Annotated in this window: 52 protein-coding genes and 1 tRNA gene (1 of these 53 running past the window's edge); 30 read left to right on the top strand and 23 right to left on the bottom strand. The window is 40.0% G+C overall.

Annotated features, from left to right (window positions below):
• From CWB65_RS09925 to CWB65_RS09915, 3 genes are all read left to right on the top strand, one after another.
• A protein-coding gene (locus tag CWB65_RS09925) for an efflux RND transporter periplasmic adaptor subunit (protein ID WP_008130455.1) crosses the window boundary here: on the top strand, window positions 1-922 show its 3' portion. The gene continues 572 nt to the left of window position 1, outside the view; only the last 922 of its 1,494 coding nucleotides appear in the window; its start codon lies off the left edge, out of view; it ends in the stop codon at window positions 920-922.
• Window positions 919-4,038 carry an efflux RND transporter permease subunit gene (locus CWB65_RS09920; RefSeq protein ID WP_008130456.1) on the top strand — a complete coding sequence of 1,040 codons (3,120 nt, stop codon included), beginning with the start codon at window positions 919-921 and terminating at the stop codon, window positions 4,036-4,038. Before CWB65_RS09925 ends, CWB65_RS09920 begins: the two co-directional genes overlap by 4 nt.
• A gap of 178 nt (window positions 4,039-4,216) precedes the next feature.
• Entirely contained in the window at window positions 4,217-4,672 is a 456-nt protein-coding gene (locus CWB65_RS09915) for a hypothetical protein (RefSeq protein WP_006791203.1), read from the top strand.
• Window positions 4,673-4,742: 70 nt separating this feature from the next.
• Here CWB65_RS09915 and CWB65_RS09910 read toward each other — a convergent pair whose 3' ends face one another.
• The 3 genes from CWB65_RS09910 to CWB65_RS09900 all read right to left on the bottom strand — a co-directional run bounded on the left by CWB65_RS09910 (window position 4,743) and on the right by CWB65_RS09900 (window position 8,911).
• On the bottom strand, window positions 4,743-6,230 hold the full coding sequence (locus CWB65_RS09910) for a Ppx/GppA phosphatase family protein (RefSeq protein ID WP_006791202.1): 1,488 nt from the start codon (window positions 6,228-6,230) through the stop codon (window positions 4,743-4,745).
• The gene (gene ppk1 / locus CWB65_RS09905) at window positions 6,223-8,310 is read right to left on the bottom strand and encodes a polyphosphate kinase 1 (protein ID WP_008130463.1); all 2,088 of its coding nucleotides are present in this window, start codon (window positions 8,308-8,310) and stop codon (window positions 6,223-6,225) included. The genes CWB65_RS09910 and ppk1 overlap by 8 nt, the downstream gene beginning before the upstream one ends.
• 94 nt (window positions 8,311-8,404) lie before the next feature.
• Window positions 8,405-8,911 carry a glycine cleavage system transcriptional repressor gene (locus CWB65_RS09900; RefSeq protein WP_006791200.1) on the bottom strand — a complete coding sequence of 169 codons (507 nt, stop codon included), beginning with the start codon at window positions 8,909-8,911 and terminating at the stop codon, window positions 8,405-8,407.
• A 365-nt stretch (window positions 8,912-9,276) separates the two neighbouring features.
• On the opposite strand from CWB65_RS09900, the gene CWB65_RS09895 reads away from it, so the two are divergent.
• The 7 genes from CWB65_RS09895 to CWB65_RS09865 all read left to right on the top strand — a co-directional run bounded on the left by CWB65_RS09895 (window position 9,277) and on the right by CWB65_RS09865 (window position 17,920).
• Entirely contained in the window at window positions 9,277-11,511 is a 2,235-nt protein-coding gene (locus CWB65_RS09895; protein WP_008130466.1) for an ABC transporter permease subunit, read from the top strand.
• A 15-nt stretch (window positions 11,512-11,526) separates the two neighbouring features.
• On the top strand, window positions 11,527-13,176 hold the full coding sequence (gene pstA / locus CWB65_RS09890; RefSeq protein WP_138740502.1) for a phosphate ABC transporter permease PstA: 1,650 nt from the start codon (window positions 11,527-11,529) through the stop codon (window positions 13,174-13,176).
• Between the two features lie 27 nt (window positions 13,177-13,203).
• Complete coding sequence (gene pstB / locus CWB65_RS09885) at window positions 13,204-14,031, top strand: phosphate ABC transporter ATP-binding protein PstB (RefSeq protein ID WP_006791197.1); 828 nt, start codon at window positions 13,204-13,206, stop codon at window positions 14,029-14,031.
• Between the two features lie 46 nt (window positions 14,032-14,077).
• On the top strand, window positions 14,078-14,779 hold the full coding sequence (gene phoU / locus CWB65_RS09880) for a phosphate signaling complex protein PhoU (protein WP_006791196.1): 702 nt from the start codon (window positions 14,078-14,080) through the stop codon (window positions 14,777-14,779).
• Window positions 14,780-14,922: 143 nt separating this feature from the next.
• Complete coding sequence (locus CWB65_RS09875; protein WP_006791195.1) at window positions 14,923-15,600, top strand: TIGR00153 family protein; 678 nt, start codon at window positions 14,923-14,925, stop codon at window positions 15,598-15,600.
• Window positions 15,601-15,639: 39 nt separating this feature from the next.
• Window positions 15,640-16,908, top strand: a complete 1,269-nt coding sequence (locus CWB65_RS09870) for an inorganic phosphate transporter (protein WP_138740501.1) — start codon at window positions 15,640-15,642, stop codon at window positions 16,906-16,908.
• Window positions 16,909-16,990: 82 nt separating this feature from the next.
• The gene (locus CWB65_RS09865) at window positions 16,991-17,920 is read left to right on the top strand and encodes a hydrogen peroxide-inducible genes activator (RefSeq protein WP_008130473.1); all 930 of its coding nucleotides are present in this window, start codon (window positions 16,991-16,993) and stop codon (window positions 17,918-17,920) included.
• Window positions 17,921-17,950: 30 nt separating this feature from the next.
• Here the strand turns inward: CWB65_RS09865 and CWB65_RS09860 are convergent, their stop codons facing one another.
• Both CWB65_RS09860 and CWB65_RS09855 read right to left on the bottom strand, forming a co-directional pair.
• Window positions 17,951-18,163, bottom strand: a complete 213-nt coding sequence (locus CWB65_RS09860) for a hypothetical protein (protein WP_008130474.1) — start codon at window positions 18,161-18,163, stop codon at window positions 17,951-17,953.
• 194 nt (window positions 18,164-18,357) lie between these two features.
• The gene (locus CWB65_RS09855; RefSeq protein WP_008130476.1) at window positions 18,358-20,874 is read right to left on the bottom strand and encodes an EAL domain-containing protein; all 2,517 of its coding nucleotides are present in this window, start codon (window positions 20,872-20,874) and stop codon (window positions 18,358-18,360) included.
• Window positions 20,875-21,067: 193 nt separating this feature from the next.
• On the opposite strand from CWB65_RS09855, the gene queA reads away from it, so the two are divergent.
• The 7 genes from queA to CWB65_RS09820 all read left to right on the top strand — a co-directional run bounded on the left by queA (window position 21,068) and on the right by CWB65_RS09820 (window position 29,353).
• Window positions 21,068-22,099, top strand: coding sequence for a tRNA preQ1(34) S-adenosylmethionine ribosyltransferase-isomerase QueA (gene queA, locus CWB65_RS09850; RefSeq protein WP_008130478.1), 1,032 nt, complete (start codon window positions 21,068-21,070; stop codon window positions 22,097-22,099).
• A gap of 184 nt (window positions 22,100-22,283) precedes the next feature.
• On the top strand, window positions 22,284-23,411 hold the full coding sequence (gene tgt, locus CWB65_RS09845) for a tRNA guanosine(34) transglycosylase Tgt (protein WP_006791189.1): 1,128 nt from the start codon (window positions 22,284-22,286) through the stop codon (window positions 23,409-23,411).
• A gap of 25 nt (window positions 23,412-23,436) precedes the next feature.
• A complete protein-coding gene (yajC, locus tag CWB65_RS09840) occupies window positions 23,437-23,772 on the top strand; it encodes a preprotein translocase subunit YajC (RefSeq protein ID WP_006791188.1) in 336 nt (111 codons plus the stop codon).
• 19 nt (window positions 23,773-23,791) lie between these two features.
• Entirely contained in the window at window positions 23,792-25,651 is a 1,860-nt protein-coding gene (gene secD, locus CWB65_RS09835; protein ID WP_006791187.1) for a protein translocase subunit SecD, read from the top strand.
• A gap of 9 nt (window positions 25,652-25,660) precedes the next feature.
• Window positions 25,661-26,614: a protein translocase subunit SecF gene (gene secF / locus CWB65_RS09830; RefSeq protein ID WP_006791186.1), complete on the top strand. Its 954-nt coding sequence runs from the start codon at window positions 25,661-25,663 to the stop codon at window positions 26,612-26,614.
• Window positions 26,615-26,742: 128 nt separating this feature from the next.
• Window positions 26,743-28,512 (top strand): bifunctional diguanylate cyclase/phosphodiesterase, encoded by a 1,770-nt coding sequence (locus CWB65_RS09825; protein ID WP_138740500.1) that lies wholly within the window; start codon window positions 26,743-26,745, stop codon window positions 28,510-28,512.
• 31 nt (window positions 28,513-28,543) lie between these two features.
• Complete coding sequence (locus tag CWB65_RS09820) at window positions 28,544-29,353, top strand: substrate-binding periplasmic protein (RefSeq protein ID WP_006791184.1); 810 nt, start codon at window positions 28,544-28,546, stop codon at window positions 29,351-29,353.
• A gap of 63 nt (window positions 29,354-29,416) precedes the next feature.
• Here CWB65_RS09820 and suhB read toward each other — a convergent pair whose 3' ends face one another.
• A complete protein-coding gene (suhB, locus tag CWB65_RS09815; RefSeq protein ID WP_006791183.1) occupies window positions 29,417-30,220 on the bottom strand; it encodes an inositol-1-monophosphatase in 804 nt (267 codons plus the stop codon).
• Window positions 30,221-30,466: 246 nt separating this feature from the next.
• Between suhB and CWB65_RS09810 the strand changes: the two genes are divergently transcribed.
• Window positions 30,467-30,883 carry a VOC family protein gene (locus CWB65_RS09810; RefSeq protein ID WP_008128712.1) on the top strand — a complete coding sequence of 139 codons (417 nt, stop codon included), beginning with the start codon at window positions 30,467-30,469 and terminating at the stop codon, window positions 30,881-30,883.
• Window positions 30,884-30,938: 55 nt separating this feature from the next.
• Here CWB65_RS09810 and CWB65_RS09805 read toward each other — a convergent pair whose 3' ends face one another.
• The gene (locus tag CWB65_RS09805) at window positions 30,939-31,595 is read right to left on the bottom strand and encodes a LiaF domain-containing protein (RefSeq protein WP_008128714.1); all 657 of its coding nucleotides are present in this window, start codon (window positions 31,593-31,595) and stop codon (window positions 30,939-30,941) included.
• Between the two features lie 320 nt (window positions 31,596-31,915).
• Between CWB65_RS09805 and CWB65_RS09800 the strand changes: the two genes are divergently transcribed.
• The 4 genes from CWB65_RS09800 to CWB65_RS09785 all read left to right on the top strand — a co-directional run bounded on the left by CWB65_RS09800 (window position 31,916) and on the right by CWB65_RS09785 (window position 33,841).
• Window positions 31,916-32,479 (top strand): BON domain-containing protein, encoded by a 564-nt coding sequence (locus tag CWB65_RS09800; protein ID WP_008128718.1) that lies wholly within the window; start codon window positions 31,916-31,918, stop codon window positions 32,477-32,479.
• Window positions 32,480-32,542: 63 nt separating this feature from the next.
• Window positions 32,543-32,701 (top strand): YqaE/Pmp3 family membrane protein, encoded by a 159-nt coding sequence (locus CWB65_RS09795; protein WP_006791179.1) that lies wholly within the window; start codon window positions 32,543-32,545, stop codon window positions 32,699-32,701.
• 285 nt (window positions 32,702-32,986) lie between these two features.
• Window positions 32,987-33,063: transfer RNA gene (locus tag CWB65_RS09790), tRNA-Ile, on the top strand.
• A 196-nt stretch (window positions 33,064-33,259) separates the two neighbouring features.
• Window positions 33,260-33,841, top strand: a complete 582-nt coding sequence (locus CWB65_RS09785; RefSeq protein WP_008128724.1) for a porin family protein — start codon at window positions 33,260-33,262, stop codon at window positions 33,839-33,841.
• Between the two features lie 64 nt (window positions 33,842-33,905).
• On the opposite strand, the gene CWB65_RS09780 is transcribed toward CWB65_RS09785, so the two are convergent.
• Window positions 33,906-34,721, bottom strand: coding sequence for a DUF4437 domain-containing protein (locus CWB65_RS09780; protein ID WP_008128725.1), 816 nt, complete (start codon window positions 34,719-34,721; stop codon window positions 33,906-33,908).
• Between the two features lie 137 nt (window positions 34,722-34,858).
• On the opposite strand from CWB65_RS09780, the gene CWB65_RS09775 reads away from it, so the two are divergent.
• Complete coding sequence (locus CWB65_RS09775; RefSeq protein ID WP_008128727.1) at window positions 34,859-35,824, top strand: LysR family transcriptional regulator; 966 nt, start codon at window positions 34,859-34,861, stop codon at window positions 35,822-35,824.
• A gap of 6 nt (window positions 35,825-35,830) precedes the next feature.
• Here the strand turns inward: CWB65_RS09775 and CWB65_RS09770 are convergent, their stop codons facing one another.
• Window positions 35,831-36,160 (bottom strand): 5-carboxymethyl-2-hydroxymuconate Delta-isomerase, encoded by a 330-nt coding sequence (locus CWB65_RS09770; protein ID WP_006791175.1) that lies wholly within the window; start codon window positions 36,158-36,160, stop codon window positions 35,831-35,833.
• A 206-nt stretch (window positions 36,161-36,366) separates the two neighbouring features.
• Between CWB65_RS09770 and CWB65_RS09765 the strand changes: the two genes are divergently transcribed.
• The 6 genes from CWB65_RS09765 to CWB65_RS09740 all read left to right on the top strand — a co-directional run bounded on the left by CWB65_RS09765 (window position 36,367) and on the right by CWB65_RS09740 (window position 41,378).
• On the top strand, window positions 36,367-36,849 hold the full coding sequence (locus tag CWB65_RS09765; protein ID WP_006791174.1) for a CreA family protein: 483 nt from the start codon (window positions 36,367-36,369) through the stop codon (window positions 36,847-36,849).
• An 18-nt stretch (window positions 36,850-36,867) separates the two neighbouring features.
• The gene (locus tag CWB65_RS09760; RefSeq protein ID WP_008128732.1) at window positions 36,868-37,641 is read left to right on the top strand and encodes a hypothetical protein; all 774 of its coding nucleotides are present in this window, start codon (window positions 36,868-36,870) and stop codon (window positions 37,639-37,641) included.
• A gap of 11 nt (window positions 37,642-37,652) precedes the next feature.
• Entirely contained in the window at window positions 37,653-38,279 is a 627-nt protein-coding gene (locus tag CWB65_RS09755; protein WP_138740499.1) for a LysE family translocator, read from the top strand.
• Between the two features lie 35 nt (window positions 38,280-38,314).
• A complete protein-coding gene (locus CWB65_RS09750) occupies window positions 38,315-38,806 on the top strand; it encodes a gamma-glutamylcyclotransferase family protein (RefSeq protein WP_008128736.1) in 492 nt (163 codons plus the stop codon).
• A 13-nt stretch (window positions 38,807-38,819) separates the two neighbouring features.
• On the top strand, window positions 38,820-40,361 hold the full coding sequence (locus CWB65_RS09745; RefSeq protein ID WP_008128738.1) for a serine hydrolase: 1,542 nt from the start codon (window positions 38,820-38,822) through the stop codon (window positions 40,359-40,361).
• Window positions 40,362-40,460: 99 nt separating this feature from the next.
• Entirely contained in the window at window positions 40,461-41,378 is a 918-nt protein-coding gene (locus tag CWB65_RS09740; RefSeq protein WP_008128740.1) for a histone deacetylase family protein, read from the top strand.
• 15 nt (window positions 41,379-41,393) lie between these two features.
• On the opposite strand, the gene CWB65_RS09735 is transcribed toward CWB65_RS09740, so the two are convergent.
• The 14 genes from CWB65_RS09735 to rsmD form a co-directional block, all read right to left on the bottom strand.
• The gene (locus CWB65_RS09735) at window positions 41,394-41,687 is read right to left on the bottom strand and encodes a DUF4144 family protein (protein ID WP_008128741.1); all 294 of its coding nucleotides are present in this window, start codon (window positions 41,685-41,687) and stop codon (window positions 41,394-41,396) included.
• Window positions 41,688-41,689: 2 nt separating this feature from the next.
• Window positions 41,690-42,499, bottom strand: a complete 810-nt coding sequence (locus CWB65_RS09730) for a DUF2797 domain-containing protein (RefSeq protein WP_138740510.1) — start codon at window positions 42,497-42,499, stop codon at window positions 41,690-41,692.
• Window positions 42,500-42,522: 23 nt separating this feature from the next.
• Entirely contained in the window at window positions 42,523-45,063 is a 2,541-nt protein-coding gene (locus CWB65_RS09725; protein ID WP_006791166.1) for an EAL domain-containing protein, read from the bottom strand.
• Between the two features lie 109 nt (window positions 45,064-45,172).
• Window positions 45,173-46,456, bottom strand: coding sequence for a phosphoribosylamine--glycine ligase (purD, locus tag CWB65_RS09720; protein ID WP_008128752.1), 1,284 nt, complete (start codon window positions 46,454-46,456; stop codon window positions 45,173-45,175).
• A gap of 16 nt (window positions 46,457-46,472) precedes the next feature.
• A complete protein-coding gene (locus CWB65_RS09715) occupies window positions 46,473-47,294 on the bottom strand; it encodes a class I SAM-dependent methyltransferase (RefSeq protein ID WP_006791164.1) in 822 nt (273 codons plus the stop codon).
• A 101-nt stretch (window positions 47,295-47,395) separates the two neighbouring features.
• Window positions 47,396-48,982 (bottom strand): bifunctional phosphoribosylaminoimidazolecarboxamide formyltransferase/IMP cyclohydrolase, encoded by a 1,587-nt coding sequence (gene purH, locus CWB65_RS09710; RefSeq protein WP_008128753.1) that lies wholly within the window; start codon window positions 48,980-48,982, stop codon window positions 47,396-47,398.
• A 191-nt stretch (window positions 48,983-49,173) separates the two neighbouring features.
• The gene (fis, locus tag CWB65_RS09705) at window positions 49,174-49,464 is read right to left on the bottom strand and encodes a DNA-binding transcriptional regulator Fis (RefSeq protein WP_002957804.1); all 291 of its coding nucleotides are present in this window, start codon (window positions 49,462-49,464) and stop codon (window positions 49,174-49,176) included.
• A gap of 19 nt (window positions 49,465-49,483) precedes the next feature.
• Complete coding sequence (gene dusB, locus CWB65_RS09700) at window positions 49,484-50,455, bottom strand: tRNA dihydrouridine synthase DusB (protein WP_010556644.1); 972 nt, start codon at window positions 50,453-50,455, stop codon at window positions 49,484-49,486.
• A gap of 266 nt (window positions 50,456-50,721) precedes the next feature.
• On the bottom strand, window positions 50,722-51,618 hold the full coding sequence (prmA, locus tag CWB65_RS09695) for a 50S ribosomal protein L11 methyltransferase (protein WP_138740498.1): 897 nt from the start codon (window positions 51,616-51,618) through the stop codon (window positions 50,722-50,724).
• Between the two features lie 66 nt (window positions 51,619-51,684).
• On the bottom strand, window positions 51,685-53,529 hold the full coding sequence (gene rpoD, locus CWB65_RS09690) for an RNA polymerase sigma factor RpoD (protein ID WP_006794813.1): 1,845 nt from the start codon (window positions 53,527-53,529) through the stop codon (window positions 51,685-51,687).
• A 124-nt stretch (window positions 53,530-53,653) separates the two neighbouring features.
• Window positions 53,654-55,405 carry a DNA primase gene (gene dnaG, locus CWB65_RS09685; RefSeq protein ID WP_138740497.1) on the bottom strand — a complete coding sequence of 584 codons (1,752 nt, stop codon included), beginning with the start codon at window positions 55,403-55,405 and terminating at the stop codon, window positions 53,654-53,656.
• A gap of 239 nt (window positions 55,406-55,644) precedes the next feature.
• Window positions 55,645-56,091, bottom strand: a complete 447-nt coding sequence (locus CWB65_RS09680; protein ID WP_138740496.1) for a GatB/YqeY domain-containing protein — start codon at window positions 56,089-56,091, stop codon at window positions 55,645-55,647.
• Between the two features lie 19 nt (window positions 56,092-56,110).
• Window positions 56,111-56,326: a 30S ribosomal protein S21 gene (gene rpsU / locus CWB65_RS09675; protein ID WP_002957797.1), complete on the bottom strand. Its 216-nt coding sequence runs from the start codon at window positions 56,324-56,326 to the stop codon at window positions 56,111-56,113.
• A 145-nt stretch (window positions 56,327-56,471) separates the two neighbouring features.
• Window positions 56,472-57,077, bottom strand: a complete 606-nt coding sequence (gene rsmD / locus CWB65_RS09670) for a 16S rRNA (guanine(966)-N(2))-methyltransferase RsmD (RefSeq protein ID WP_138740495.1) — start codon at window positions 57,075-57,077, stop codon at window positions 56,472-56,474.
• Window positions 57,078-57,304: 227 nt separating this feature from the next.
• Here rsmD and CWB65_RS09665 point away from each other — a divergent pair, with 227 nt between their 5' ends.
• Complete coding sequence (locus CWB65_RS09665) at window positions 57,305-57,664, top strand: hypothetical protein (protein WP_283240436.1); 360 nt, start codon at window positions 57,305-57,307, stop codon at window positions 57,662-57,664.
• The last annotated feature ends 7 nt before the right edge of the window (window positions 57,665-57,671 follow it).

The raw sequence follows: 57,671 nt of genomic DNA, 5'->3' as shown, positions 1-57,671 counted from the left end.
CTTACAAAAAAATAAGAAAATAATGCAAAATATTACCTTTTATGCGCGTCAAAGTGGGATTGTTGATGAGCTGAATGTGCGAGAAGGTTTTTATGTAAAGCCGGGTACATCTATGATGAGTATTGCTCAACTTGATGAAGTATGGGTGGAGGCGGAAATATTTGAACGTCAATCGTCGCTTATTAGTGTTGGCCTACCGGTAACCATGACCCTTGATTATTTTAAGGGAAAAATATGGCAAGGACAGGTCGATTATATTTATCCGGCGCTTGATGCTCAAAATAGAACACTCCGGGTTAGGCTCCGATTTACAAATAAAGACCTTAAGCTAAAAGCGAATATGTTTGCTCAGGTGACTATTCATACAAAAGCGAGTGAACCTCAGCTTGTAGTACCAAAAGAAGCTGTAATTCTTACGCAACATCAAAACCGCGTAGTTATAGCATTAGGCGAAGGGCGCTTTAAATCTGTTGAAGTACAAGTAGGACAAACAAGCGTTGATGAAACGATTATTTTATCAGGTGTGGTGGTAAACGATAGCGTGGTTACCTCTGCACAATTTTTAATAGATTCTGAGTCGAGTAAGCTTTCAGACTTTAAGCGAATGGAGATGCCAGCTGCTGATAGTAGTAACGATGACAACTCTCAAAGTGCAACCGTAAATGGCGTTATAAATACAATTGATGCAGCAACTCGAGTTGTAAATATTAGTCGTGAAGCTATTCCAAAGTGGAACCGAGGTCCAGCAACAATGAATTTTGTTCTGGCACCGCATATAGAGGTTAACTCTCTTATTAAAGGTCAAACCATTGATTTCACGTTTAGTATTATTAATGATGATTTTGTGATCACCGCTTTAAATAATATAGACGCAATAGATCACTCCTCAATGCAACATACGATGGGCGAGGAAGTAAAATGATTACTGCTGTTATCCGCTGGTCTGTTCATAACCGGTTATTGGTATTGTTGCTTACATTAATTTTAGTGGGCGGTGGTGTGTTTGCCGTTAAAAATACGCCCGTAGATGCCTTGCCCGATTTATCTGATGTGCAAGTTATTGTAAAAACATCGTATCCAGGGCAAGCACCACAAGTGGTTCAAGACCAAGTTACTTATGTGCTTACTACTGCTATGTTATCGGTGCCAGGGGCAAAAACCGTAAGAGGCTTTTCATTTTTTGGCGACTCGTATGTTTATATTATTTTTGATGACAGCACTGATTTGTACTGGGCGCGTAGCCGAGTGCAAGAATACCTAACCCAAGCTGCAAACCGTCTGCCTGAAGGTGCAACGCCAGAGCTTGGACCTGATGCAACGGGTGTTGGTTGGGTTTACCTATATGCCCTTATTGATAAAACAAATACGCTTGATATTAGCCAATTGCGAGACTTACAAGATTGGTTTTTAAAGTTTGAATTACAAACTGTTCCGGGTGTTTCTGAAGTAGCCTCTGTAGGGGGAATGGTTAAGCAGTATCAAGTAAATGTAGATCCTAATAAGCTGCGTGCTTACGGCATTCCGTTGAGTCTTATTCAAACTGCAATACAGCAAGGAAACCAAGAAACAGGCGCCTCTGTTATTGAAATGGCCGAAGCGGAATACATGGTTACCAGCACAGGGTACATAAAAAGTGTTGCCGATTTAGAGGCTATTCCATTAGGTACTAATGCAAATGGCACTGCTTTGCAGTTACGTGATGTCGCAAATATTCGCCTAGGCCCACAAATGCGCCGTGGCGTGAGTGATCTTAACGGTGAAGGCGAAGCTACCGGTGGTATTGTTGTTATGCGCTACGGCGAAAATGCACAAAAAACCATTGAACTGGTTAAGGCTAAACTCGAATCCCTTAAAAAAGGATTACCAGAGGGCGTTGAGATTATTCCCGTTTACGACCGGTCAAACTTAATTAACAACGCAATAAGTAATCTGACAAGTAAACTTGTTGAAGAGCTGATTGTTGTAGCGCTTGTGTGTGTTGTGTTTTTGTTTCATGTGCGCTCATCTTTGGTGGCTATTGTTACCTTACCGCTGGGTATTTTAACGGCGTTTATTGTGATGTATTGGCAAGGAATTAACGCTAATATTATGTCTTTGGGCGGGATTGCGATTGCCATAGGGGCAATGACCGATGGCGCCATAGTAATGATTGAAAATATGCATAAGCATATGGAAAAAACGCCTCTGACTGATCAAAACCGTTGGGAAGTCGTTATTAAAGCGACAAGCGAAGTAGGCCCTGCGCTGTTTTTTAGTTTATTAATTATTACCGTGAGTTTTTTGCCTGTATTTATTTTAGAAGCGCAGGAAGGGCGAATGTTCTCACCTCTTGCTTACACTAAAACTTATGCAATGGCGGCCTCAGCAGGGTTAGCGATCACCCTAGTGCCTGTATTAATGGGTTATTTTATAAGAGGTAAGGTAATACCTGAAAATAAAAATCCCGTAAATAGATTGCTTGTAGCGGCTTATCGGCCTTTGCTCAGATGGGTGCTTAATTTTCCAAAAACAACCTTAATATTTGCCTTAGTTATGACCTTGGTAGGTTTTTACCCACTTAACAAAATAGGTAGCGAGTTTATTCCGCCACTTGATGAGGGTGATTTAATGTATATGCCCACTACATACCCAAGTATATCAATAGCTAAAGCTCGAGAGATTTTGCAGCAAACAGATAAGTTAATCGCAACCGTACCGGAAGTTAAAACAGTTTTTGGTAAAGTCGGGCGAGCTGAAACAGCCACCGATCCCGCTCCACTGACAATGATTGAAACGTTTATTCAATTAAAGCCCAAAGACGAGTGGCGAGAGGGAATGACTCTTGAAAAACTCAAAGCCGAACTTGATGCATTAGTCACGTTTCCTGGTTTAACTAATGCGTGGGTTATGCCAATTAAAACACGCATAGACATGTTGGCAACCGGTATTAAAACACCAATAGGTATTAAAGTGGCAGGTCCACAGTTAAGTGAAATTCAAAAAATTGGTGAGCAAATAGAAACGCTACTTGCTGATATTCAAGGCACTGTATCTGTTTACTCTGAACGAGTGGCTGGTGGGCGCTACGTAAAAATTGATATAAACCGTGAAAAAGCAGCGCGTTATAATTTAAACATAAGCGATATACAGCAAGTTATAGCAACGGCAGTTGGTGGTAAAAATGTAACACAAACAATAGAAGGGCAGGCTCGTTATTCGGTTAACGTGCGTTATCCGCAAGTTTTTAGGGATTCTCCTGACGCCCTTATGTTATTGCCCATTGTGACGCCACAAGGACAGCATATTGCGCTTGGAGATGTCGCTAATGTATTTATTGAAAATGGCCCGTCTGGCATTAAAAGTGAAAATGCACGTTTAAATGGTTGGGTTTATATTGATATAGATGGCGTAGACATTGGTAGCTATGTTGAAAGCGCGAGAGCCTTGCTCGATGAGCATTTAACGCTGCCATCGGGGTATTCTATTTCATGGGCTGGGCAGTATGAATATATGCAACGTGCAAAAGAGAAGCTCACCTACGTAGTGCCTCTCACTTTGGCCATTATTGTTGTGCTGCTCTATCTTAATTTTAAAAGCTTTGCTGAAGTAACTATTATTATGTGCACACTGCCATTGGCTATGATAGGTGGTGTATGGCTCATGTACCTTCAAGGTTTTAACTTTTCAGTCGCCGTAGGGGTTGGTTTTATTGCACTGGCCGGTGTTGCTGTGGAGATTGGGGTGATTATGCTGGTTTACTTAAATCAGGCATATCAAAACATGTGCTTAACTGCTAAGCGAGCTGATAAACCACTTTCGTTAGCTCAGTTACAGCAGGCAATTATTGAAGGTGCCGGGTTACGTGTGCGTCCTGTAATGATGACGGTGGCTACTATTGTTATTGGTTTATTACCTGTGCTTTATGGTACGGGTAGCGGTAGTGAAGTAATGAGCCGAATTGCAGCGCCTATGGTAGGTGGTATGGTAAGCGCAATAATGTTGACCTTATTAGTTATTCCTGCGGTTTACCTATTATGGAGAAAAAAGGCTATTAAGTAACAGTGATAGGGTAATGACTTATCATTGCCCTATAAAAATTACCTATTGTCTGTAAGTTATTCTATTAATTTGTATTTTAATTTATTTTTAAAGTGTAACCCATTGTTTTTAATTGTGGTTTTTATTGGCATGATTCAAGCAACTAGTAACTCATAAGTTAACTAAGTAAGGAATGCACATGCAAGTTAAAACAATTAAAGAGGTATACGATTGGACAGTATTATTTCATACGCAAATGGCGGCTAACTTTCATAGCGTTAAACCAATACTTGATGAGCGTAATGCCATGCTGGTGGATTATTACCTTAATTACGAAAAAAAACTCGCTGAAGATTTAGTGGGTTTTAAAGCGATTACCGAAATTAACACGCTCGACACATTTTGTTATGAGTACTTTGCCAGTAACCCCGAACTTATTACGTTTAACGATATCAGCAAAGATAAGCAGTTAGATGAAAAAGCAATTCAAGATTACTTATCGAGTCAGCATCAAAAAGTTATCGCGCTTTACGATTACCTTCTCGAGCGTGCAGAAACGCAAAATGCGCAAGAGAAGCTAGCGCAGCTACTAGAGCTTGAAAAGCAAGGGCTTAAACAAATGATGCAAAGTACAAATCGCCATATGGATATGTAATTAGCTAAAGTATACTTAGCTAAAAGTAGGGTGTATTTGCACCCTACTTAATTATTTACTCTTCAAAATATTATGAGCAGTTAAGACTTATTCCTACCTTTTTTAAATAACGTTGTTCTAGTTCTAAATCTGCATTAAGTAACGTGTGTGTTTGTAAATAATTATCGTAAAATTTAATAAAAAGCCCTGTGGCATTAGCGCTAATATTCATATTAGGTTGCTGGCTAATTTGGCGTTTTTGATTAAATAAAACAGCTAAGCGTAAAATAGTAACAAGCTTAATTACATGTTGCTGCGCGATTGTTGTGAACTCTGGTAATTCATCACGTTTAATTTTTTTTCGGTAAAAGCGAATTAGCGAGCTTAAAATGAGTTGCTCTTGCTGAGTAAAACCAGGAAGCTGGCTATTTGCCACAATGTAAGCGCTGTGTTTATTAATACCTGAAGAGTTAATAGATAAGCCAATTTCGTGTAGCTTAGCAGCCCAATTAAGAAGCGCTATGTCGTTATTATCATTTAGTTGCCACGCTTTGCTAAGGCGCTCGTATATCCAAGTAGCTGTATTAGCAACGCGTGAGGCATGGGCTTTATCTACGGTGTATCGTTCACTCAGGTTATTGATTGTATTGCTGCGAATGTCTTTATCGGCGAGTTTTTGCTGCATTTCATGAAGTAGCCCCTCTCTTAAAGAGAAGTCACTATAAGAGAGCTGATTGATTGAAAACTCTTTAAAAACAGCAATAAGAATGGCAAGTCCTCCACATAGACTCTGCTGACGCTCAGGCGTTAATCCTTCTATACTTATATTATCGATATGTTTAGCGGCAATGCATTGCTGCTTAAGAGCCAGTAAATCGTCAATACTTACACATGTTTGTTGCGGGTTTTGTGCGCACACCATGGTTAAAATTGATTTAATAGTGCCTGATGTACCAATTACATCTTGCCAACCTTCGTTAATGTAGTTGGCAAAAATAACTTCGATTTCTTGTTCCGCTTTTATTTCAGCTCGATTAAAACGCTTAGCCGTAATAGCTCCACCACTAAAAAACTGTTTTGTGTAGCTAACACAGCCCATATTACGGCTGGTAAGAAGCTTATGTTTGAAGTGCTTACCAATAATTAGTTCGGTACTGCCTCCGCCAATATCGATAATAAGGCGGTTCTCTTCGTTATGTACATAATGAGCCACACCTTGATAAATAAGCCGAGCTTCTTCTTGCCCTGGGATCACATCAATATGAAATGGAAATACCTTACTCGCCTGAGTTAAAAAGGCATGAATATTTTTGGCGCGCCTAAAAGTGTATGTAGCAGCTACTTTTACATTACCAGGAGGAAAGTCTTCAAGGGTGTTTGCAAACTGCTTAAGTACAAGTAGTGCACGGTCTATGGCTGCTTGGTTTAGTCTTAATTTATCGTCTAAGCCATCGGCTAAATAAACACGCTGTTTCTCTTTATGCAGAATTTGTAATGTGCCATCCACTTCGCGCGCAACGACCAAGTGAAAGCTATTCGAACCTAGATCGACGGCCGCTATTGATGGGTGATCATTCATTATTATAATTACTCTCCCATTTTTTTAAGTGATCGTATATTGCTATTTGTGAGCGAATTTTTTTTCTGTTACCGCGCCTAACATAGGTATTTTTTTGCTCGCTATCGATTAGCCGAGCTTTTGTGCGGTCTTTAAATTGTAGCTCTAAAATGTCCAGAATGAGCTGTTTTAATTTATTATTTAAAATGGGCACTCCCACTTCAACGCGTTGATCAAGATTGCGAGTCATCCAATCAGCGGAAGAAATATACACCTTTTCATTGCCATTATTGCCAAATACCATTACGCGAGGATGCTCTAAAAAGCGATCAACAATACTGATCACTTTTATGTTTTCGCTAAAGTGAGCCACCCCCGGTATTAATGAACACATACCACGTACAATAATTCGGATTTTTACTCCACGACGACCGGCATAATAAAGTTTATCTACAAGTTGTTTATCAACTAAATTATTTACTTTAATTGTAATTTTTCCTGTGAAACCATCTTCAACATGCTGAATCTCTTTATCAATTAAATCCAATAAAGTGTCGCGAGCATTAATAGGGGAGAGCATTAAATATTCAAAATTAAAGGGCTTGTAGCTGCTTTCTATAAACTTAAATACGCTATCGCATTCTTCACAAATACCGTTATGTTTTGTGAAAAGGCTAAAGTCAGTGTAGATTTTAGCTGTTTTTTCGTGAAAGTTTCCGGTACCGATATGGGCGTATTTAACTATTTTGTTTTTTTCTTTACGGTGAATAACACATAGTTTGCTATGCACTTTTAGGGCTGGAATACCAAAAATAACTTTTATTCCAGCACTGCTAAGAACTTTAGCCCATTCAATATTGTTCTGCTCATCAAAGCGTGCTTTAAGCTCAACCATTACCGTGACACTTTTGCCATTTTTAGCGGCATTGATGAGTAAAGAAATAAGCCGAGACTTACTCGCCACTCGATAAATATTTACTTTAATCTGCGTCACCATAGGATCAAATGCGGCTTGGCGAACATACTCCAGTAAATGATTAAATGTGTGATATGGGTAGTAGAGCAGTATGTCTTGCTCGCTTATTGCGTCAAATACGCTGCTGTGTTTGTTAAAAGCTGTGCTTTGTATTGCTGGAAGTGTTTTGTTTTCAAGGTATTGGCGACCCACATTAGGAAAAGCAATAAAATCTCTAAAGTTACGGTATCGACCCGCGGGTATCAGCGCATCATGATGACTCACGTTTAGACGTTTTTTCATCACTTTTAACATACTTTCTGGCATGCTCTCGTCGTAAACAAGGCGCACAGGCTCTGCATAAATACGTTGTTTAAGACCCTTAGACATTTTATCGAGCAGTCCTTCTTCTAGCTCATCGTCTAAATTGTATTCTGCATCTCGTGTGAGTTTTATTGCATGACCTTGAATTTTATCAAAGTGAAAAAAGTTACTAAAAACATCATTTAAATAGTAAGAAATAACGTCATCAAGCATAACAATGGTTTTACGACGACGTGTCTTTTCAGGCGGTAATATAATAAAACGGGGTACTCGGTCTGTGGGGACTTCAAGCATAGCGTAGTGGCTTTTTTCGTCACTCATTTCAATAAACAAGTAAGTCATTGTGTCGTTTATATAGTCTGAGTAATCTTTATTTTCATTAAGTAAAATGGGAGATATATGCTGTAAAACCTTGTCATGAAAATACGCTTTTAGCCAATTAAGATGAAAATCTGTTAATTTTTCGGGGCGATCTACATGGATATTATGAGTGGTTAAATCGTTTAAAATTTGTTGGTGTATTAGGTTAAATTTTTTGCCTAGCTGCAAAACTTTTTGTTGAATTTGACTTAATAAAGCTTCGTCTTCTTCAAAATTAGCATCGGGAAGTTTGTTTAATAAAATACGGCGTTTAACGTCGGCAACACGCACCCTAAAAAATTCATCAAGGTTATTAGAAAAAATCCCCAAAAACCGCATGCGTTCAATTATTGGATTATTTTTGTCTTTAGCCTCTTGTAGAACGCGCTCGTTGAATGACAGCCAACTAAGCTCTTTAGCAAAGTATTCAACGGTTTGAGTATGTTCTATGTGGGCATTCATATTATATTCCATTATCTAACGCTGAGTTAAATATAGAACAATTTAATGACATTAAAATGACATGCGTGTCACTTGTATGACACGCAATAAAAAATTATGCTTCTTCTGTGTCTACTATTAAGTCGCTGGTTATTGACTCAAGCGCATCAATTACTTCGTCTTTATCCATTCCGTTAGGTAAGGTAACGGTTGCAACAGCGCTAAAAATAGGGACTCCCCAATTAGGTGCGCTTTGTTGTCTAGAATTTAAATGAGTAATACTTGCTCCTTTGTGTCGTATTACGCTCGCGAGCTCTTGGACAATACCAGGGCGATCGTTTCCTGTGATCACTAAATTGATTTGTTCACGTGGTGAAGGTTCAATTTCAGTATTGCCAGCTTCAATACGCACTTCAAGTTTTGGTAAAGCGGTAAGCGCGTTTTGCAGTTCCTGAAAATGCTCTTCAGCAACTTCTAACTGAATAATCCCTGCAAAATGACCTAATAAATGGCTAAGGTTACTACATAACCAGTTGCCGTGATTTTTTAAAACTACCGATGAAATATCTTCTACTAAGCCTGGACGATCCTTTCCTAAAATAGTTATTACCAACTGTTTCATAAATTGTGCCTCTTTTTAAGCCCGAAGAATGTAAATGCGTAGGCATTAAATAAAATATGTTTTGATGCTGACGCGCTTTTATAGGTTAATGATTTTATTATGTTAATAATTAATTTAACGTGAATGAAAGAAAGGTAAGCGCATCCCTTAATTTACCATTTGAGTATTAACCTCGTTAAATGCTTTGTCCAATTATTTTTGTTATTTAGTTCCCTTCTAAATGACTAATCTAACGCTTAATTAATACAATAACTTATGCCACCTTAGATATACCTTTAATTAGAGTGCTTATTATGACCGTTGTAACATTACTGTCATCTTGATGAAATATAATTTATAGAACGTTAAGATTTAAAGGTGTTTTGATGACTTCCAATCCGAATAAACCGTCTTTTAATACGGATCGAAGCCGTCTATTTAAAGACAGGTTTGCCAAATTTGGCATAACCGCCGGTGGAGTAATGGTATTAATAGCGCTGTTGTTAATATTTTTCTACCTTCTTTATGTAGTACAGCCAATTTTTGAGTCAGCTAAAGTTGAAAAGCGTGACAGCTTCACAGTAAGTAACGCAGATCAAATAGTTGGCTTAGGTGTTGAAGAGCAAACCGAAGTTGCTTATTTACTAAGCCAACAAGGCCAAGTTGATTTTTACAATGTAGAAAAAGCAAGTTTTGGTAAAAAACTCAAGACGCTTAATGTTGCTCTTCCAAGCGAAGTAACAAGCTTTGCAACGAGTGCACCGTTTCAGGGCCAATACGCATATGGTTTAGAAAACGGCACTGTGATGGTGGTTGTACCTAAGTTTTTAGTTACCTTTCCAAATAACGAACGTAAATTAACGCCACGTGTTGATTATCCGCTTGGTGAAATGGCGTTAGAAGTTGATGCTCAAGGCGCTGCTATCAAGCGCTTTGCGTTTTCTCACTATGAAGATAAAACGGCGGTTGTTGCATTAACCGCAGATAAGCGCGTTTTGTTTAGCAGCTTTGTTGCTGAAGAAAACATGTTTACAGGTGAAGTAGAGTGGGTTGTTGAGCGAACAGAGCTTGATGTTGAAGGTCGTGTAGATGAGCTTTTAATTTCGCCAGATACAACACGTACGTTTATTCGTTCAGCTAATCAAATTTACGTTTATGATACGCGTTATCCAAGTGAAGTAGAGCAAATCCAGTTATTATCGGCTAATGAAGAAAACGCTAATATAGTGTCTGCTCAGTTACTTGCGGGTGCAAACTCGTTAATGCTTGCTAACGATAACGGTGAAGTGTCGCAGTGGTTTGAAGTAAACACAGACGCTGGTCGTCAGTTCCAAAAAATTCGTGCGTTTGAAACAACCAAACAAAGCAAATTAAATATTTTTACAGAATTTTATCGTCGTACTTTTTTCACTACCAGCAGTAACGGTGAGCTTGGTGTTTACTACACAACAAGCGAAGCTAAGCTATGGCAGGGTAAAGTAAGTGAAGGCGAAATTAAACACTTTGCAATTGCTCCACGTTCAAATGCTGCGTTAATTTTAGCGGATGGCAAATTAACGGTATTAGAGGTTCACAACGAACATCCTGAAGTAACATGGTCTGCGTTATGGCAAGAAGTGTGGTACGAAGGTTACCCAGAGCCTGCATACATTTGGCAGTCAACATCTGCAAGTGATGACTTTGAATCTAAATTTTCGCTAGTGCCTATTTCGTTCGGTACAATTAAAGCTGCTTTTTACGCTATGTTATTTGCAGTACCCATTGCGATTTCGTCGGCAATTTACACTGCGTACTTTATGTCGAGTGGATTACGTAAGGTTGTAAAGCCAACCGTTGAAATAATGGAAGCACTTCCTACGGTTATTTTAGGCTTTTTAGCGGGCCTTTGGTTAGCGCCTTTAATTGAAGAGCACTTACCTGCAATTGTTGGCTTACTCATTTTATTACCTATTGGTATTTTAGGTTCAGCACTTGCGTGGACGAAGTTACCAGCAAGTATTCGCCATAAAATACCTGAAGGTTCTCATTCAATTATTTTGATTCCTGTTGTATTAGTTGTTGGTTGGTTCTCGTTCGCAATGAGCGAAACAGTAGAGCTGTGGATGTTTGACGGTAATGTACGCCAGTATCTAACAAACGAGTTGGGCATGACATTCGACCAACGTAATTCATTGGTAGTCGGTATAGCAATGGGTTTTGCAGTGGTTCCAACTATTTTCTCTATTGCAGAAGACGCCGTATTTAGTGTACCTAAGCACTTATCAAATGGTTCATTAGCACTAGGGGCTACTCAATGGCAAACACTCGTACGTGTTGTGCTATTAACTGCAAGCCCAGGTATATTCTCTGCGGTAATGATGGGCCTAGGCCGTGCCGTGGGCGAAACCATGATTGTACTCATGGCAACAGGTAACACACCGATTATGGACTGGAGTATTTTCCAAGGCATGAGAACGCTGGCAGCTAATATTGCGGTAGAAATGCCTGAATCAGAAGTAGGTAGCTCGCATTACAGAATATTGTTTTTAGCCGCCTTTGTACTATTCATATTCACCTTTGTATTTAACACGTTAGCTGAGTTTGTTCGTCAGCAGTTACGTGAAAAATACAGCTCAATGTAAGTGGAGAGACACGACATGGTAAAGCAGTGGTTTAAGTCTGGTTCTCCTTGGATTTGGATGACCGGCGGTGCAGTGAGCATCAGCTTAATTTCGGTTTTAGGTATATTAGCGATGATAGCCTGGAAGGGATTGAGTTTTTTCTGGCCTTCTCAAGTTGTACAGTTTGAGCTTGAAGGCTCGATTGCCAAGCAAACCGTTATTGGTGAAGTTTACGACCGTGAACTCGTACCAAAAGAACGTTTGGCAGCGACAGGTGTTGATGTTTCAGCATTTGATAAAGAAGAATTTGAACGTTTACTTATAAAAACAGGTAACCGTGAATACGTAGCTCTAGATTTTCGTTGGATACTTGAAACCGACATAAAAGCAAAGTCTACACCTGCTACGCTTGCAGTATTTGAACGTAGTAAAAATGGTAATTTTTACGGGTATGTAGAAAGTGTATTTAAAGACGGCAAGCCAGTAGAGGGCGATAAAGTAGAGGCTTTATATGACCTTGTTGAGCGTGCTGTAGATTTAAATGATGAAGCACTGGATTTACAAAATGGCGATATAGGTCATATCAACTATGAACTTGAGCGCTTACGCTTAAAAGAGAAAAGCTACTTACTTGATAACCAGTTAACAGATGAACGTGTTGCAGAGCTTGCAAAAGCGCGTGCCGAATTACGTGCAGAGTACGGCGAACTTGAAAAAGAGTTATTTGCACTGCGTAAACAGGCAAAACGTGACCATGTTACGGTAAAAGATATGCGCGGGGAAATAGTTACGATCCCAATGTATCAAGTACTTGATGTGTGGTTTCCGAACGATATGGGCTTTTTTGCAAAGCTAGGCCATTACTTTGGTCAACTAGGCAAGTTTGTATCTGACGATCCTCGCGAAGCAAATACAGAAGGCGGTGTATTCCCTGCTATATTTGGTACTGTATTTATGGTTATGTTGATGGCTGTGATAGTAACGCCGTTTGGTGTTGTTGCTGCTATTTACTTGCACGAATACGCGGCTAAAAATGCGGTCACTAAAATGATTCGTATCGCGGTAATTAACTTAGCGGGTGTACCTTCTATTGTTTATGGTGTATTCGGCTTAGGCTTTTTTGTATATATGCTAGGTGGCAGTATCGACCAATTATTTTACCCAGAGTCTTCACCAACACCAGTATTTGGTACGCCAGGTGTAATGTGGTCTGCACTAACATTGGCAATACTAACGTTACCCGTGGTTATTGTATCTACGGAAGAGGGTTTATCACGTATTCCAAGCACTGTACGTGACGGTTCATTAGCATTGGGTGCAACTAAAGTTGAAACCCTATGGCGTATTGTAATTCCAATGGCAAGCCCTGCAATTATGACGGGGTTAATACTGGCTGTTGCACGTGCAGCAGGCGAAGTTGCGCCCCTGATGTTGGTAGGTGTTGTTAAAATGGCACCGACGTTACCATTAGACGGCAACTTTCCGTATTTTCACTTAGACAGAAAGTTCATGCACTTAGGCTTTCATATTTACGATGTTGGCTTCCAGAGCCCGAATGTTGAAGCGGCACGCCCGCTAGTATATGCAACGGCATTTTTACTTGTGTCGGTAATTATCACACTCAACATAACGGCCATTGGTATACGTAACCATTTACGTGAAAAATTCAGATCGCTTGAACACTAATTAGTAAAGATTTAATAGGTAACAAACATGATTACAGTCGCTCCAAAAGTAAACCAAGCCAATTTGGGCATGAAGTTAGATTTAGACAATTTAACAGACGAGCAAAAAGCGTTAGAGATTAAAGATCTCGATCTTTACTACGGTGATAAACAAGCGCTTAGTAAAGTGAATATGAATATTCCAAAAGGCCAAGTAACGGCGTTTATCGGCCCATCAGGTTGTGGTAAATCAACGCTATTACGTTGTATTAACCGAATGAATGACTTGGTTGATATTTGTCGAATTGAAGGTGAAATACTCCTTCATGGACAAAATATTTACGATAAAAATGTAGATGTTGCGGCGCTTCGCCGTAACGTTGGGATGGTGTTTCAGCGTCCTAACCCATTTCCAAAATCGATTTATGAAAATGTAGTCTATGGTCTACGCTTACAGGGCATTAAAGAAAAGCGTAAGTTAGACGAAGTAGTAGAGCAGTCATTACGTGGCGCTGCTTTATGGGATGAAGTAAAAGATAGACTACATGACAGTGCATTTGGTTTATCAGGCGGTCAGCAACAGCGTTTAGTTATTGCTCGATCTATTGCGATAGAGCCTGAGGTTTTACTACTAGATGAACCAACGTCAGCGCTTGATCCAATTTCTACTCTAGTTATTGAAGAACTAATTAACGATTTAAAGAATAAATTTACCGTTGTTATTGTTACGCATAACATGCAACAAGCAGCGCGAGTGTCTGACCAAACAGCCTTTATGTACATGGGTGAGCTGATTGAATACTCAGATACAAATACCTTATTTACAACACCAACAAAGAAAAAGACTGAAGATTATATTACAGGTCGTTACGGCTAAATAATTAACAGTATCGTGTTGTACAAGATTTAGAGAGAAGGTAATTATGGAACATAATATTAATAAGCATATTTCTGGTCGCTTTAATCAAGAGCTTGAAAATGTTCGTAACCATGTACTAAGCATGGGTGGGTTAGTTGAGCAACAACTAAGTAGTGCGCTTGATGCGGTAAGCACTAACGATGCAGAACTTGCAGAAAAAGTGCGTAAAAACGACTACAAAGTTAATGCTATGGAAGTGAGCATTGATGAAGAATGTACTCGTATTATTGCGCGTCGTCAGCCCGCTGCCAGCGATTTACGTTTGGTGATTGCTATTGCAAAAACTATTGCTGACCTCGAGCGTATTGGCGATGAAGCTGAGCGTATTGCAAAAGTGGCTCTCGATTCTTTCACTAAAGATCAACAAGATTTGTTAGTGAATATTGAAAATATGGGTCGTCAGGTTTTAAAAATGTTACACGATGTACTTGATGCGTTTGCACGTATGGATGTGCAACGCGCATTTGAAGTACACAAAGAAGATGCTAAAGTTGATCGTGAATATGAAGCCATAACACGTCAAATTATGACGTACATGATGGAAGATCCACGTTCTATTCCAAAAATCATGGATTTAGTTTGGTCAGTGCGATCATTAGAGCGAATTGGCGACCGTTGTCAAAATATTGCTGAGTACATTATCTACTTTGTAAATGGTAAAGATATTCGCCATATATCACAGGAAGATATTGAAAAATCGCTTTAAAGTTCATTAGCGCATTTTAACAAAGCGGCTATAAGCCGCTTTGTTCGTTTAGCGATAAGTTAAATAATAAAAACCGTTCACAATTGTTGTGAATACTGTAAAATCGCATGCTGCACGCATGTAATTTGATTAAAGGGTCAGTTATGCCTACAAACGCGTTTTTAGGAGTTTTTGCAAAATCTCCTTTCAAACCAATGGAAGATCACATCAAAAAAGTTCATCAAGCTAGTAAAGCTTTGATACCTTTTTTTAATCACGTTTTTAAAGAAGAGTGGACACAAGCAGAAGAGCTTCGTATCACTATTCGTAATTTAGAGCGTGAAGCCGATGACATGAAAAGAGACATACGTTTACAGTTACCACGCGGTTTATTTATGCCGGTAGAACGTACGGATCTGCTCGAGTTAGTAACCCAACAAGACAAAATTGCTAATAAAGCAAAAGACATTGCTGGGCGCGTAATCGGTCGTGAAATGACCATACCAGCAGTAATGCAAGCTGATTTCTTGGCTTACTTAACTCGTTGTGTGGATGCGACAAAACAAGCATCTAAAGCAATAAACGAGTTAGAAGAGCTATTAGAAACAGGTTTTAAAGGTCGCGAAGTGACCTTAGTAGAAAAAATGCTCGTTGAATTGGATGCAATAGAACAAGACACGGATGACATGCAAATTAAAGTACGCCGCCAACTACGTGAAGTAGAAAGTGAACTTAACCCTGTAGATGTAATGTTTTTATACAGCATTATTGAATGGGTTGGTGAGCTTGCAGATATTGCAGAGCGCGTAGGATCACGTCTTGAGCTGATGTTAGCTCGTTAATTTAAAATCAGTTCAAACACGAAAGATTAAGGTTATACAATGGATATCATTGCATCTTACGGCACGGTATTAGTTTTAATTGCCGCAGCTGTTGGTTTTTTCATGGCTTATGGTATTGGCGCGAACGACGTTGCGAACGCCATGGGTACATCTGTAGGTTCAAAAGCATTAACAATCAAACAAGCTATTTTAATAGCTATGATTTTTGAGTTTGCAGGTGCTTATTTGGCCGGTGGTGAAGTTACATCAACTATTCGTAAAGGAATAATTGATGCTGCACCGTTTGCGAATATTCCTGAACTGATGGTTTTAGGTATGATTGCCGCGCTATTTGCCGCGGGTTCATGGCTACTAATCGCTTCATTTTTAGGTTGGCCAGTATCAACAACTCACTCTATTATTGGTGCAATCATTGGTTTTGCGCTAGTTGCTGTGGGTACAGAAGCAATCCAGTGGAATAAAGTAGGCGGCATTGTAGGAAGCTGGATCATTACACCAGCTATATCCGGCTTTATTGCGTATCTAATATTCATGAGCGCGCAAAAGCTTATATTTGATACAGATGCACCATTAAAGAACGCTAAACGCTACGTACCAATCTACATGGGTTTAGCGGGTTTTATCATGGCTTTAGTTACAATAAAAAAAGGTTTAAAGCACGTTGGTATTAACCTAGGTTCTGTTGAAGGGTATGCGCTTTCAATTGGTGTTGCAGTGGTTGTTGCCATCATTGGTAAAATTGCTATTTCTCGCTTAAACATCGATCCTAAAGCTGATAAGCAAATGCAATTTAATAACGTAGAAAAAGTGTTTGCGGTATTAATGGTGTTAACCGCTTGTAGTATGGCATTTGCTCACGGTTCTAACGATGTTGCTAATGCAATTGGTCCACTAGCTGCTGTTGTAAATATTGTTGAAAACAACGGTGAAATTGCTAAGAAGGCAGCAATTGCATGGTGGATTCTTCCACTAGGTGGCTTTGGTATTGTTGCAGGTCTTGCCATTTTAGGTAAAAAAGTAATTAAAACAATTGGTGAAGGCATTACACATTTAACGCCTAGCCGTGGTTTTGCTGCAGAACTTGCCGCTGCTTCTACTGTTGTTATTGCATCAGGAACTGGTATGCCAATCTCTACTACTCAAACCTTAGTGGGTGCGGTACTAGGTGTAGGTATGGCACGTGGTATTGGTGCACTTAACATGAGCGTTATCAGAAACATTGTAGTTTCTTGGGTAATAACGTTGCCAGTTGGTGCTGCCCTTGCTATTGTTATCTTCTACGTACTGAGAACCGCATTTGGGGTTTAACAAAAAAGTACTAAAAGACTTTTAGCTTGAAAAGATCTCAATGCCCTAGGTATTGGGGTCTTTTTATTTGTGGAAAGAAAAAATGACCAATCTTCCAAGTATTAAACAGCTTCAGTATTTACTCGCTGTTCATCAGCATCAGCATTTTGGCCGTGCAGCCAGTGCCTGTTTTATTGGCCAGTCGACACTAAGCAGTGCCATTCAAAATCTTGAAGAAACGCTGGGTTGTCAACTTATTGAGCGTGAAAACCGAAGCCTTATGTTTACAAGCATAGGTGAAGAGGTTGTTGAGCGTTCACGAAAAATAATTAACGACACTATTAGTTTAAAAGAGCTTACAAAAAGCTTTTTAACGCCGCTTAGCGGTAAGTTAACCGTTGGCGTTATTCCTACTATTGCAAGCTTTATTGCAGCGCCTTTGTATCACTTTTGTCAGCAAACTTTTTGTGAATTAGAGTTGGTACTAATTGAGGATACCAGCGACAAATTACTGGATAAGCTAGAGCATGGGCACATTGACTTAGCGTTACTGGCATTACCGTATGCAACCGACAAGTTCCATACCCAAATTTTAGCAAAAGATCATTTTAGCTTAGTGCACCATAAAGATTATATGCCTGCAAAGGGCGTAGAAGACTTTAACCTATTACCTGATGCCAGTGTGTTTTTGTTAGAGCGAGAGCACTGTATGACGGGTCACGCGCTGAGTGCGTGCCATTTAAACCGCTCAAGCTGTATTAACCCATTTGAAGCGGCCAGCTTACATACATTACTCAGTATGGTTGAACACCAGCTCGGGGTGACCTTTTTACCACAAATGGCCATTAATGCCGGTATTTTAGAAAATAAACAGATGGTCGCCACACCGTCGCAAAGCGATGCTTACAGAGATATTGGTATTCTCTGGCGAAAAACTACTGGACGTATTCGCGATTTTAAATTGTTTAGCCAGCAGCTTGAGGTGTTTTTACAACGCCAATGTAGTATAAACTTTAATGAGCCAAGCAATTAAAGTTAACCGCTATTAAAAAATTAAAGCAGCCTACAATGGCTGCTTTTGACGTTGAACATGGCTTTCAAATGGCTCCAGTTCAGGTAAAAAAAGTAAGTAAATCCATACCACTACATTAAAGTAGGGCACGCATCCTAATACGGTAAATACTTTGACGGGGTAACCTTTTAAACTTGAATACCTGTAACATTGGTACGCAATAATAAGGTGAATTATCAGTAATAATATAACTAGTTGCGCCATACCTTCCTCCCTAAAACCCTTGTAACTTGTAATCAACCATGTATTGACTGGGGGTTGATGTCATGTTTATACAGCGTAATCCTTTAAATTACATGACATCCTCTTTATCTGATAAAGAAAGTATAGGCAAGAAAGAAAATAATGGAAGAAAAAAGTGACGTTAAATTGTTCGAATTTGTTAGTTTTAACCTAGGCTACTGTTGGTAAATACTTTTATTTTGATAAATTTTTTCAAGCTCATCATTTATTTTTTCAACAGGAACGGGGCGAGCAATAAAGTAGCCTTGTCCGTAGTCGACACCAATGTCTCTTAAAGTAGTAAATAATTCTTTATTTTCAACGTATTCCGCAACAGAATATTTATCGAGTGAGCGACTAATGTCGTTAATTGCTTTTACCAAAGCAAGGTCAATGGGGTCATTAAGCATGTCGCGAACAAACGAGCCATCTATTTTCACATGTTGAGCAGGTAGCTGTTTTAGGTAACTAAAGGTACTAAAGCCAGTCCCAAAATCGTCTATTGAGAAGTGACACCCTAAAGAGTTAAGTTTATCAATCATCTTACGTGTAGCTTGTATGTTATTTATGCTTGCGGATTCGGTGATCTCAAAAATAATCCGTGTGGCGGGAACATTGTACTTTTCAAGGTTCGATTCAATGAGTGGTAGCAGCCGTTCATCTAAGAATGATTGTGCAGATAGATTAATAGCAACTTGGCTAAGTTGAGGGTATTTTGCAACACTGGCAATTGCATTTCTAATTACGCACTGATCCATTAAAAAGGTGTCGTTAAGCATTTCTAGAGACGGAATAAACTGATTAGGGTAAATAAGAGTGCCTTCATGCTTTAAACGCAATAGTGCCTCAAAGTAAGCAACTTTTTCTGCTTTAAAATCCCATATAGGCTGGTAATGCAATTCAATATTATTCTGTTGAAGTGCTTGGCGGATTTCGTGTCCCCACTCAAGACCTGTTTGAAGTGTATTGTTGTGCGCATCTTCTTTTGAATAGCAATGTACTAAGTTACGGCCTAAGTTTTTTGCAATATACAAAGCAATGTCGGCTTGTTTTAAACACTCATTAGGGTCGTTATTGTTTACTGTAATTTGCGTTAAGCCGATAGAGCAGCTTATTGTGTAGCTTTGCTCGTTTGACTTAAAGGTATGCTGCTCTATGGCACTACAGACACCTTCTGCAATAAGGTGCGCATCGAGTAGGTTCATATTTTTTAGAATGACGGCAAATTCATCGCCACCAATGCGACATACTAAGTGTTCTTTTTCAATGTTGTCTTTAAACAGCTGTGCCACATCTTTTAACACCAAGTCGCCTTGATGATGGCCTTGGCTATCATTAATAATTTTAAAATGATCAAGGTCAATGTAAATCAAGGCATGCTCAATATCGCTGTGAGTATGTTTGGGTTTACAAATACGACTTAGCTCTTGGTCAAAGTGGTATCGGTTGTGTAGGCCAGTTAATGGGTCATGCAGCGCAAGGTGGCGTAATTGAAGTTCGGCTTGCTTACGCTCGTGAATGTTATCAATAGTGACAGTGATCGTTGCATTATTGCGTCTGTTTTTAATTAGCTGCAACCTACATTCAACCCAAATTTGGCCACCATTTTTATGTTGGAGTTTTACTTCTATTTGCTGATGATCGTTTCCGCCACCAAGTATATCATCGATGGTTGCTTTTAGCTTTATTTGACATTCACCAGTATAAAATTGCGTTAGGCTTTTTTGCAGGCTCGTTTTAACGCCAAAACCACTTAAGGTTTCCCAGGCTGGGTTTATAAAGCGAATTTTTCCTAATTGGTCGAGCTCAAGAACAACAGTATTAAGGTGCAATAATATGCGCTGATGAGCTGAGAATAGTTCTTTGTATTTCACTTCGCTGACGCTTAACTGCTCTACTTTTTGAGCAAATTCAGCGTAGCTCACCATAAAGTCTTCTCGGCGAGCGGCATGATCACATACTTTATTTAAAAATGAAGGTTCGTAAGGGGCGCGAATAAAATCGGTTACACCCGATAACAAAAGCTGTTCTGCATAATCTGCATCAGGGTTATCTATAATAGTAACAATGGCTTGCTTTGGGTTATGTTGTAAAATATTTTCGACAAGCAGGCTAGATTCATCTGCTTTTTCTTGTGTGGTATCAAGTAGTACGATTGAGAATTGTTGTTGGTTGTACTGGTTCAGTGCGGCTTTACACGTTGTGACATGTGTAATAGCAAAATTTAGTTTTAGTTCTTCAGTTATCGACTCCGCTTTGTTTGCGTGGGGCTCCAACAAAAGTAGGTTTAGTCGACTGCTTTTTTCTAAATGTGTAGATAAAACATTAGCCAGAACTTGCGGTAGCATATCTTGGTTTTCAAAAGGCAAAACAGCATCGATTCCGTAACTACGGGCGGTTGTTTCTGCAATTCGTTCGCAGTAAGTCGGGGGCATCAACAAAATAGGGGTGTTTTTAGGGGTTTTTAATAGCCCTGAGCGAATCATACGAGAAAAACGCCAACCGTCTATTTTACCCACATTTAATCCAGTGATAATAATATCAACCGGTTGTTGCTTAAGAGTTTTAAGAGCTTCCTGGCTATCATTTGCTTCGATAAAGCTAAATACGTTAAGCTTTTTTAAAGTATCTTTAATCACCCTGCGCTCAGCACGGCTTGCATTTAAAATCAGCAAATTTAATTGTTCTGCCACGCAGGAGATCCTAAAAATCGTAATTTACTACCATTACTAAGGGTAATAAGTTTTGTTAGTAAGAACAAGTAGATTTGAATAATGCCCCAGAATAGAAGGATGCTTAGGTTTACAGAAGTTGAGTTGGCTTCTTGAGCTTAATTGGCGATAGATATACACTTGGCGCGATTTTTAATGATGTGGATTACCAACTATGCGCGTAGCTGACTTTAGTTTTGACTTACCCGATGAATTAATTGCTCGCTTTCCTAAAAAAGATCGTACGAGTAGCCGCTTATTAAGCCTCGATGGTCCAACAGGGGAGATAAGCCATAAAGTATTTAGTGATATTCTTGAGCTAGTTAACGAAAACGACTTACTCATTTTTAATAATACGCGAGTAATACCAGCACGTATGTTTGGCCAAAAAGCATCGGGCGGTAAGGTTGAGGTACTTGTAGAACGAGTATTGGATGAACACCGTGTGCTTGCTCATGTTCGTGCAAGTAAATCATTAAAACCAGGCAATGAGGTTATCTTAGAAGGCAAAGCTAAAGCCACTATGATTGCCCGTCACGACACCTTATTTGAGCTGGAATTTGATCACAGCAAAAATGTACTCGATACACTTAACGATATTGGTCACATGCCGTTACCGCCTTATATCGACCGACCAGATGACGAAGCTGACCGCGAACGTTATCAAACAGTATATGGTGAAAAACCAGGGGCTGTGGCAGCACCTACAGCGGGCTTACATTTTGACGAACCGCTTATGGCTGCGCTTAAAAATAAAGGTGTAAAAATGGCCTTTGTCACGTTACACGTAGGCGCAGGTACATTTCAGCCGGTACGTGTAGAGACTATTGACGAACACGTCATGCACTCAGAATACATTGAAGTACCACAAGATGTTGTGGACGCTGTAGCACAGACTAAAGCGAGCGGTGGGCGAGTGATTGCTGTTGGTACTACATCAATGCGTTCGCTCGAATCAGCTGCAAAAATACATGGCGGTAAATTAGATACTTACTTTGGCGATACCGATATTTTTATTTTTCCGGGTTACCAATTTAACGTCGTCGATGCCATGGTCACTAATTTCCATTTACCTGAGTCAACGTTAATTATGTTGGTGAGCGCCTTCAGCGGACAAGACAACATAATGGGTGCCTACAACACAGCAATAGAACAAAAATATCGCTTTTTTAGTTATGGCGATGCTATGTTTTTAACACGTAAATAGCGCTGTTTTATTTATTATCAAATATAACTAACACTCAGCCCCAGCATACTTGCTGGGGTTTTTAGTTGCATATGATTATAACGAGCGAATTTACCGCAGCTAATAGTATTAGCAGTGCAAAAAGGGTAGAATCGAGCGGTTAAATTATAGCTTGTTGGACTGTTTTTCCGACATTGAGGATGATATGAAATTTGAATTAGACCGCACCGACGGTAAAGCGCGCCGTGGCCGCTTGATTTTTGACCGTGGTGTAATAGAAACACCTGCATTTATGCCAGTAGGTACTTACGGTACTGTTAAAGGCATGACACCTGATGAAGTTAAAGCAACAGGTGCGCAAATTTGTTTAGGTAATACCTTTCACTTAATGCTTCGCCCTGGTACTGAAATTATTAAGCAGCACGGCGATTTGCACGACTTTATGAATTGGGACTTCCCAATTTTAACTGACTCAGGCGGCTTCCAAGTATTTAGTCTTGGCGCAATGCGTAAAATTACCGAAGAAGGTGTTTTGTTTCAGTCACCTGTAAACGGTGACCAAATAATGATGTCGCCAGAAAAATCAATGGAAGTGCAACGTGATTTAGGGTCAGATATTGTAATGATATTTGACGAATGTACGCCATACCCTGCTACTGAAAAAGAAGCTAAAGACTCTATGGAGTTGTCTCTTCGTTGGGCTAAACGCTCAAAAGAAGGTCACGGCGATAACCCTTCTGCGTTATTTGGTATTATTCAAGGTGGTATGTACCCAGAATTACGTGCACAATCACAAGCCGGTTTAGAAGAAATTGGCTTTGACGGCTATGCACTTGGTGGTTTATCAGTTGGTGAACCTAAAAACGAAATGATGAATATTCTTGATCATTGTGCGTACAAAATGCCTGAAAATAAGCCGCGTTACTTAATGGGTGTTGGCAAGCCAGAAGATTTGGTTGAATCGGTACGCCGTGGCATAGATATGTTTGACTGTGTTATGCCGACGCGTAATGCACGTAATGGTCACTTATTTATTACCACTGGTATCATTAAAATACGTAACGCAGTGCACAAAACAGATACCGGTCCACTCGACCCTGATTGTGATTGCCATACGTGTAAAAATTACTCGCGTGCTTATTTACATCACCTTGATAAATGTAACGAAATTTTAGGTGCACGACTAAACACAATACATAACTTACGTTACTATCAGCGTGTTATGGAAGGCCTGCGCAATGCAATTAGCGAAGGTAAACTAGAAGAATTTGTAAAAGATTTTTACGCTCGCCGCGGCCAAGAAGTGCCAGAGCTTGCAGATATAAAAAATTAAACTTTAAATTTAAAGAGGAAGTATTATGAGTTTATTTATTTCAAACGCACACGCATCAGCTGGCGCACCTGCAGCCGGTGGCGGCATGGAAATGCTAATCATGTTAGCTATTTTCGGTTTAGTTTTTTACTTTTTAATTTACCGCCCACAAGCTAAGCGTGTTAAAGAGCATAAAGGCTTAATGAATGCGATGGCTAAAGGCGATGAAGTACTAACCCAAGGTGGTTTAGTAGGTAAAATTGTTAAAATTGCAGAAGATAAAGATTTCATCGTTATCTCTTTAAATGAGCAAGCAGAAGTTACAGTTCAAAAAGCGTCTGTATCTGCTGTATTGCCAAAAGGCACAATGAAGTCGCTATAAAAATAATAAGGACGACCCCGTGTTAAACAAGTTTCCAGTGTGGAAGTATTTACTTGTTTTAGCTGTGGTTGCCATTGGCCTTTTATATGCCTCTCCAAACTTGTATGGCCGTGACCCGGCTATACAAGTTTCGGGCGCTAAAGGTGCTGATGTTGATCTCAGTGTAGTAGACAAAGTAAACGCAACCCTTAAAAAACATAACGTAGCAGTTAAATCAACTAAGCTTGAAGGCGGGCAAATACTTGTTCGTTTTAAAAATGTTGAAGAGCAATTAAAAGCACAAGATTTACTGCGTGACTCGCTAAGTGACGATTACATTTCAGCCATTAATATGGCGCCGGCTCAACCTCTTTGGTTAAAATCCCTTGGCGGAAATCCAATGAAGTTAGGTCTAGATTTAAGTGGTGGCGTACATTTCACCATGGAAATCGACATGGCAACAGCGGTTGATAACCAGCTTGAGCAAATGGAGCAAGATTTCCGTAGCGATCTACGCGAAGAAAAACTTCGTTATCGCAGCGTTCGTCGCGTGGCTGGCTCTGACCGTATGCGTGTTGAAATGCGTAATGAAGAAGATAAAAATGCTGCAGAGCGCTTTTTAGAATCTCGTTACCCACTTAACGTATACATTGATGACAGCAGTAACGATAATGCATTTTTTGCCACTATGAGTGAGCAAAAGCTGAAAGAGATTCGTGACTACGCCATCAAGCAAAACGAAACAATCATTCGTAATCGTATCAACCAAATTGGTGTTGCAGAGCCAAACGTACAGCGCCAAGGTGCTGAACGTATTATTGTGCAATTACCCGGTGTGCAAGATACCGCTCGTGCTAAAGAAATTTTAGGTGCGACAGCAACGCTTGAGTTTCGTGAAGTAGACGAAAACGCCGATCCAAGCGCTGCCGCTCAAGGCCGTATCCCTGCGGGCACTGAAATGATCATGAGCCGCGACGGTTACCCTGTGGTACTTAAAAAACGCATTATTCTTGAAGGTAGCCATATTACTGGTGCGCAATCTGGCGCAGATGAATACCAACGCCCACAAGTAAGCATTTCACTCGACAGCAAAGGCGGTTCAAAAATGAATGCCTTTACTAAGCGTGCTATTGGCAAGCGTATGGCAACGGTATTTATTGAATACAAACCATCAGGTAAAAAAGACGAAAACGGTAAAGCACTTCCACCTATTAAGGTAGAAGAAGTTATTAACGTGGCAACAATTCAAGCTCGTTTAGACCGCTCTTTTCGTATTACAGGTATTGATAACCCAGCTGAAGCACATAACTTAAGTTTACTGCTTCGCGCTGGTGCACTTGTTGCACCCATTCAAATTGTTGAAGAGCGTACAGTGGGGCCAAGCTTAGGCCAAGAAAACATTGAAGCAGGTATGACTGCGGTTGCACTTGGTTTTGCGTTTGTACTTGCCTTTATGCTTATTTATTACAAAGGGTTTGGCTTAGTGGCTAACTTAGCGCTTGCGGCAAACTTGGTGCTTATTGTTGGCATAATGTCACTTATTCCAGGCGCTACGTTAACCTTGCCGGGTATTGCAGGTATTGTACTGACAGTTGGTATGGCGGTTGATGCTAACGTACTTATTTTTGAACGTATCCGTGAAGAGCTGGCCGATGGTCGTAGCCCGCAACAAGCCGTTCATTTTGGTTACGATAGCGCATTCAGTACTATATTTGATGCCAATATCACTACGTTAATTGCGGCAGTTATATTGTTTGCAGTGGGCACGGGCCCAATTGCAGGCTTTGCCGTTACATTAGCTATTGGTATTTTAACTTCAATGTTTACAGCCATTGTTGGTACCCGAGCTGTGATCAACTTATTTATTGGTGGTAAACGCATTGATAAACTTTCTATTTAAGGGGCAGACATGCAAATTTTAAGTTTGGGTAGCAGAACCCTTCGTTTCATGTCTCTTCGAAAAGTGGCAATGGGCTTTTCTACGCTATTAATTGTAGCGTCGATAGTATCAATGTTTACGAAGGGCTTAAATTTTGGTCTTGATTTTACCGGCGGCACCGCGGTAGAAGTGGGTTTTTCTCAACCGGCTGATCTTAAAAAAGTGCGTAATGTACTTGGTGAAAATGGCTTTGCTGATGCATCAGTGCAGTTATTTGGTTCGAGCCAAGATATATTAGTGCGCTTAGCTCCACGTGGAAGCGATGTTAAAGCTGAAGTGATTGGTAACCAAGTAATTGATGCCCTGAAAAAAGCGGACGACAGCGTGGTCATGCGTCGTATTGAGTTTGTCGGCCCAAGTGTCGGTGAAGACTTGAAAGAGCAGGGTGGCCTAGCCATGTTAACTGCACTTATTTGTATCTTAATTTACGTTGCATTTCGTTTTGAGTGGCGTTTTGCTGTGGGTGCTGTAGGCGCACTATTACACGATGTAATTATCACTTTAGGTTTGTTTTCAGTACTGGGTTTAGAGTTTGATTTAACTATATTAGCGGCAATATTGGCGGTAATCGGTTACTCACTCAACGATACTATTGTTGTATCTGACCGTATTCGTGAAAACTTCCGTAAAGTACGTATCGACGATACCGTTGAAATTATTGATATTTCACTTACGCAAACACTTAACCGTACACTTGTTACATCAATCACCACAATTTTGGTATTGATTGCATTGTTTGTATGGGGTGGACAAACCATTCATGGTTTTGCTACTGCATTATTGTTTGGTGTATTTATTGGTACATATTCTTCTGTATATGTTGCAAGCTCGGTTGCACTTGCAATGGGAGTAAGTAAAGAAGATTTAATACCAGAAGTGATAGAAAAAGAAGGTGCAGATCAAGATCCGATGGCAATGCCATAATCTTAAATGCATTAAAAAAACCGCTCTATGAGCGGTTTTTTATTGCCTGTAATATAGGGGCTTGAAATAAAAATGTCATACAGAATTGATATTTTGTTGCTCTATTTAAAATAATAATTGAGCCAGTAGTGACCCTTCAACGACAAGCCTTAGAGGCTATTTTAGATAGTGGGGAAGTAACCACGTTATTTCAGCCTATTTTAGATATATCTGGTCAGCTCATTCTTGGTTACGAGGCGCTTAGCCGTGGTCCACAAAATAGCCCATCAGAAATGCCCAATAAGCTCTTTAAAGCTGCGCATCAAGGGGGCCTTATTTCTGAGCTAGAGCTACTATGCCGCTCAAAGGCAATAGAAAACTTTGTTAAGCTAAATTTGCAAGGTAAGCTTTTTTTAAATGTGAGTCCAAAAACGCTACTAGACCCTTGCCACCCAAAAGGCGAAACACGCCACCTAACCGAGCAGTTTGGTTTAGCGACTAATCGTGTTGTTATAGAAGTAACAGAGCAAGACAAAGTAGATAACGACGACTTATTACTTAAAACCATTGCGCATTACCGAGAGCTCGGTTTTACCATTGCAATTGATGATTTAGGTGCCGGGTACTCTGGCTTAAAGCAGTGGTCTGCACTGCGTCCTGACTATGTAAAAATAGATCGTTATTTTATCGATCATTGCGATCAGAGTGAGGTTAAAAAGGAGTTTTTAAAATCAATTATCGTTTTAGCTAAAGCAACAAACACCTTAGTGATTGCAGAAGGCATTGAGCGCTCTGAGGAACTCGCTCTGGTTGAAAGTTTAGGCATTAATAATGTACAAGGTTTTTTATTTGAACGACCGAACTTGCAACCAAGTCGTGATTTTAGCTCTGCTCAAATACAAGCACTTACATTTAAATTATGTGATCAGTTTGACCAGTCAATGGCGATTGGCGCGCTAAGCCAACCACAAAAGGCCATAGCAAGTGATACCCGATGCAAAGACGCTCATTTACTCTTTGAGCAAGACAAAGCCATTATTAGCATACCTGTAATTAATCAACAGGGTCAGCCAGTGGGCCTACTACATAAAGACCAACTTACCGAGGTATTTGCAGCACCCTATGGTCATGCTCTTTATGATAAGCGCCCTGTTATAGAGTTAATGGACAAACAACCCTTGATTGTTGATGTAGACCAAAAGCTCGATACGGTGAGTAAGCAAATAACTGAGCAAGATTTTGATATTAGGCGCCATATTGTTATTACTAGAGGTGGCAATTATTTAGGGCTTGCGCCTCTTAGAGACATTTTAAAACATATAACAGAAGAAAAAATTCGCCACGCACAACATGCAAACCCGCTAACAATGTTGCCAGGCAATGTCGCAATAAACGAAGCTATAGAGCATAGGTTACGTAATAAAAATAAATTTCATCTTGCTTATATTGACCTGAATCACTTTAAACAGTTTAACGATCTTTATGGCTACGCGAGTGGTGATAGTGTCATTAAATTATTGGCTGATGTAACAGTGCAAGCCTGTACAAATAGTGCTAACTTTGTAGGACACATTGGTGGTGACGACTTTATGGTTGTATTTGACCAAAGCGATGCGGTAAGTATTTGTAATCGTATTATTGAACAGTTTGAACATCGTTCTCGTGCTTTTTTTACGCCCGATCATATAGCTAGCAAAGGGTATTGGGCTACAAATCGTGAAGGTGAAAAGCAGTTTGTACCGTTACTCACCTTATCTATCGGATTAGTTGAACCCGATTTACAGCAGTGCAAAAATAGCCATCAGGTTGCAGCATTAGCAACGGATGCAAAGAAAGAAGCCAAACGATTTCGTCATAGCTATCTTTTTACATGCAAGCGAAGGCGCCCAGCGCCTCCAGTAGTAGCGATTAGCAAATAGTAAAAAGGTAATTTACTAATAGGTGATCATGATGTTGCCATTAAAGTGTATTGTATGTGTAGTGAGCTTGTTTATTGGAAGTGTTGTAGCAAGCGAAGTTAATATTGTAAAAATTCCGAAAGATCAACATGCGCATTTTGCCCGTGATGATTACCTCAATGACATGCTAACCAAGGCATTGATAAGAGCCCAGTATCCTGTCGAAATAGAACGTGTTGCTGTACACCCGCATCAGCAACGTAATTTAATGTCACTTGATGATAGCTCGCTTGATTTATTTTGGAGTATGAGCAGCCCTGAACGAGAGTCACTGGCAACAGCTATTAAAATTCCATTGTTCAAAGGGTATATAGGCAAAAGAGCGTTAGTTACAAATAAACAGAATTTAGATAAATTTAAAGATATAAAAACGCTTGAGCAATTATCAAAACTGAGCTCGGTACAGGGGCATGATTGGCCTGATACGCGCATATTGGTTAATAACGGTTTAAACGTGAGACCATTATCAAACTTAAAAGCCATGTTTGCGCTTACTAGCCAAGGCCGCATAGATTACTTTCCGCGATCATTTATTGAAGTCAATTCTGAGCTTTTAGAGCGAGATCACAAAAATTTACGTATTGTGCCTAATTTATATATTAGCTACCCAACAGCGCTATATTATTTTGTGTCTAAGGATAAGCCTGAGTTGGCTAAAGCGCTTGAGCAGGGAATTAAAATAATGCAGCAAAACGGCGAGTTTGATGCGTTATTTTATGAATACTTTGCAACTGATTTAAATTCCCTTCCTTATACAAAAGGGGAAACTATAGAGATTAAGCTAATAAACCCATATTTTTAAAAACAAAAAAGGAGCCTAGGCTCCTTTTTTAGTTGTACCAATTATATTGGTAAAAGCAATTTATTAGCGAAGTAACGATTCAGTTAACACTGGACGAATTTCACGAATAATAGCTTGAGTCAGTTTTGGTGCGCCACAGATGATATTGCCACTGTGGTTGTAGTTATTACCACCAGCAAAATCGACAACCATACCACCCGCTTCTTTAACCATAAGCTCGCCTGCAGCAGAGTGCCAAGGTTTTAAGCCAATTTCAAAAAAGCCATCAACACGGCCAGCAGCAACATACGCCATGTCTAGTGCAGAACAACCTGCGCGACGAATATCTGCAGTGTGAACAAATAACGCTTTAAACGCTTCAGTGTATGCATCTGTGTGTTGTTTATGCTTAAAAGGGAAGCCCGTTGCTAAAACTGTACCAGCAAGAACAGTTGTTTTACTTACGCGTAAACGTTTGCTGTTAAGTTGTGCGCCTTGACCTTTAGATGCAGTAAAAAGCTCACCACGAATCGGATCATAAATAACGGCTTGGTCTAAACGACCTTTAACTTTAAGTGCAATAGAGATTGCGTAATGTGGAATACCTTTGATGAAGTTTGTTGTTCCATCGATAGGATCTACAATCCATTGGTAATCATCATCCTTGCCTTTGTGTTCACCTAGTTCTTCGCCCACAACAGAGTGAGTAGGGTAAGACTGTAAAATAGTGTCACGGATTACGGCTTCGGCTTCTTTATCAATATTAGTTACTAAGTCGTTAGCGCCTTTTTGTTGCACTTCAACTTTTGATAAATCTTCGCCAGCGCGAAGTAAAATTTTGCCTGCGTTGCGCGCAGCGCGAACCGCAATGTTTAACATTGGATGCATGGAGTTACCTTTGGGTTGTAAAAGAACGTTTGTATTTTCAGCCGGCGTATTTTAGCGACTTTTGACATAAAGTAAACAATAAACCCTAAATACTTGTGAGTGTTTTTTGTACAGCCTTGAAAGTGTTGCACATTTAATTAAAACAAAAGTGTATTTTTAATGACCCACTAAAATTTAAAAAAGCGCTTTACCTAAAGTTAGCTTGAGGTTTTATTGTGTGTTTAAATTAACTCACAAGGAAACAGTATGTATTTAGAACACGTAAATTTAGTTGTTAAAAACTTTGATACCATGATTCGCTTTTACCAAGCCATTTTCCCCCACTGGGTAATACGAAGTGAAGGGCGGGGTGAATGGTATGGAAAACCAAGGCGTTGGGTCCACTTTGGTGACGACACGCAATACATAGCAATGAGCGATCATGGTGAGGGTGAAAATAGATCGCTTTCAGGGCATCAAGTTGGGTTTGCTCACTTTGCTTACGTGACGGCTAATTTAGAAAATACGGTGTCTCGCTTAAATAAAGCGGGTTTTTCAGTTCATAAGCAAGGCAATGAAAACCCATTTAGAAAAAATATCTACTTCAGAGACCCTTCGGGCTTTGAAGTTGAGTTTGTAGAGTACTTGTCGGATATACCTGCAGAACGAAATAATGATCTTTAAGCCCACCACTATATGGCTGCCAAAAGCAGCCATATTAAAGCAAATACAGTTGCACTTATTTACTGCTGACTCCAAGCTGTGACTTTAAATCGTTTGCAAAGCTCATGAACTTTTCTTTTATGGTACGTTTTATCTTTACTTCAACCGACCCTAGTATCGCTTTGCCTTCAATATGAATGGTAGGACCTTGACGCTTATTTAACGTTACTGATTTGTTTTCTAGCGTGCTTAAAATACAAAACATTTTGGACACAACATTAACATGCTCGGGTACGTAAATTTCGTCGCTACCAAAAATACAATGAACATGAATTGTCACGTTTTGATGCGTAAAGATAGCGTCGGTGAAATCAAGCACCACAGAGCCCATATAATTATTTAGGTAAATATTTTTAGGAACCACCCATTGTCCGCTTCGCTCGTTTGAACCCAAAATACTGCGCAGTGTGATGTCGTCATCGCTATTTTGTTGAGCACTGTAATTAGGCGTAAACTGCGATTGCTTTTCAGCTTTGTATTGCTTGTCGGTATTAAGTGTTAAGTCTTCTACTAACGTAAGCAGCACAGAATTGTCTTTTGCATCCATTGCTTTGTCTAATCGTCTTTCAAATGCCTCAACCGATATAACGCCATGGCTATAGTTATAAATTAACTGATCAATCACTTGTTCGCGTACTTGCTCTATTGGGCGGTCTTCAACTTTTACAGACATGGGGCATTCCTTAATTGTATTTGCAATTAGTTAACTAGTTAGCAAACCGTATACCAAAATTAATTTTGTTTATTATCAATAGTTTAATTTTTAAAGGCTTTTTGTTTAGTTGTTATATTAACGATACATTAACCAAAATAGCAATAATCTAGTAATTTTCACACTTTGAGAAAGTTTTACTCACTTGCCTGTAAATAGGGGAAATGCGTTAAACCTATAAGAGTCTATGTTTTTCGTTAAGCTTATGATTTTGAATGGTAAATAAAGTTGGCTTGATGTTCGCATTAGTTGAAGTGTCTTTAATCAAAAGGAGAAAGATTATGAAAACATTTAACAAATCTATTATCGCCGCGTTAGTTCTTGGTACAACAGCAATGGGTGCACAAGCAAACAGCTGGGAAAACGAAAGTAAAGATGCTTGGATTGATGGCAAGGCAGAAACTGTGCTTCTTATGAACACAGACCTAAACAACTTTGACATAAACACTGATGTAACAAATGGCAAGGTAGTACTTACAGGTAAAGTTGATAGCGACGTAGAGAAAGAGCTAGCAGAAGAGCTTGTACTTAGTCTAGATGGCGTCATGGACGTTGAAAACAGCCTAACCGTTGTTAAAAACATGAGCGCTAAACATACAGATTCTAAAATGATGGATGATGATAACGACCTAACGGACGCTAAAATCACCACCGTTATTACAACACGTTTCCTATTTGATTCTGAAGTAGGTGGAACCGATATTGATGTAGATACCGATAATGGTGTTGTTACATTAAACGGCTCAGTAGAATCATCAGCGGAAAAGCAATTAGCAATCGAAATTGCTAAAAATGCTGAAGACGTACGTGATGTGGTAGATAACTTATCTATCGTAGCTGAATAACGTTATACTCAAAGCCCAGCATTGCTGGGCTTTTTGTTTTTAACTGTTTGAAGGAGCTAAATAATGGATATCATTCGCATAATACTGTCTGTTTTGCTACCGCCACTGGGTGTTTTTTTACAAGTGGGCTTAGGTATGCATTTTTGGATTAATATTTTATTAACGCTATTGGGTTACTTCCCAGGGTTAATACATGCAATTTATATTATTGCTAAAAAATAATGCGTAGCTGAGCTATGTTTACGCCAGTTGTAAGTAAATATCGCTCAGCGCATTCTATTAATAAATATTATTTTTAATCATTTTTACTTTATTTTCCTAAAACTCCCCAAATTTACCCATTCACACTCTTTAAAAGATTACAATTTAAGCAGTTAGCTTATTGATTGTTAAAATAAAGGTTTTTGGTAGTGACAAGCCCTAAAAAAGTTTTTATACTGCAACCCGCTTTAGTCGCTCTGTGGCTGAACGCTTCAAAAATTAACTGCCTTGCAGTTATACAAAGTTGGCCCCTTAGCTCAGTTGGTTAGAGCACACGACTCATAATCGTTAGGTCCCCAGTTCGAGTCTGGGAGGGGCCACCACTTTTCAAAGCTTTCCAAGTAGATCTTATTAAATTTTTACACACTTAAAATCCAAAGCCCTACATTATTATTCTTTATTGGTTGATATCTTGATTTTTAATTAATCTATAAAATTTCTAATTGCAATCAAATATATAGCTGTGTATTTTATTGGGTACAACAATATGTTGTTAAAATGTATCTAAAAGGAAGTACCATGAAAATGAATAAAGTCGCACTCTTATTATTAAGCTCAGTTTTTGTCACCCCTGCTGCATTTGCAGAAACACCTAACTTTAATTATGTGTCTGGCGGTTATTTAAATGCAGATTTTGATGGCGATGATTTAAACGGTTGGACGCTTGATGGTAGTAAATTACTAGGCGATAACTTTTTTGTGTCTGGTCAATATAAGACTGTAGGCGACTCAGAAGATGGTTTGGATGTAGATCTAAATTGGTTGAGCGCAGGCGTGGGCTACCGTACTGCAATTAGTGAAAGCACTGACTTTTATGGTTTAGTAACGTACGAAAACATTGAAACTGAAGTATCGTTCAGCGGTACTGATTTGTCGGATGATGAAAATGGCTATGGATTATCTGTTGGTGTTAGATCAATGCTAACTGATAGCATCGAAATTGATGGCCGCTTAAGTTACATTGATATTGCAGATGACAGTGAAACAGCTATCACTTTAGGTGCTCGTTACTATGTGAATACAAATTTCTCTGTAGGTACTAGCTACACCACAATAGATGATTTAGATTATATTAGCTTAACTGCACGTTACAGCTTTTAATCACAAGCAGTTAAATGAGCGCACTTATTAGTGCGCTTTTTAGTTTTTACGTAGCTATAACACGCTAATTTACGTGGTATAAGCCATTGCTGCGAATGTAAATAGTTGCTGTTATATCGCTTGTGTTCTCAAGCGAGTGAATGAATTTACCCCCAGATTCTACAAAGCTACCTGCACTTAAGTTTTGTGAGTTACTTTTTGAGCTGTATTGCACGTTGCCTGCAATTATCACTGCACGAAACTCATCCGCATCTGTGCTAATTTCCCCCTTAAACCCGGCTGGTAGTTTTATCATTGAGCCGTACATTGTCTCGGTGTCTCCCCAAAGGTAGGTTGTTTGTACACCTTTAGCATTAATATTGCTTACGTCGTTTTTGTCTAGCCAAACAAGGTTGTCTTTATGTACGTTTAATGGGCGTTCACCATTATCAAACTGTTTGTTTGTTGGTTTTACTAAATAAGGGCCTGAGTCTATTTCTAGGTAAATTAGATTTGTAGTGCCATTGGCTGCAGTAGTATGGTTTTCACCGGCAGGTTGTGTCCAAAATGATCCCGCAGGCATCCACATTTTTTCAGCTGTGGGGTCGTCATTGTGCATTTGGCCTTCAATTACAATACCTCGGTAAGTAATGTTATGAATATGCGGCGGGGACTCGAACCCTTTTTTAAAGCGTACTAGCATACCTGTTGCGGTATCTGCGGTACGATCGCCCCATAAATACGCTGCACCGGGACTTTGCTCGCCTCTTAATGGGTTTAAATAGCCCCATTTGACTTTGTTTGCAGGTATTACTTTTGATTCGTGCTCGTCTGCAAAAGTAGGTGCAGACATAAGCGAAGTTGTGAGCATTAAAGCTGATAGGGCAATTCTACATTTCATAAATATTTTCCTTTGCGTTGGGATAGAGACACAATAGCGAGTATTTTTCATTCCATAAACAGGCTAATGTTTAATACAGTTTCGTTAAAACGTGGATAATTGGCAGCATCAACGAATAGTTTTATAAAGGGGCGGATATGAAAATTGCAGATTTAGGCGTATTACTAAAAGTTGCGCAGCTTCAATCAATAACAGCGGCTGCGCATCAGTTAGATATGAGCTCGTCGGCAGCGAGTGTCTCTATTAAACGAATAGAGCAAGCTCTTGGTACACAGCTATTTGTTCGCACTACTAGAAAGATAAGACTGACCGCTGAAGGTGAGCGTTACTTACCCTTATGCGAACAGGCGCTTGGGCTACTAATGCAAGGGCAAGCGGTTATTAATGAAAAGCAGGAGTGTATTACAGGCGAAGTGCGAATGGCGGTGTCGTCTGAAATGGGACGTAATTTAATGCGTGTATTACTTAATGAGCTTATGGATATTCATAGTTCTATAACTTTGAGATTGCATGCAAGTGATAGCCGTGCTGATTTTTATCGTGATGGAATTGATGTTGCATTAAGAGCGATGAAAAAAGGTGTAGCTGAGGAGCTTAATTTATATGGATTTAAAATTTGTAATATTCCACACGTGGTGTGCGCTTCACCTAGTTACTTAAAACTGAATGGCGAGCCGTTAGTGCCGAACGATTTGAGCGAGCACAACGCATTACTCTACAAACTTTACGAAGTAGTGCACGCTGATTGGGAGTTTTATGATAATACACAGCAATACAAAGTTAAAATGAACAGCGATAGAGCTGTAAACGATGGTGATATTGTTAGACGCTGGTGTGTTGATGGTGCTGGGATTGCAAAAAAGTCAGCCATTGATGTAGCAGATGATTTGCTTAGCGGTAAGCTCAAACGAATAATACCCGATTATAAAATACCCTTAACAGAAATGTGGTTAGTGCTTCCGAGCCGGCAGTTTATTTCGCCTGCAATAAGGCTGATACGTGATGAGTTAAAAAGTAAAATAATGGCTCTTAGGGCATCGCTATTGGCAAAGTATATTTTGACTGAAGACGAGTGGCCTTGTGACGATGAGTACAAGGCCTGAATTGTGTTAATTTTTACGATATATCTCGTGGTCCATGTCGTAAATATTAACGCTTAAACTGTCAGACTCCCTGCAATAGGTTTTTAAACACGCAAGTAGGTGCTCACTCAGAGTTTGCTTTTGCTCTACTGTTCGCCCTGCCATAATGTGTGCTTGCACATGTATAAACCCTTCTTTACCCACACCCAATTGATACTGCTGATATGCAACTGCGCGAGTTTTTATAGTTTCTAAATCAAATAAACCGCTTTCGAATGTGCATTTATGGATTTTTTCTACCAGTACTTGAGGTAATACAGGGAGGTCTTCTGAGTGCTCAATAATAATGTGCGGCATGCGGGTGGTTCCTGTTGGTTACGGCATTAAGCGTGTCGTTAATTGTAACAAATACACGACGGCTCGCTAAACCCCATACGGCTAAAATGTTTGTTTTAAACTAATTTAGTTGTGCTGATTTTTGATGTTAGTATAAAAACACACAGGTGAACCCAAGCTTATTAAAATAAGCGTGTAAAAAAACCTAGCTTATATTAAGGATGAGTATGAAATTTCAGCAAAAAATAAAACATTTAGCCGTGCTAATGGGCGCAGTAATTACGTTAAGTGCCTGCTCTGATGATGTGGCGTCGGTGAGTTTAGGTTTGTTTACTACAAAAGATGTGGTGGTGAACTCACAACAAGATCCGATCATTAAAGGAGTGACGTGTCATATTAGTCATGTTGAGGCCGATTTAGACTTTTCTGACCCGTCAGACATGTCGATTGCGTGTCGTCAAACAGGGCCAATCACCGCGGAGCAATTACAAGAAATTGATCGTAGTAAGTCTGGTGAGGTGGTGTTTAAGTCATCAAAGAGCATTTTATTTAAATCGTTAAAGGTGCGCCGAATATACGACGCTAAAACTCGCACATTATTATATTTGTCGTATTCAACAAAAGAGTCGAGCGGCAGTCATCATCATGCATTATCTACTGTGCCTTTATATAACACGAAGGCATGGCAGTGGGCACAAGAGCAAGAATAATTAAATTAAGAGTACACTATGTTAGCGTTATTTAAATCAGCGCCTTTGTTAGAGCAACAAGAGCAGCAATGGCTTATTGATACTTTTATTTGGGCTGTAGAAAATTTTGATGCTGAGTTTTTTACTAAACATACGCAAATAATATTGCCTACAGGGCAATATTTTCCTGATTCGGTATCAAGTATTGAGCAAATGGCCACAAGCGTATTTAAGCGAGTAACTACGTATGCGGGAATGAATGCATGGCCAATTCAATTAGTTGCTCCTCAGCAATTACAGCCACAAGTGTTTCCTCGTTTTGAGTTTAGTAGTGTAATACGTGGTGAGCGCTGTGAGTTAATTGTGCCGCCGAGCCATGCTATTAATATTTCGTTTAATCCAAATCAAATAAATCAGCCCCAAGATTTAGTTGCCAGTTTTGCCGGAACACTGGCTACTATTATGATTCATCATGTTGGTGTATTACCTCCAGGGGGGAAGGACTTTTTACCCCAAGCTGCTGATGCGCTTGCCTGTTTTTTAGGTTTTGGTGTCATGATGTGCAATACGGTGTATCAGTTTAAAGGCGGGTGCGGCTCATGTTACAACCCGTACGCTAACCGTGAAGCACAATTGAGCGAAACACATACGGTATTTATGCATGCTTTGGTTTGCTACTTCAAAAAAGACAACGTATCTAAAAAACATTTAAAGCCCCATTTAAGAAGCCAATTCAAAAAAGCGCAAAAAGAAATTAAAGCGCTGGTGAGTGAATCGGCAAACCCGTTATTACTGGCGTATGCACCTAACTAGCAAGGATAAGTGTGGACTATTTAGATGAATTTTTATTAATTGTTATTGCTCACTTCTTTGCAGTAGCAAGCCCAGGTCCTGACTTTGCTGTTGTGCTAAAGCAAAGTGTGCAACAAGGTAGGCGAAACGCATTGTGGACAAGTGCAGGCGTTGGCGGCGCTATTTTGTTGCACATAGCTTATTGTGTAATGGGTGTGGCGCTTATTTTGTCTCAATCGCCTAGTTTGTTTATGGCACTTAAATATGTAGCAGGCGCTTATTTGGCTTATCTTGGAATACAAGCACTAAGAGCGGCTAAGCCGGGCGCATCATCAACCAATGATATTGATAACCAAACAGCCCCAGAGGAGTCTATTTGGGTTGCTTTTAGACGCGGTTTTTTCACTAACGCACTGAGCCCAAAAGCCACGCTCTTTTTTATGTCGTTATTTACCTTGGTAATAAGTCAAACAACGCCAGTGAGTGTGCAAATTGGTTATGGTATTTATATGGCGCTTGCAACATGGGCGTGGTTTTCTGCGCTTTCGTTGGTACTTTCTAAAGCCTGCGTGCGTGATTTTTTTCAGCAACGCGGCTACTGGTTTGACCGAGGTATTGGCGTTATTTTAATTGCGTTGGCTGTACGTGTTGTTATTTAACTTGTTCAATTTATGTAATACAAGCAGGAGTAAACATGCCTTTATATAATTTTTCGTTTGGATCTAACATGTCGTCTAATCGTTTGTTGGCACGTTTGCCAAATGCAAAGCGTGTGGGCACAGCAATCCTTAAAGGGTATGAGCTAACCTTTGATATGCTTTTTTCTGATGGTTCGGGTAAATGCAGTATTCAAAAAACTGATAAAGCAGATGCCTTAGTATACGGTGTGGTCTATGAGGTTAACACTGACGAAAAACTCACTTTAGATGCGATAGAAGGCCCAGGTTACGACTGTGTAGATATAACGGTTGAGCTGTTAAATGGGCAAACAATTGATACCCATTGTTATATTGCAAATACACACGACGAGGACGTTTTACCCTACGATTGGTACGTTAAACATGTTCATCGCGGAGCACTTGAAGCGGGCGTACCAAAGGCTTACAGTGATGCAATACTTAATCGCCCACAAAAGAGCGATCCTAATAAAGAACGTGCAGCAATTGAATTTGCAGTGCATCAATAATAAAAGGACTAACATGAAACTGACTAATTTAGCGGCTTTTACACTACTGGCCAGTGCTACTTTTAATACTTGGGCACAGGTTGATACCAACAAAATAGAAGAGGTCATTAAAACCTCTATGGCGCGCTTTGATGTGCCAGGTATGGCCGTTGCTATTGTTGAAAATGACGAGGTTGTACTCGCTAAAGGGTTTGGCATCGCAAACCTAAATACAAAGGCTGAAGTAAATAAAGATACGTTATTTGGTATTGCATCAAATACAAAAGCATTTACCAGCGCCGCGTTAGCTAAATTAGTCGATGAGGGGAAATTACGCTGGGATGACCGCGTAATCGACCATTTACCTGAATTTAGATTATACGACTCATATGTAACCCGGGAAATGCGAGTGCGCGATTTACTAAGCCACCGTAGTGGTTTAGGCCTTGGGCAAGGCGACTTAATGATTTGGCCAAGCACAGATAAATCAGTCGCTGATATTCTATCGGGGTTAAAATACTTAAAACCAGCCAGCAGTTTTCGTAGTAAATACGCTTATAACAACCTGATGTTTGTAACAGCAGGTGAAGTTGTAGCGCGTGTATCTGGCATAAGCTGGAACGATTACGTTGAAAAACATATTTTACAGCCGCTAAAAATGACCAATTCACGCGCAGGTTTTTCGCGTATCCCAAAAAGTAATAAAAACTGGGCAATAGGGCATATTCCAATGGAGGGAAGCTTACACCCATTTTTTGTTAATTACCTTGAAGACTTTAGAGGCGCAGGTGCTATTGCATCGAGTGTAAACGATATGAGCCAATGGCTACGCACTCAATTGACTGGCGGCAAAATGCCTAATGGCGATCAATTGTTTAGTGAAAAACAACAAGCGCAAATGTGGCATCCGCACATTACCTCTATGGCATCTAAAAGTGCCTTTGAGGCATACCATCAACAATTTAGAGGTTATGGTTTAGGTTGGAGTATAGAGGACTACCACGGCTTTAAAAAGCTAGGTCACGGTGGCGGTATTTTAGGGATGGTGTCGCAGGTTACTTTACTACCAGAAAAAAAACTCGGTATTGTTATTTTGTCTAATCAGCAAGCATTTAGTGCTTTAAGTGCTGTTACTCACGAAGTACTTGAGGATGTGCTCAACCTAGAGGATAAAGATTGGGTTGAAGATTTAGCCAAAAAGCATTTTGAAGGTAAGCAAAAAGCATACGCAAATGCGACACCACCAACCCCTGCGGATTATCAGCCACAGCTACCTAGTATAAATTATACTGGTACATTACACGATGATTGGTATGGCGACGTTATTATTGAAGAGCTTGATGGTAAATTGCGAATTGATTTTACGCACACAAAGCGCTTAAAAGGCACACTTGAGCACTATACAGGCAACACGTTTATTGTTAAGTGGGACGAAAAGCTGCTCGAAGCCGATGCGTTTATTAGTTTTGAAATGAGTACAGCTAACCGTGTTAATAGCGCCAACATGCGTGCAGTTTCAACAGCCGTGACCGACTTTAGCTTTGACTTTAGAAATTTAAATTTAAAAACTAAATGATTAACGCTCAAGTTATATAGTTATACACCAAAGTCGCAAAGCCACCATCGGGTGGCTTTGTTATATTAAGTTTTCACTTATTTGGTTTTTGGAGTTTTTATGCGTACTGCAGTTATCTCACATCCACATTGCCGTAAACATAAAATGATAGACGACCACCCTGAGTGCCCAGAACGTTTAGATGCGATAACTGATCGCTTACTTGCCAGTGGCGTAGACGTGGGGTTAAAGCATTTACAAGCGCCTAAAGCTCATCGAGAACATTATTTACTAGCGCATGATGAGGCGCTTGTTAATTTGGTTGAGCGATTAATTCCTCAAGAGGGCTTAAATAATCTCGATGGCGATACATGGCTTTGCCCTGACTCATTTAAAGCAATTGAGCGCGCGGTGGGGGCCGGGGTTTTAGCGGTAGATGAAATACTTGATAATAAACTCGACGCGGCATTTTGTTCTGTGCGTCCGCCAGGACATCATGCCAATAAGCACTCGTCATCAGGGTTTTGTGTATTTAATAACTTAGCGATTGCTGTTAAGTATGCACAAAGCAAAGGCATCAAACGTATTGCAATTGCCGATTTTGATGTACACCACGGTAACGGAACCCAAGATATTTTTATTGATGATGACAGGGTACTGCTTTGCTCGTTATTTCAATACCCGTTTTACCCAAATACAGCGGTTAAAAATAATAACCATATTGTTAATTCGCCTTTACCTATTGCAAGCAATGGGGACGATTTAAAAGAGGTATTCAACACCCAATGGTTACCGAAATTAAAGGATTTTAAGCCTGAACTGTTATTTATAAGTGCAGGTTTTGACGCACATGTAGAAGATGACATGGCAAGCCTGAATTTTGTAGAAGACGATTACATTTGGCTCACTGAGCAGCTATGCAAAGTAACAAAAGAAGGTGGCTGTAAGGGAGTTATATCGTATTTGGAAGGGGGCTATGCGCTATCAGCATTGGGTAGAAGTGCAGTAGCGCATATTAAAGTGCTTAGCGAGCAATAGTTATTAAAAGTATGTTTAAAGCCCGAGTAAATCAAATGCCTGTGAAGTACTTAGCGTTTTAATTTTACCTAGGCAACAATGCCCTTCATTTAATAGGTAAGCAGTAACAAGGTGTGCTAGCTGCTCTTCGGTTAAGGCTGAGTAAAGTTGACCTTGCAGGTTAAGGTATTGACCTTGTTTATTAAGCACTCTTACATTAGTTAGTTCACTTGATGCAACACCGTGTAAGCACTCATTTTGCTCTAGCTGGTTTCGCACTATTTCAAGCTCATTATAAATAACCATTAACTGTGGAAAGCTGTTTAACATGGTTAGCCTACAGTTACTTCGTATGAAGTAAATTTACGTATATTAATAACGCCGTTATCAAATATTAAATATTGGCCTTTAATACCTTGTAAAATACCGCTTACAACGGGATTTTTATCAAAGTTAAATGAGCTGATTTTGGTTGGGTATTCGGTGACTGGAAAGTTTAAATCAACCACGTCTTCATCAAGTTGTTCTATGGCTGTTGCGCCAAATAGCTCACTAAGCTCGTTTAGTTTATCGCTAATTTGTGGAATAAGCTCAGCGGCGGCAGCTTTTAAGTCTATAGCTTCGTTTTGACCTTTTAACATATTGCGCCAATTAGTTTTATCGGCAATAAACTCTGCTAATGCAACCTCTACCAAGCCCGACTGCAAGCGTGTTTGTACTTTAAAAATAGGTAAAGCTTGAGTGGCGCCTTGGTCAACCCAACGTGTAGGTATTTGTGTATGGCGCGTAATACCTACTTTTAATCCCGAGGTGTTAGCTAAGTAAACGTAATGTGGGATCATACAATTAGCTTCGCCCCACTGTGGCTCTCGACATGTACCTTGATCGTAGTGGCAGGTTTCTGGTTTCATAATACACATGTCGCAGCTAGCGAGCTTACGCATACAAACAAAACAATGGCCTTGAGAATAACTTTTTTTGGTTTTTTTACCGCAGTTAGAACACAAAATAGTGCCGCTAAATGTAAGCGTTAGTTCTTTACCTATAAAAGCATTTAAGTTAACTAGCTCATCGCCAACGGGAAGTTGATATTGAACGGGTTCTGTTAAGCTCGATTTTAATTTACGCAGTGTGCCTTGCATCTTCACATAGCCCCTAAAGATGTTTAAAAAGGAGAGTCTAACATTTTTAAACTGTATTGGCTTTTTAAGAAATTAACATACTCAGGATAAGGCAACGCTTTAGCATATAAATAACCTTGTGCGCGGTCTGCATTCATTTGTTTTAATAGCTGGTGGATTTCTTGAGTTTCAACACCTTCTACAGTAATTGACAAGTTAAGCTGGTGCGCCATATCTATTGATGTTTGAACTATGACTTGGTGAGCGGGGTTATTAACGAGGTCAAAAATAAATGATTTATCTATTTTAAGCTCGCTAAAGTGGTAGTTAACAAGGTAGCTCAATGATGCGTAACCTGTGCCAAAGTCATCGAGTACAACTTTTATTCCTAATGCTGATAATTCATCAACTAATTTAATGAGCACGTCTTGGCTTTCTACAAAGGCAGATTCAGTTAATTCAAACTTAAGTAAGTGAGCGGGTGCTTGATGTTTAATTAATATATTTTCTATTTTTTCAGCTAAGTTATTAATGGCTAAGTTTTTAGCGCTTAAGTTAACGCTAATTGTGTGCTCTTTATGGCCGCTGTTAATTAGCTCTACAAGATCTTTACAAGCTTGTTCAATAACCCACAAGGTCAGCTCATTAATTATTCCGGTATGCTCAGCCAATATTACAAGCTCTTCAATCGAAATGTTTTTATAGGTGGGATCAGGCCAGCGTAGTAGCGCTTCAGCGCCTATTACTTGATTATTGACTAAACTTATTTGCGGTTGATAATACAGCGCAAGCTGGTTTGTTTTAATTGCTTTTTGCAAATGAGCCGCCAAACCAACATCCATTATTAAACTGTTATTAATTGCAGACGACGCAACGCGATCTGCACGTCCTTTTGCATCTTTTAAGGCTAAGTAACCGCGCTTTAACCAATATTCAAAATCATTACTTTGGTTTGCACTACTAATGCCAATTGTGTAGTTGAGTTGCAGACTCAAACCTTTAATTTCATATTGCTTGGGGAGGTTACTAATGACTTTTGTGAGTAGTGTTTTGAGTGTGTCTTGGTTTTGGTTTTTGGTTGAGATACAAGCAAATACACCACTGTTTAAATCAGCCAGACGAGGACTGTTATTTAAATCGGTTTCAAGGTTTGCAAACTCTCTTTCGTGCATTAATTCATTCTCTAGTCGCTCAGCAATGTGCTTTATGAGGGTGTAACCTTGAGTCGATGTAATGATGGTATTAAGCGAATTAAAATGACATATTTTTATTAGGCACAAGGTGGTAGAACGGTTTTGGCTTTGCAGGGACATAAATGCTTGTTTGAGCTTAGAGCTATTAAGCAACTTAGTTTGTTGAGTGTGAGTTGCATGGTAAAGCGCGCGCTCTCGTTGATAGCGTACACGATCAGCCAACGCCATGGCCATTAAAACAATTTCACATAAAATCGCCACCAAAAAGGCGTGACGCGAAGTGAAGCTGTAATCAATCACGCCGGTGAGCTCCAGTGGTTGTATTACAGCACCTAAAATAAGGGGAACCCACGAAAAAACGTAAAATTTGGCCCATCTAAAACCACTAAGCAGTTTTTTATAAATTAATATAGTGCATGCAACATATAGCAGCGCTAATACGCAGAAAAAAAGTGGCGCAGCGATGTTTTCAGGAATAAAAAAGCTAGCTATACCCATAACAAACATAAGAGAAAGCAGCGCTTTGCTCATTGTGTATCGCCAGCACTTATCTTTATGGTAGCGCAAAAACATAGTACAAAAGGCGAGAGTAAAAAACGAAACAGCGTAATTACTCACAATGACTTTGTGATGAAAAAATAGTTGCCATTCTAAAGGCCAAAGGTAAAACCCAAACCCAAGCACTATACCCATTAGTATCAGTGCGCTAATTATGTAACCAATATAAACAAGGTAAACCCGGTCTTTTATACCAAAATAGAGTACTAGGTTGTAAAGTGCAGCCATGAGTAATACGCCAGCAAATATTCCCCAAATACCAGTTTGAGAACGCATTAAATCTACAAATTCTTTATCGCGGTATAAATTGATAGGTGTTTTGCTAATGCCCACGGTGTCTATTTTAATAACGAGGCGCTGGGTTGATTTTTGCTCCATCAAAAAGTTGATGTGTGGCACGCTGTACTGAAACAAAGTCAGTTTTTTTTCTCTATCACCCAACTTATAAGTTTTTAATATATGGTTGTTTTTATCTAAACGATAAACTGTGAGGTGATCGGCCATTGGGTTATCAAAGTGAGCAACTACTTTTTGACTTTCTTGGCTTTTGTTTTCTAAATCAAGAAACAACCAATAATTTTGCTGAGTAAAACTCCAAGGAATTTCTGAAAAAGGAGCATGGGTAAGTAAATTAGGTTGCTTGATAATTGCATCGAATGTTTGGTTTTTGGTTTCATCAATGTAGTAGGCGTGATTGAGGTACATTGGTGATGTTTTATCAATTGTGTAACGAGTAGGCACTACTAGGTTTGAAGCCAATGTATTGATAATAAAAAATATAAATATCAAAATGGCAACAGCAAGTGAATGATAACGTAAAGTTCTAAGTTCCAATGTATGCTTACTTTTTAAAAACTTTTAATTAGTGTAGCACTAAAAAAGCGCAGGCGAACTGCGCTTTTTTAGTTAAATTAATTGGTCATACCAATCAATTTTTATTAGCTTACTGCTCGCGAGCAATAGCACGATAAGCAATATCAGTTCGATACTCCATACCATCCCAGCTAATTTGTTTAACCAGCTCGTAGGCTCGTTGTTGTGCTTCTGTTACGCTATTACCCAATGCCGTTGCGCACAAAACACGGCCGCCGGCAGTAACAACATCATCGCCGCTTTGTTTAGTACCCGCATGAAATACTTTTTCATCAGCAGGGTAGTTAACCTTAAGGCCTGAAATAGCATCGCCTTTAGGGTAGTCACCCGGGTAGCCTTTAGCTGCAAGTACAACGCCTACCGCTGCGCGTGGGTCAAACTCGATGGCGGTTTTATCTAGTTCTTCACGGTTAGCCGCTTCAATCAGTTCAACTAAATCTGATTGTAAACGTAGCATCATAGGTTGTGTTTCAGGGTCGCCAAAACGACAGTTATACTCGATAACTTTAGGTGTACCTGAGCTATCTATCATTAAACCTGCATACAAGAAGCCAGTGTACGGGTGGCCTTCGCTTGCCATGCCTTCTACTGTCGGGGTGATCACTTCATCCATAATGCGTTGGTGGATTTCGTTTGTCACCACTGGCGCAGGAGAGTATGCACCCATACCGCCAGTATTTGGGCCGGCATCGCCATTATAAGCACGTTTATGATCTTGGCTTGTTGCAAACGGAAGGACGTTTTTACCATCTACCATCACAATGAAAGAGGCTTCTTCGCCTTCTAAAAACTCTTCAATAACAACACGGCTACCAGCATCACCAAAGGCATTACCGGCAAGCATATCGCGAATAGCGTCTTCAGCTTCCTGATGTGTCATTGCAACAATAACGCCTTTACCTGCGGCTAAACCATCGGCTTTAATTACAATTGGCGCACCTTTTTCTTTTAAATAAGCAAGGGCCGGGTCAATTTGCTCAAATGTTTGGTAATCGGCGGTTGGTATATCATGACGTGCTAAAAAGTCTTTCGTAAACGACTTAGAGCCTTCAAGCTGGGCAGCACCCGCTGTTGGGCCAAATATAGCCATATCATGTTCACGAAATTTATCCACAACACCTAATACGAGCGGTACTTCAGGGCCTACAATGGTGAGCTCTACATTGTTTTGCTGAGCAAATTTTAATAAGCCATCTAAATCTTCAACGTTAATTGCAACGTTTTCGAGTTTAGGCTCAAGTGCAGTACCTGCGTTACCTGGAGCAACAAACACGGTATTTACTTTACTGTTTTGAGCGGCCTTAAACGCAAGTGCGTGTTCGCGGCCGCCGCTGCCAATGACTAATACATTCATGGCGTACTATTCCTATTTAAAGCGGTTTTTTAAATTTAAGCGTCATACGGTCGCTTTCACCAATAGCTTTATATTTTTCAGCGTCTTGTTCGCCAAGTCTTAAGCTAGGTGGTAGCGTCCACACCCCTTTAGGGTGATCGGCTGTATCTTTTGGATTAGCATTAATTTCACTAGTTGCTGCTAGCTCAAATCCTGCTTGCTTTGCAAGGTCAACCACGTAACTCTGTTTCATATAACCTGATGTTTTTTGATCCTCATCAGCACGGTTTTCAGCTAAACGATGCTCAACCACACCCAATGTACCACCTGGTTTTAGTGCTTTATAAAACGCTTTAAATGCGCTCAATGCACCGTCTGTATCTTTACCCATATACCAGTTATGCACATTGCGGAAGGTAAGTACCATATCGGCAGATTCTGCAGGCGCAATATCTAGGTGGGTTAAAGGGGCAAACTCTGTAATTTTAACATTACTAAAGCGTTCGTCTTCAGCTACTTTTTGTTTAAACGCAGCTAATGAGCGTTGATAGTAACCAACCGATGAGTCGCTAGGGAAATGAGCAGCGTAGTATAAGCCTTGCTCTTTCAATGCTGGCGCTAAAATTTCACTGTACCAACCACCACCTGGCGCAATTTCTACAACGGTCATTGACGGTTTAAAGCCAAAAAATGCCAATGTTTGCTCAGGGTGGCGATATTCATCACGAGCACTATTTTTAGCGCTTCGCTCGCTTGCTTTTATTGCGTGGCTTAGGCTTGATTCATGGTTATGGCTCAATGCCATTGTTGAAGTAAGTGCTAGGCTAGCAACAAGTAGAGACTTTAGTGCAAATTTCATCGTTTGTTCCTTCACATTAAAATTAGGAGTTAGAATAATCAGAATACGTGAATTGCTTGCAAACAAAAAGGGTTAAACGTTGAGCTTAACCCTTTTTGTGATTAGTGGCGGAAGTGACGCATGCCAGTAAACACCATAGCCATGCCCGCTTCATCCGCGGCCGCGATAACTTCTTCATCGCGCATTGAACCACCCGGTTGAATAACCGCTGTTATACCAGCGGCTGCAGCAGCATCTATGCCATCGCGGAATGGGAAAAACGCATCCGATGCCATAACAGAACCCGGTACTTCTAGGTTTTCATCAGCAGCTTTAATACCCGCTATTTTAGCAGAGTAAACGCGGCTCATTTGGCCTGCGCCTACACCAATAGTCATACCGTCGCGGGCATACACAATCGCGTTTGATTTAACAAACTTAGCGACTTTCCAGCAAAACAGTAAATCTTTAAGTTCTTGCTCAGAAGGCTGACGCTTAGAGACGACTTTTAAGTCGCCTTGAGTAACCATACCTAGGTCGCGATCTTGTACTAAAACGCCGCCGTTTACACGTTTAATATCGTGGCCCGTTGCTTTGCCACTCCATTGTCCGCACGCTAATAAACGTACGTTCTTTTTAGCTTCAACAATTTTTGCAGCTTCACTTGAAATGCTCGGGGCAATAATCACTTCAACAAATTGACGGTCAACAATGGCTTGTGCTGTTGCTGCATCAAGCTCGCGGTTAAAGGCAATAATGCCGCCAAACGCTGATGTTGGGTCTGTTTTAAATGCACGCTCGTAAGCACTAAGAATATCTTCACCAATTGAAACACCACACGGGTTTGCGTGTTTAACAATAACACACGCAGGTACATCAAATTCTTTAACGCACTCAAGGGCTGCATCGGTATCTGCAATGTTATTAAACGACAATGCTTTACCTTGTAACTGAGTAGCAGTTGCAACTGATGCTTCACTTACATCGTTTTCAACGTAAAAAGCAGCATCTTGATGTGAGTTTTCACCGTAACGCATATCTTGCTTTTTAGTGAATTGCATGTTGATAGTACGTGGGAACTTAGTGTCTTCGACGGCTTCTTCAGTGTAATCAGGAACCATTTTGCCAAAGTAATTAGCAATCATGCCATCGTATTGAGCTGTGTGCTCATAGGCGGCAATAGCTAAATCAAAACGTGTTTTATACGTAGTTGAACCATTGTTATTTTGCATCTCACTAATAACGCGATCGTAATCGCTTGCGTTTACCACAATCGTTACGTCTTTGTGGTTTTTAGCAGCTGCGCGAACCATTGTTGGGCCGCCAATATCAATATTTTCAATGGCATCTTCAAGGCTGCAGTTTTCTTGAGCGACAGTATTCGCAAAGGGGTATAAGTTAACTACAACAATATCGATAGCAGAGATGTTGTTATCTGCCATTACGCTTTCATCTTGTTCGCGACGAGCTAAAATGCCGCCGTGAATTTTAGGGTGAAGGGTTTTTACGCGGCCATCCATGATTTCAGGGTGACCGGTGTGATCTGAAACTTCAGTCACTTTTATGCCGTTATCAGCAAGGAGTTTACATGTACCGCCAGTTGATAAAATATCTACACCTTGCGCTTCTAGTGCGCGGGCAAATTCAACAATACCGGTTTTATCAGACACACTTAATAGTGCGCGACGAATGGGACGATGAGTATCCATTGTAGTTTGATTTCCTCAGTTAATGAGCTAGCTTAGAAGCGGGCATTTTAACTGATTACAACTTAAAAAACGACTTATAAAGCATCAATAAGCGTGAGCATTTTGCAACTCACTTACTAAATTTTGGACATAAAAAAAGCACCCTAAGGTGCTTTTTTAATAATTAACTGTGATTTATCACAGCCTGAATCTTAGTTCATGCCGTATTTTTTTAACTTTTTACGTAAAGTACCACGGTTGATACCTAGTAAAATAGCTGCACGAGTTTGGTTACCACGTGTGTATGTCATTACTTCTTCAAGTAATGGCGCTTCTAGCTCTGAAAGAACAAGGTCGTAAACGTCTTGCACATCTTGACCGTTAAGCTGTTTTAAGTAGTGGTGAACAGCTTTTTTTACTGCATCACGCAATGGCTGCGGTTTCTCGTGTGACTGAACATGAGGGTTTGTGATAAATGGAGAAGTCACGTTTTGTTCGAACATTATAAAGTCTCTTTCTTTCTTAGTTAGCTGCTAGTGTTTTAAAGTATTGCTCTAATGCGACGACCTGTGCTTCTGAGTTGTCGAGCGCATTAAATACTCGCCTAAACTGACCATCACTGTCATGGGTTTGCAAATACCAAGATACATGTTTGCGAGCAATTCTCGCGCCCATTGGCTCACCGTAAAACGCATGGAGGTTTGTTAAATGCTCCATTAAAATACTGCGCACCTCTGCAATAGCAGGTGGCTGCATGTGTTCACCAGTTCGCAAATAGTGGTCTATCTCCCTAAATATCCAAGGGCGACCTTGGGCGGCTCGACCAATCATAATGGCATCTGCACCCGTATAGTCTAAAACCTGTTTTGCTTTTTCTGGCGAGGTAATATCACCATTTGCAACAACAGGAATTGACACTGAACGTTTTATATCCCTAATCGTGGCGTACTCTGCTTCACCTTTATACATACATGCGCGTGTTCGCCCATGTACAGCCAGTGATGCAATGCCATAACGTTCAGCTATTCTCGCAATCTCTACACCATTACGGTTATCCGGATCCCACCCTGTACGGATTTTAAGTGTTACAGGTATATCAACAGCATTAACAACTGCATCAATAATCTCTTCCACGAGTTCAGGAAACTGTAATAAAGCAGAGCCTGCGAGTTTCTTGTTCACTTTTTTTGCTGGGCACCCCATATTGATATCTATGATTTGTGCACCGTTAGCAACATTGAATTGTGCGGCCTGCGCCATAAGCTCAGGATCAGCTCCTGCAATCTGCACCGCGCGTATACCCGACTCACCGCTGTGATCCATACGATTCATCGACTTTTCAGTTTTCCAAACCTTTGGGTTTGACGATAACATTTCAGACACAGCAAGCCCGGCGCCTAAGCGACGGCAGAGTTGTCTAAATGGTCTGTCTGTAATGCCGGCCATAGGCGCAACAATTACATTATTCTCAAGTTGGTATTTACCGATACGCACTGTATTCAATAGGCCTCTTTTCAAGGGGCGCTAAGTTTACGGCTTTTTTGACAAAAATCAAAGGCTATAAATTGAACAAAAGTGACTTTTTTTTGCACTTTTCGTATTGACATTTGATAACCGTATGACGGAAGGGTTTATTTGTGTGAAATTTGAACGAATGATGTTTTTATAATAAATAATGTTTATTTTTTATTTTGTAAAAAAATAGTAAAGCCTGTTAAATACAGGCTTTACATGCGACTTTTGAGTTAATACTCTAAAGTTTATAATGTATATAGTTGGCTGTTTTTTGTACCGCTAACACGGGTCCAATCACCTTCAATGGCAATTTCATCGAGCTCAATAAAGGGCGAGTATATGTCAGCAACCGATTGTGCTTGTTCTTCTAAAATGCCAGACATCGCAATTTTACCGCCTGGCTTTAACAATCCTAAAATCACACTGTGAAGCTCACGCAGAGGTTGCGCTAAAATATTAGCCACTACAATGTCAGCAGTAAACTCAGGTTGGTTTTCTGGCAGGTACACTTCAAGTTTATCAGCAACGCCATTACGGTTAGCGTTATCTAAACTTGCTTCGAGTGCTTGTGGGTCAATATCAATCCCAATCATGCGCTCAGCACCCAATTTAATAGCAGCGATACCTAAAATGCCCGAACCACAACCAAAATCCACGACGGTTTTACCGGTAAGGTCTTGGCTTTCTAGCCATTTTAAACACAGAGCTGTTGTTGCGTGTGTGCCTGTGCCAAACGCAAGGCCTGGGTCAAGTAAAACGTTAACGGCATCAGGATCAGGAATATCGCGCCAGCTAGGGCAAATCCATAGTTTTTCACCAAACTGAATAGGGTGGAAGTTATCCATCCATTCACGTTCCCAGTCCTTATCTTCAAGCTGTTCAATTTTGTAAACGAGAGATTCATTTATTTCGTCGTGGCGCTTTAATAGTGCGATCACTTCGTTCATATCGTGATTAGCTTCAAATAAACCAATTACAGTGGTGTCAGCCCAAAATTCAACAGTGCCAATTTTTGGCTCGTAAATAGGGGTGTCTTTAGCATCTATAAAGGTAACAGACGCACTGCCTGCTTCCATTAATAGGTCACTTACTGCATCTGCGGTTGCAGCATTGGCATTTATACGGATTTGGATCCAAGCCATCTTTATTTCCTTGAAATAGAAAAAAGGCCGCTACAGCGGCCTTTTTAGTTTATACAAAGCGCTAAATTACTTAGCGTCTAAAAAGCTTTTTAGTAAATCTGAGCGAGAAGGGTGGCGTAATTTACGCAGTGCTTTCGCTTCTATTTGACGAATACGCTCACGTGTTACATCAAACTGCTTACCTACTTCTTCTAAGGTGTGGTCGGTATTCATATCAATACCAAAGCGCATACGAAGTACTTTTGCTTCACGCGCTGTTAAGCCGGCTAGTACATCGTTAGTTGCGCCACGAAGCGACTCCATTGTTGCCGAATCGATTGGCGAATCAATGGTGGTGTCTTCGATAAAGTCACCTAAGTGCGAATCTTCATCATCACCGATTGGTGTTTCCATCGAAATTGGCTCTTTAGCAATTTTAAGTACCTTACGGATTTTATCCTCAGGCATCATCATGCGTTCAGCTAATTCTTCTGGATTTGGCTCACGACCCATTTCTTGTAACATTTGACGAGAGATACGGTTAAGTTTATTAATCGTTTCGATCATATGTACTGGGATACGGATAGTTCTTGCTTGGTCGGCAATAGAGCGAGTAATTGCTTGACGTATCCACCACGTAGCATAAGTAGAGAACTTATAACCACGACGGTATTCAAACTTATCTACCGCTTTCATCAAGCCAATATTACCTTCTTGGATTAAATCCAAGAACTGTAAACCACGGTTTGTGTATTTTTTAGCAATTGAGATTACAAGACGTAAATTAGCTTCAACCATTTCTTTTTTCGCACGGCGCGCTTTTGCTTCACCAATACTCATACGACGGTTAATGTCTTTAATACGCTCTATGCTTAAACCAGTTGTTTGCTCAATAATAGATAGCTTATTGATACAACGAATTATTTCAGGTTTAACTTCTTCAAGTTTAGCTGAGTATTTCTCGTTGTTTGAAATTTCTAAATCAACCCACGAAGGATCTGTTTCGTTATTAGCAAAGTGCTTAACGAATGCTTTTTTAGGTAGCTTAGCAATTTGTACAGCTTGTTTCATGATTAGACGTTCTTGAACACGAACACGATCCATCATTTCGCGCATGTTGTTAACCATGCGATCAAACTGTTTAGGAATTAGCTTGAAGGTTCTGAAAAGCTCACCAATTTCAAAAATGGCAGCTTGTGAATCAGGATGCGAACGACCTTTAGCTTCAAACGTATCACGTGCTTTATTGTATAAATCACGTAAGTTTTCAAAATGAATGCGAGCTTCTTCAGGATCTGGGCCTGTATCTACTTCTTCTTCATCTTCATCATCGTCACTTTTGTCATCGTCTTCATCGTCGTCATCAAGTTGTTTTTCACTTAATTCCGAACCGATATTAGTTGCTGAAATTGGCGCTTCATCTTCGTTTGGATCAATGAAACCAACGATGATATCGCTTAAACGCATTTCTTCTGCTTCAAACTTATCCCACTGTTCTAGTAGGTAAGTGATTGCTTCAGGGTATTCAGCAACTGAAATTTGTACTTGGTTGATCCCTTCTTCAATACGCTTAGCGATAACAATTTCGCCTTCACGTGTAAGAAGTTCAACAGTGCCCATTTCGCGCATGTACATGCGAACTGGATCGGTAGTGCGGCCAATTTCTTTTTCTACCGTAGCAAGTGCAGCAGCGGCAGCTTCAGCTGCGTCTTCGTCTGTCGTTGTTTCTTGCATCATTAGTTCATCGGCATCAGGCGCGTTTTCGCTAACCTTAATACCCATGTCATTAATCATGCTTATGATATCTTCTACTTGATCTGAGTCAATTATGTCTTGTGGAAGGTGATCATTTACTTCTGCAAAAGTTAAGTAGCCTTGCTCTTTACCTTTTTGAATCAGAAGTTTTAATTGTGACTGAGGAGTTGGATCCATAGAGATTGTTTCTTCCACTCTGATAAGTTGATACAACAGGCGCCATCACTTGGTTTACATTAATGCCAACCAGAACAATGTGACGCAGTGAATAGCACAGTATAACATCCAAAACTAGATCTGACTAGCTGTTAGTCGCTTTTAACGCTGTCATTAGTAAATGACATTCTAGTCTTTCGTCGCTATTTAAACCTTGTGTCTTGTCTTTTATTAATAAGGTCTCTAGTCGATAATTTAAACACTGATCTTCAATAAATTTAAAAGTATTTTTAAAAACAGTCTCTAAACGCTCTTCATTTATTTCATGTTGCCAAGTAGCGAGCTTAATAAGAGGCTCATAATCGTCAGTACCTCTAAAAAATTCGAGTATCTGAGCCGTAGTGATAGTCTCTTTTTCAAGTGCTTGTTGCTGCAAGCGAAGCAATAAACCAATACCTGCAATGTTCATTTGTGCAAGTTCTGGCAAATAAGGAACACTTTTAGCTAGGTTTGGATGCTGAATTAAAATACCAATAGCCTGTCGCATTGGGGTTATTTTAAATTTTCGCTCAATAGAGTGCTGCTGTTTTGGTGTTTTTAATCGGTTATTAAGTTGTTCACGCGTGCGCCCAATTAACCTGCCTAATTGCTCTAAAATATTTTCTTGGTAAAATTCACTCGGAATTTTTTCAATGAGCGGTAGGGCTGCACTGAGTAATTTTGCTTTACCCGAATCGAGTGTTAAATCAATTTCTTGGCTTAATCTGTTAAACATGACTTTAGTAAAGTCATCGGCTTCACTTAAACGCTGTTCGAATGCTTCTTTACCTTCTTTTTGCACTAATGAATCGGGATCTTCTCCATCAGGCAAAAATACAAAGTTCAATGCTTTACCGTCATTTAAGTAGGGGAGCGCATTTTCAAGTGCCCGCCAAGCTGCATCGCGTCCAGCTCGGTCGCCATCGTAACAACAAATGACCTTATCGGTCGTTCTAAATAACGTATGCATGTGTTCGCTTGTTGTGGCGGTTCCCAGTGCTGCAACAGCGTATTCAATCTCTTTTTCTGCAAGTGCAACAACATCCATGTAGCCTTCAACAATAAGAATGTGCTCTAACTTTTTGTGTGCTTGTTTAGCTTCATAAAGGCCATAAAGCTCAAACCCTTTATGAAAAATTCGAGTCTCTGGAGAGTTTAAATATTTAGGCCCTTGATCAGCTTGCATAACGCGACCGCCAAAGGCGACAACTCTGCCGCGTTTATCACGAATAGGAAACATTAAGCGGTCGCGAAAAAAGTCGAACTGCCTGCCTGGTGTTTTTTCTGAGGCGAGCTTTAATTCGACGAGTTGCTCTTTTTGTTCTTTATTACGGCCAAGTTGTAAACATAAGCCATCCCATTCACTAGGGGCGTAGCCAACCATAAACTTTTTAACGGTTTCTCCGCTCAGTCCTCGACCTTTAACATAGTCAATGACTGCGGCCGAGTTAGCGTGGTGCTTTAGTTGGTGCTGATAAAAGCGAGCTGTATGAAGCATCAAATCGTAATCTGAACGCTTTTGCGCAGCGGTACGTTCTGGCGCAGAACTACCGCCTTGTTCGCGGGGCACGTCCAAGTTGAGCATGCTGGCAAGCTCTTCAATGGCATCAACAAACTCTAGTTTGTCGTATTCCATAACAAATGATATTGCGTTGCCATTCGCCCCACAGCCAAAGCAATGATAAAACTGTTTATCTTGCGATACCGTAAACGAGGGAGACTTTTCGTTATGAAAAGGGCAACACGCTTGATAGTCTTTACCGGCTTTTTTAAGCCCAACTTTAGAGTCTATCAGGTCGACAATATCGGTTCTGGCAAGTAAATCATCTATAAAACTTCGTGGGATCTTTCCAGCCATTAGTAAAATACAGTCCTGAAATATTAAGAAGAATAACGAAAGTGAAACTTAAAATTTATACTCGTAAGGTATAAATAATTGGACCTTAACTTATCAAAATGACGGCTAAATAAATAGAGTCAGTATGAATAATTTCATTTTTGAATATAGGCATAACGTTTACTTTTTAGTGACGTAAAAACAAAGAAACCGAGCACTAGGCTCGGTTTACTTCAATTATACTTTACGTATAGGGAGTGTTAGGCGGTTAATCTTTGCTTTATTAAACCAGAGATCTTACCCATATCGGCGCGACCTTCAGCTTTGCTTTTGATTATACCCATCACTTTACCCATGTCTTGCATATCTGCTGCGTTAGTATCAGCAATAGCCGCGTCAATGAGAGCAATTATTTCTTCGTCACTCAACTGTTGAGGTAAGAAGGTTTCAAGTGCTGCTATTTCATTGGCTTCAATTTCAGCTAAATCATCACGCCCAGCATCTTTGTACTGAGTGTAAGAGTCGCGACGTTGTTTAACAAGCTTCACTATAACGGAGGTAATACCTGCGTCGTCTAGTGTTATTTGCTCGTCAATCTCACGTTGCTTGATTGCAGCAAGTACCATGCGAATAGGGTTAAGACGTTGTTTGTCTTTAGCTCTCATCGCATCTTTTTGCGCATCTTTTAGCGTTATTAAAAGGCTCATTTATACAAGACCTAATGTATTAGTATAATTTAACGCGACGAGCGTTATCACGAGAAAGTTTTTTCATGTGACGCTTAACTGCTGCAGCTTTCTTACGCTTACGCTCAGCTGTTGGCTTTTCATAGTGCTCGCGACGACGAACTTCTGAAAGGATACCTGCTTTTTCACATGAACGCTTGAAGCGACGAAGTGCTACGTCAAACGGTTCGTTCTCTCTTACTTTAATTACTGGCATTAAAAATTCACCTACCTAAATTATGAGCGTTGCTCAAGTTGATCAAACATTGATCAAGTGGTTCAAAAATGGTGCGGTATTGTAATCCGAAGCAACACCACATGTAAAGGATAATATTAACAGAAACGCATAGTGTAAAACAGTATTAATTTAGCTGGCGTTGGTAGAGTCTACAAAATACTTGGCCTGCTTTTTTTTCTTTAATTAACAGCCAGTTACTAGGTGGTTTGAACGTATTTAGATCGCTCTCTACTTCAAGGTAAATTAGTGCTTCTTCGCTAAGCCAATTATTTATTTCTAATAAGTTACAGCTAGTTTGAGCTAAATTTTTGCGAAAAGGCGGGTCAACAAAAACAAGATCAAAAGGCGTATTACTATTTTTTTGTTCTAAAAATGAAAGAGAGTTAGTGTGCCTTACCTGTGCATTTTGTAATTTTAGTGTTGCTATGTTTTGCGCTAGTTGCTTTGCTGCACTTGGGTCAAGCTCTATAAAAAGAGCAGTACTTGCAAAACGCGAAAGAGCTTCGAACCCCAACCCACCAGAACCTGCAAAACAATCGAGAACTTTAGCTTCACGCGTGTCTTGCATTAACCAGTTAAATACAGTCTCTTTAATTCGGTCTGTAGTAGGACGTAAACCTTGTACGTCTTTTACTGGAAGTTTTCGGCCACGAAATTGCCCACTTATCACTCTAATAAAGCCATCAGTAGATTTGGTAATTGCTTTATTTTTAGTTGTTTTATTTCTCATTTAGCTCACTAAAAAATGGTATCTGGGATCTAGCTCAGATAATATTGTAGTAGATTACGTATAGCTTCATTTTTCAACCGCATTAAAAGTGTTACTATTGAACACTTATGTTTTGAATGGTTGTTTGGCTGGCAAAGTGTGTTGGCTCTTCCAAGCTATTTTCAAATTTTAGTTTATCAGATTTTTATAAGTGGTTATTAGCAAGTATGGCAAAAAAAAGTAAATTAATGTCTTGGCTCGGCTTTGGTAAGTCAGATAAAAAACAAGCCGAACAAAAAGCAGAGGCTGATAAACAACAAGCTTTAGCAGAGCAAGAAGCTAAACGCTTAGAAGAAGAACGCGTTGCCGCTGAAAAAGCTGAGCAAGAAAGCGCTGCTGCAGAGCAAGCGGAAAAGTTAGCAATAGAACGAGCAAATGCTGAGCTGTTAGCAAAAGAACAAGCGGAAGCCGAGCAGCAGAGAGTGGAGCAACAAAATCGCCTTGCTGAGCAAGCTGAAGCGCAGCGTTTAGAACAAGAACGCATTGTAGCAGAGCAAGCAGAAGTGCAGCGTATAGAGCAAAAACGCATTGCAACAGAGCACGCGTAAGCTCTGC

The organism is Pseudoalteromonas sp. S554, from assembly GCF_005930865.1.
GTDB lineage: Bacteria > Pseudomonadota > Gammaproteobacteria > Enterobacterales > Alteromonadaceae > Pseudoalteromonas > Pseudoalteromonas marina.
Note: the sequence above shows the minus strand (reverse complement) of the source record. Positions and strands in the feature narration are given on the sequence as shown.

What these genes read in the sequence shown, in the direction of transcription:
- CWB65_RS09920 (WP_008130456.1), top strand. Translation starts at nt 919, where the DNA reads ATGATTACTGCTGTTATCCGCTGGTCTGTTCATAACCGGTTATTGGTA.
- CWB65_RS09915 (WP_006791203.1), top strand. Translation starts at nt 4,217, where the DNA reads ATGCAAGTTAAAACAATTAAAGAGGTATACGATTGGACAGTATTATTT.
- CWB65_RS09910 (WP_006791202.1), bottom strand. Translation starts at nt 6,230, where the DNA reads ATGAATGATCACCCATCAATAGCGGCCGTCGATCTAGGTTCGAATAGC.
- ppk1 (WP_008130463.1), bottom strand. Translation starts at nt 8,310, where the DNA reads ATGAATGCCCACATAGAACATACTCAAACCGTTGAATACTTTGCTAAA.
- CWB65_RS09900 (WP_006791200.1), bottom strand. Translation starts at nt 8,911, where the DNA reads ATGAAACAGTTGGTAATAACTATTTTAGGAAAGGATCGTCCAGGCTTA.
- CWB65_RS09895 (WP_008130466.1), top strand. Translation starts at nt 9,277, where the DNA reads ATGACTTCCAATCCGAATAAACCGTCTTTTAATACGGATCGAAGCCGT.
- pstA (WP_138740502.1), top strand. Translation starts at nt 11,527, where the DNA reads ATGGTAAAGCAGTGGTTTAAGTCTGGTTCTCCTTGGATTTGGATGACC.
- pstB (WP_006791197.1), top strand. Translation starts at nt 13,204, where the DNA reads ATGATTACAGTCGCTCCAAAAGTAAACCAAGCCAATTTGGGCATGAAG.
- phoU (WP_006791196.1), top strand. Translation starts at nt 14,078, where the DNA reads ATGGAACATAATATTAATAAGCATATTTCTGGTCGCTTTAATCAAGAG.
- CWB65_RS09875 (WP_006791195.1), top strand. Translation starts at nt 14,923, where the DNA reads ATGCCTACAAACGCGTTTTTAGGAGTTTTTGCAAAATCTCCTTTCAAA.
- CWB65_RS09870 (WP_138740501.1), top strand. Translation starts at nt 15,640, where the DNA reads ATGGATATCATTGCATCTTACGGCACGGTATTAGTTTTAATTGCCGCA.
- CWB65_RS09865 (WP_008130473.1), top strand. Translation starts at nt 16,991, where the DNA reads ATGACCAATCTTCCAAGTATTAAACAGCTTCAGTATTTACTCGCTGTT.
- CWB65_RS09860 (WP_008130474.1), bottom strand. Translation starts at nt 18,163, where the DNA reads ATGGCGCAACTAGTTATATTATTACTGATAATTCACCTTATTATTGCG.
- queA (WP_008130478.1), top strand. Translation starts at nt 21,068, where the DNA reads ATGCGCGTAGCTGACTTTAGTTTTGACTTACCCGATGAATTAATTGCT.
- tgt (WP_006791189.1), top strand. Translation starts at nt 22,284, where the DNA reads ATGAAATTTGAATTAGACCGCACCGACGGTAAAGCGCGCCGTGGCCGC.
- yajC (WP_006791188.1), top strand. Translation starts at nt 23,437, where the DNA reads ATGAGTTTATTTATTTCAAACGCACACGCATCAGCTGGCGCACCTGCA.
- secF (WP_006791186.1), top strand. Translation starts at nt 25,661, where the DNA reads ATGCAAATTTTAAGTTTGGGTAGCAGAACCCTTCGTTTCATGTCTCTT.
- CWB65_RS09820 (WP_006791184.1), top strand. Translation starts at nt 28,544, where the DNA reads ATGTTGCCATTAAAGTGTATTGTATGTGTAGTGAGCTTGTTTATTGGA.
- suhB (WP_006791183.1), bottom strand. Translation starts at nt 30,220, where the DNA reads ATGCATCCAATGTTAAACATTGCGGTTCGCGCTGCGCGCAACGCAGGC.
- CWB65_RS09810 (WP_008128712.1), top strand. Translation starts at nt 30,467, where the DNA reads ATGTATTTAGAACACGTAAATTTAGTTGTTAAAAACTTTGATACCATG.
- CWB65_RS09805 (WP_008128714.1), bottom strand. Translation starts at nt 31,595, where the DNA reads ATGTCTGTAAAAGTTGAAGACCGCCCAATAGAGCAAGTACGCGAACAA.
- CWB65_RS09800 (WP_008128718.1), top strand. Translation starts at nt 31,916, where the DNA reads ATGAAAACATTTAACAAATCTATTATCGCCGCGTTAGTTCTTGGTACA.
- CWB65_RS09795 (WP_006791179.1), top strand. Translation starts at nt 32,543, where the DNA reads ATGGATATCATTCGCATAATACTGTCTGTTTTGCTACCGCCACTGGGT.
- CWB65_RS09785 (WP_008128724.1), top strand. Translation starts at nt 33,260, where the DNA reads ATGAAAATGAATAAAGTCGCACTCTTATTATTAAGCTCAGTTTTTGTC.
- CWB65_RS09780 (WP_008128725.1), bottom strand. Translation starts at nt 34,721, where the DNA reads ATGAAATGTAGAATTGCCCTATCAGCTTTAATGCTCACAACTTCGCTT.
- CWB65_RS09775 (WP_008128727.1), top strand. Translation starts at nt 34,859, where the DNA reads ATGAAAATTGCAGATTTAGGCGTATTACTAAAAGTTGCGCAGCTTCAA.
- CWB65_RS09770 (WP_006791175.1), bottom strand. Translation starts at nt 36,160, where the DNA reads ATGCCGCACATTATTATTGAGCACTCAGAAGACCTCCCTGTATTACCT.
- CWB65_RS09765 (WP_006791174.1), top strand. Translation starts at nt 36,367, where the DNA reads ATGAAATTTCAGCAAAAAATAAAACATTTAGCCGTGCTAATGGGCGCA.
- CWB65_RS09760 (WP_008128732.1), top strand. Translation starts at nt 36,868, where the DNA reads ATGTTAGCGTTATTTAAATCAGCGCCTTTGTTAGAGCAACAAGAGCAG.
- CWB65_RS09750 (WP_008128736.1), top strand. Translation starts at nt 38,315, where the DNA reads ATGCCTTTATATAATTTTTCGTTTGGATCTAACATGTCGTCTAATCGT.
- CWB65_RS09745 (WP_008128738.1), top strand. Translation starts at nt 38,820, where the DNA reads ATGAAACTGACTAATTTAGCGGCTTTTACACTACTGGCCAGTGCTACT.
- CWB65_RS09740 (WP_008128740.1), top strand. Translation starts at nt 40,461, where the DNA reads ATGCGTACTGCAGTTATCTCACATCCACATTGCCGTAAACATAAAATG.
- CWB65_RS09735 (WP_008128741.1), bottom strand. Translation starts at nt 41,687, where the DNA reads ATGTTAAACAGCTTTCCACAGTTAATGGTTATTTATAATGAGCTTGAA.
- CWB65_RS09730 (WP_138740510.1), bottom strand. Translation starts at nt 42,499, where the DNA reads ATGCAAGGCACACTGCGTAAATTAAAATCGAGCTTAACAGAACCCGTT.
- purD (WP_008128752.1), bottom strand. Translation starts at nt 46,456, where the DNA reads ATGAATGTATTAGTCATTGGCAGCGGCGGCCGCGAACACGCACTTGCG.
- CWB65_RS09715 (WP_006791164.1), bottom strand. Translation starts at nt 47,294, where the DNA reads ATGAAATTTGCACTAAAGTCTCTACTTGTTGCTAGCCTAGCACTTACT.
- purH (WP_008128753.1), bottom strand. Translation starts at nt 48,982, where the DNA reads ATGGATACTCATCGTCCCATTCGTCGCGCACTATTAAGTGTGTCTGAT.
- fis (WP_002957804.1), bottom strand. Translation starts at nt 49,464, where the DNA reads ATGTTCGAACAAAACGTGACTTCTCCATTTATCACAAACCCTCATGTT.
- prmA (WP_138740498.1), bottom strand. Translation starts at nt 51,618, where the DNA reads ATGGCTTGGATCCAAATCCGTATAAATGCCAATGCTGCAACCGCAGAT.
- rpoD (WP_006794813.1), bottom strand. Translation starts at nt 53,529, where the DNA reads ATGGATCCAACTCCTCAGTCACAATTAAAACTTCTGATTCAAAAAGGT.
- dnaG (WP_138740497.1), bottom strand. Translation starts at nt 55,405, where the DNA reads ATGGCTGGAAAGATCCCACGAAGTTTTATAGATGATTTACTTGCCAGA.
- CWB65_RS09680 (WP_138740496.1), bottom strand. Translation starts at nt 56,091, where the DNA reads ATGAGCCTTTTAATAACGCTAAAAGATGCGCAAAAAGATGCGATGAGA.
- rpsU (WP_002957797.1), bottom strand. Translation starts at nt 56,326, where the DNA reads ATGCCAGTAATTAAAGTAAGAGAGAACGAACCGTTTGACGTAGCACTT.
- rsmD (WP_138740495.1), bottom strand. Translation starts at nt 57,077, where the DNA reads ATGAGAAATAAAACAACTAAAAATAAAGCAATTACCAAATCTACTGAT.
- CWB65_RS09665 (WP_283240436.1), top strand. Translation starts at nt 57,305, where the DNA reads ATGTCTTGGCTCGGCTTTGGTAAGTCAGATAAAAAACAAGCCGAACAA.